At 48.7% G+C, this 43796-nt stretch carries 43 protein-coding genes, 2 tRNA genes and 1 other RNA gene; all 46 read right to left on the reverse strand.

The features are described 5' to 3' along the window. Window positions 1–113: 113 nt before the first annotated feature. Window positions 114–1025: an RluA family pseudouridine synthase gene (locus tag WC592_01895; protein ID MFA4981210.1), complete on the reverse strand. Its 912-nt coding sequence runs from the start codon at window positions 1023–1025 to the stop codon at window positions 114–116. Beyond that, on the reverse strand, window positions 995–1759 hold the full coding sequence (gene lgt, locus WC592_01900) for a prolipoprotein diacylglyceryl transferase (GenBank protein MFA4981211.1): 765 nt from the start codon (window positions 1757–1759) through the stop codon (window positions 995–997). The genes WC592_01895 and lgt overlap by 31 nt, the downstream gene beginning before the upstream one ends. Before the next feature lie 6 nt (window positions 1760–1765). Then, on the reverse strand, window positions 1766–2212 hold the full coding sequence (lspA, locus tag WC592_01905; GenBank protein ID MFA4981212.1) for a signal peptidase II: 447 nt from the start codon (window positions 2210–2212) through the stop codon (window positions 1766–1768). Further along, complete coding sequence (locus WC592_01910; GenBank protein ID MFA4981213.1) at window positions 2209–2682, reverse strand: TraR/DksA C4-type zinc finger protein; 474 nt, start codon at window positions 2680–2682, stop codon at window positions 2209–2211. Before WC592_01910 ends, lspA begins: the two co-directional genes overlap by 4 nt. A 15-nt stretch (window positions 2683–2697) precedes the next feature. Continuing rightward, a complete protein-coding gene (gene ileS / locus WC592_01915) occupies window positions 2698–5472 on the reverse strand; it encodes an isoleucine--tRNA ligase (GenBank protein MFA4981214.1) in 2775 nt (924 codons plus the stop codon). A 48-nt stretch (window positions 5473–5520) separates the two neighbouring features. Then, complete coding sequence (gene mtnP, locus WC592_01920; GenBank protein ID MFA4981215.1) at window positions 5521–6390, reverse strand: S-methyl-5'-thioadenosine phosphorylase; 870 nt, start codon at window positions 6388–6390, stop codon at window positions 5521–5523. Window positions 6391–6523: 133 nt separating this feature from the next. Next, on the reverse strand, window positions 6524–6823 hold the full coding sequence (locus WC592_01925) for a YggT family protein (GenBank protein ID MFA4981216.1): 300 nt from the start codon (window positions 6821–6823) through the stop codon (window positions 6524–6526). Between the two features lie 5 nt (window positions 6824–6828). Further along, window positions 6829–7641: a pyrroline-5-carboxylate reductase gene (gene proC, locus WC592_01930; GenBank protein ID MFA4981217.1), complete on the reverse strand. Its 813-nt coding sequence runs from the start codon at window positions 7639–7641 to the stop codon at window positions 6829–6831. Between the two features lie 93 nt (window positions 7642–7734). Then, window positions 7735–8412 carry a YggS family pyridoxal phosphate-dependent enzyme gene (locus WC592_01935; GenBank protein MFA4981218.1) on the reverse strand — a complete coding sequence of 226 codons (678 nt, stop codon included), beginning with the start codon at window positions 8410–8412 and terminating at the stop codon, window positions 7735–7737. Between the two features lie 110 nt (window positions 8413–8522). Next, window positions 8523–8909, reverse strand: coding sequence for a response regulator (locus WC592_01940; GenBank protein ID MFA4981219.1), 387 nt, complete (start codon window positions 8907–8909; stop codon window positions 8523–8525). A 13-nt stretch (window positions 8910–8922) separates the two neighbouring features. Then, on the reverse strand, window positions 8923–9993 hold the full coding sequence (gene ftsA, locus WC592_01945) for a cell division protein FtsA (protein ID MFA4981220.1): 1071 nt from the start codon (window positions 9991–9993) through the stop codon (window positions 8923–8925). Continuing rightward, the gene (locus tag WC592_01950; GenBank protein MFA4981221.1) at window positions 9990–10790 is read right to left on the reverse strand and encodes a cell division protein FtsQ/DivIB; all 801 of its coding nucleotides are present in this window, start codon (window positions 10788–10790) and stop codon (window positions 9990–9992) included. The genes ftsA and WC592_01950 overlap by 4 nt, the downstream gene beginning before the upstream one ends. Further along, window positions 10787–11710: a D-alanine--D-alanine ligase gene (locus WC592_01955; protein MFA4981222.1), complete on the reverse strand. Its 924-nt coding sequence runs from the start codon at window positions 11708–11710 to the stop codon at window positions 10787–10789. Before WC592_01955 ends, WC592_01950 begins: the two co-directional genes overlap by 4 nt. Continuing rightward, window positions 11707–13998 carry a UDP-N-acetylmuramate--L-alanine ligase gene (gene murC, locus WC592_01960; GenBank protein MFA4981223.1) on the reverse strand — a complete coding sequence of 764 codons (2292 nt, stop codon included), beginning with the start codon at window positions 13996–13998 and terminating at the stop codon, window positions 11707–11709. Before murC ends, WC592_01955 begins: the two co-directional genes overlap by 4 nt. A gap of 182 nt (window positions 13999–14180) precedes the next feature. Then, the gene (murG, locus tag WC592_01965) at window positions 14181–15281 is read right to left on the reverse strand and encodes an undecaprenyldiphospho-muramoylpentapeptide beta-N-acetylglucosaminyltransferase (GenBank protein ID MFA4981224.1); all 1101 of its coding nucleotides are present in this window, start codon (window positions 15279–15281) and stop codon (window positions 14181–14183) included. Window positions 15282–15289: 8 nt separating this feature from the next. Further along, on the reverse strand, window positions 15290–16381 hold the full coding sequence (ftsW, locus tag WC592_01970; GenBank protein ID MFA4981225.1) for a putative lipid II flippase FtsW: 1092 nt from the start codon (window positions 16379–16381) through the stop codon (window positions 15290–15292). Beyond that, window positions 16378–17760 (reverse strand): UDP-N-acetylmuramoyl-L-alanine--D-glutamate ligase, encoded by a 1383-nt coding sequence (gene murD, locus WC592_01975; protein ID MFA4981226.1) that lies wholly within the window; start codon window positions 17758–17760, stop codon window positions 16378–16380. Before murD ends, ftsW begins: the two co-directional genes overlap by 4 nt. Window positions 17761–17772: 12 nt before the next feature. Then, window positions 17773–18861, reverse strand: a complete 1089-nt coding sequence (mraY, locus tag WC592_01980; GenBank protein MFA4981227.1) for a phospho-N-acetylmuramoyl-pentapeptide-transferase — start codon at window positions 18859–18861, stop codon at window positions 17773–17775. A 2-nt stretch (window positions 18862–18863) separates the two neighbouring features. Further along, window positions 18864–20222: a UDP-N-acetylmuramoyl-tripeptide--D-alanyl-D-alanine ligase gene (gene murF, locus WC592_01985; protein MFA4981228.1), complete on the reverse strand. Its 1359-nt coding sequence runs from the start codon at window positions 20220–20222 to the stop codon at window positions 18864–18866. Beyond that, window positions 20219–21676, reverse strand: coding sequence for a UDP-N-acetylmuramoyl-L-alanyl-D-glutamate--2,6-diaminopimelate ligase (locus WC592_01990; GenBank protein MFA4981229.1), 1458 nt, complete (start codon window positions 21674–21676; stop codon window positions 20219–20221). Before WC592_01990 ends, murF begins: the two co-directional genes overlap by 4 nt. Before the next feature lie 6 nt (window positions 21677–21682). Further along, complete coding sequence (locus tag WC592_01995) at window positions 21683–23362, reverse strand: penicillin-binding transpeptidase domain-containing protein (protein ID MFA4981230.1); 1680 nt, start codon at window positions 23360–23362, stop codon at window positions 21683–21685. Window positions 23363–23379: 17 nt separating this feature from the next. After that, entirely contained in the window at window positions 23380–23754 is a 375-nt protein-coding gene (locus WC592_02000; GenBank protein MFA4981231.1) for a hypothetical protein, read from the reverse strand. Between the two features lie 16 nt (window positions 23755–23770). Then, a complete protein-coding gene (gene rsmH, locus WC592_02005; protein MFA4981232.1) occupies window positions 23771–24652 on the reverse strand; it encodes a 16S rRNA (cytosine(1402)-N(4))-methyltransferase RsmH in 882 nt (293 codons plus the stop codon). 44 nt (window positions 24653–24696) lie between these two features. Continuing rightward, window positions 24697–24960: a hypothetical protein gene (locus WC592_02010; GenBank protein ID MFA4981233.1), complete on the reverse strand. Its 264-nt coding sequence runs from the start codon at window positions 24958–24960 to the stop codon at window positions 24697–24699. Then, window positions 24960–25403 (reverse strand): division/cell wall cluster transcriptional repressor MraZ, encoded by a 444-nt coding sequence (gene mraZ / locus WC592_02015; GenBank protein ID MFA4981234.1) that lies wholly within the window; start codon window positions 25401–25403, stop codon window positions 24960–24962. The genes WC592_02010 and mraZ overlap by 1 nt, the downstream gene beginning before the upstream one ends. A 145-nt stretch (window positions 25404–25548) precedes the next feature. Then, window positions 25549–26029: RNase P RNA component class A (gene rnpB / locus WC592_02020), an RNA gene on the reverse strand. A 68-nt stretch (window positions 26030–26097) separates the two neighbouring features. After that, complete coding sequence (locus WC592_02025; protein MFA4981235.1) at window positions 26098–26517, reverse strand: ribonuclease HI family protein; 420 nt, start codon at window positions 26515–26517, stop codon at window positions 26098–26100. Then, window positions 26507–27220: a C4-type zinc ribbon domain-containing protein gene (locus WC592_02030; GenBank protein MFA4981236.1), complete on the reverse strand. Its 714-nt coding sequence runs from the start codon at window positions 27218–27220 to the stop codon at window positions 26507–26509. The genes WC592_02025 and WC592_02030 overlap by 11 nt, the downstream gene beginning before the upstream one ends. A 194-nt stretch (window positions 27221–27414) precedes the next feature. Beyond that, window positions 27415–27491 (reverse strand) — tRNA-Val (locus WC592_02035). A gap of 441 nt (window positions 27492–27932) precedes the next feature. Further along, a tRNA-Ile gene (locus tag WC592_02040) sits at window positions 27933–28009 on the reverse strand. Between the two features lie 63 nt (window positions 28010–28072). Beyond that, window positions 28073–29341 carry an ATP-binding protein gene (locus tag WC592_02045; GenBank protein MFA4981237.1) on the reverse strand — a complete coding sequence of 423 codons (1269 nt, stop codon included), beginning with the start codon at window positions 29339–29341 and terminating at the stop codon, window positions 28073–28075. A 7-nt stretch (window positions 29342–29348) separates the two neighbouring features. Further along, window positions 29349–31049 (reverse strand): RNA polymerase sigma factor RpoD, encoded by a 1701-nt coding sequence (gene rpoD / locus WC592_02050; protein MFA4981238.1) that lies wholly within the window; start codon window positions 31047–31049, stop codon window positions 29349–29351. Beyond that, window positions 31046–32794, reverse strand: a complete 1749-nt coding sequence (dnaG, locus tag WC592_02055) for a DNA primase (protein ID MFA4981239.1) — start codon at window positions 32792–32794, stop codon at window positions 31046–31048. The genes rpoD and dnaG overlap by 4 nt, the downstream gene beginning before the upstream one ends. A 7-nt stretch (window positions 32795–32801) precedes the next feature. Beyond that, entirely contained in the window at window positions 32802–33761 is a 960-nt protein-coding gene (locus WC592_02060) for an NGG1p interacting factor NIF3 (protein MFA4981240.1), read from the reverse strand. A 106-nt stretch (window positions 33762–33867) separates the two neighbouring features. Next, the gene (locus WC592_02065) at window positions 33868–34494 is read right to left on the reverse strand and encodes a CvpA family protein (protein MFA4981241.1); all 627 of its coding nucleotides are present in this window, start codon (window positions 34492–34494) and stop codon (window positions 33868–33870) included. 191 nt (window positions 34495–34685) lie between these two features. Beyond that, on the reverse strand, window positions 34686–34844 hold the full coding sequence (locus WC592_02070; protein ID MFA4981242.1) for a hypothetical protein: 159 nt from the start codon (window positions 34842–34844) through the stop codon (window positions 34686–34688). A gap of 24 nt (window positions 34845–34868) precedes the next feature. After that, complete coding sequence (locus WC592_02075; protein MFA4981243.1) at window positions 34869–35240, reverse strand: hypothetical protein; 372 nt, start codon at window positions 35238–35240, stop codon at window positions 34869–34871. A gap of 165 nt (window positions 35241–35405) precedes the next feature. Beyond that, window positions 35406–36035 carry a glycerol-3-phosphate 1-O-acyltransferase PlsY gene (gene plsY, locus WC592_02080; GenBank protein ID MFA4981244.1) on the reverse strand — a complete coding sequence of 210 codons (630 nt, stop codon included), beginning with the start codon at window positions 36033–36035 and terminating at the stop codon, window positions 35406–35408. Then, window positions 36036–36590, reverse strand: coding sequence for a CDP-diacylglycerol--glycerol-3-phosphate 3-phosphatidyltransferase (pgsA, locus tag WC592_02085; GenBank protein ID MFA4981245.1), 555 nt, complete (start codon window positions 36588–36590; stop codon window positions 36036–36038). Window positions 36591–36611: 21 nt separating this feature from the next. After that, window positions 36612–37223 (reverse strand): signal peptidase I, encoded by a 612-nt coding sequence (lepB, locus tag WC592_02090; GenBank protein MFA4981246.1) that lies wholly within the window; start codon window positions 37221–37223, stop codon window positions 36612–36614. Then, window positions 37224–39017 (reverse strand): translation elongation factor 4, encoded by a 1794-nt coding sequence (lepA, locus tag WC592_02095; GenBank protein MFA4981247.1) that lies wholly within the window; start codon window positions 39015–39017, stop codon window positions 37224–37226. It abuts the gene before it with no gap. A gap of 12 nt (window positions 39018–39029) precedes the next feature. Further along, window positions 39030–40454, reverse strand: coding sequence for a phosphoglucomutase/phosphomannomutase family protein (locus WC592_02100; protein ID MFA4981248.1), 1425 nt, complete (start codon window positions 40452–40454; stop codon window positions 39030–39032). A 137-nt stretch (window positions 40455–40591) separates the two neighbouring features. After that, window positions 40592–41230 (reverse strand): ribulose-phosphate 3-epimerase, encoded by a 639-nt coding sequence (rpe, locus tag WC592_02105; protein MFA4981249.1) that lies wholly within the window; start codon window positions 41228–41230, stop codon window positions 40592–40594. A gap of 127 nt (window positions 41231–41357) precedes the next feature. Further along, window positions 41358–42410, reverse strand: a complete 1053-nt coding sequence (locus tag WC592_02110; protein MFA4981250.1) for a site-2 protease family protein — start codon at window positions 42408–42410, stop codon at window positions 41358–41360. Further along, window positions 42407–43672: a pitrilysin family protein gene (locus tag WC592_02115; GenBank protein ID MFA4981251.1), complete on the reverse strand. Its 1266-nt coding sequence runs from the start codon at window positions 43670–43672 to the stop codon at window positions 42407–42409. The genes WC592_02110 and WC592_02115 overlap by 4 nt, the downstream gene beginning before the upstream one ends. Before the next feature lie 4 nt (window positions 43673–43676). Next, a partial coding sequence (gene ruvX / locus WC592_02120) for a Holliday junction resolvase RuvX (GenBank protein MFA4981252.1) occupies window positions 43677–43796 on the reverse strand: 120 nt, incomplete at its 5' end.

A 43796-nucleotide genomic window follows, 5' to 3' on the forward strand; every position in this document is an offset into this window, starting at 1 on the left:
GTAATTAAGCGATTCTATGATCAAACCGACTTTGGCGATTAAGTGATTAAGTCTTACTTAATCACTTAATAACTTAATCGCTTAATCACTTACATGTTGCCATACTGATAATATCACAAATGCCCCCTTGATATCAATTCCTTCATATCGTCGGGCAACTCGCTGGTGAATTCCATATGTTTCGATGTAGCGGGATGAGTGAAGCCGAGAGTCTTGGCGTGCAGCGCCGGGCGGAAAAGCTTTCCTTTGGTCCCGTACTTCTCGTCGCCCAATATAGGGTGGCCTATGTATGCCATATGCACTCTTATCTGGTGTGTTCGGCCTGTGCCTAGAGTGACTTCCATCACGGTGAAATCCTCGAATCTTTTCAGGACCTTGTACCTGGTTATCGCTTCCCTGCTGTCCACAAAATTGACCGCCATCTTCTTCCAGTCCCTCGGGCTCCTCCCTATCGGAAGCTCTATGATATCGTTATCCAGCTGGACGACGCCTTTGACAAGCGCTATATATACCCTGCTTGCCGCCTTGGCCTTGAACTGCTTCGACAGGCTCCTATGCGCGCGGTCGTTCTTTGCCACTACCAGTAGCCCCGAAACATCCTTGTCTATCCTGTGAACTATCCCCGGCCTGAAAGCTCCGCCCTCCCCTGAAAGATTTTTACAATAGCCGAGGAGGGCATTGACGAGCGTGCCGCTGTAATTGCCGGGCGCGGGATGGACTACAAGGCCTGAGGGCTTATTCACGACGAGGAGGTCTTCGTCTTCATAAACGATGTCAATGGGTATGTCTTCGGCCGATATCAGGGAGACTTTCTGCTCGGGTATTGTAATTTCTATAGATTGGCCGGCCTTCATCTTGAAGTGGCTTTTTGCGCTCTCTCCGTCGAGCAGGACATGCCCTCCCGCAATAAGCTTCTGCAGGAAGGCCCGTGAAAACGTTTTGGGAAGTTTCTCTACAAGAAACTTATCCATCCGTTTCCCTTTGTCTTCCAAATTTACTTTGAGGCTGATCTCTTCTTCTGCCACTCTATCCCCTTATATATGAACAAAAGGAGTGATAACGCGAATATAAGAACACTTATGCCCTGTGATATGGTGAGCCCAAATACTATCCTGGGATTATCGCCGCGGTAAAATTCCATGGCAAATCTCTTCGCGGAATAAAGAAGACAATAGGCAAGGAATATCTCTCCCGTAAGGTGTTTTGTATCCTGCCATAACCTTAGAACGACGAAGATGAGAAACAAGACGAGCGCTGAATAGAGTTGCGACGGTTGCCGTAAAGCAACCTCAGCGGGAAAACATATGGCGAAAGGATTGGCCGCGGATGTTATCGCCCCGTAACAACAGCCGTTCAGGAAACATCCTATCCTCCCGAATGATTGCGCAAGGGCAAGGTACGGAGCTAACAGGTCTGCGACCGCCCAGAAATCCAGCGACTTTCGCGCAATATACACAATCAAGGCAGCAAGCGAAGCGATAAACCCGCCGTACCAGACCAGGCCGCCCTTTGACAGGTTGAGCATCTCTAACGGATCGGCCATGTAGTATTTATAGTTCAGTAATATGTAAAATACGCGCGCTCCGATTATGCCGGACACCAGTATCAGGATGGCAAGGTCCATCACCTTGTCCCTATCGATCCCGAAGCTGGGGGCGCGTCTGTAGACAAGTAAAGCGGCCAGGCCGAAACCTAGAGCAACCATAACGCCGTAGGAGTAGATAGTGATTGAGCCGAATTGCAGGATAATGGGATGCATGAGAAGTTAGACGACCTTACCTTTAGTCTTATGAGTAAACAGCTTTATCATCAATATCGCCGCCCCTATAGTTATAGCGGAATCAGCGATGTTAAAGACCGGCCAGATCCTGAAATCGAGAAAATCTGTTACGTGGCCGTACCATGCCCTGTCGACCAGGTTCCCAGCGGCGCCGCCGAGGATGAGCCCCAGCGCAAGAGATAATAATGCGTCCATGGACCGGTTTTTTATTGTATACACTACGATGAATACGATAACGACGATAGAAAATACGGCAAATAACGCGGCCTGCCCCTTAAACAGGCCGAAAGCTGTGCCGTCATTCAAGACAAGGGTAAAATGGAAGATCCCGGGCAATACTTTGACTGACTGGCCCTCTGCCAGATATGTCAGCGCTATAAATTTAGCCAGCCTGTCTAACGCCAATATGGCTAAGGCCGTCAAAAATGTCATTTGCCCTCATTGGATTTTTTACACTCTATGCATAATTCGGTATAAGGCAGGGCCTTCAAGCGCTTTTTCGCTATGGGCTTGTTGCATTGAAGGCAGTTCCCGTAAGTCCCGTCTTTTACGCGTTTCAAAGCCTCATCGATAAAGTAGAGCATCTTCTGCTCCTCAGTGGCGCGGTTAAGGGAAAAATCGCGTTCGTAGTCATCGCTTGCCATGTCGGCCATATGGAACGAATAACCGGAGAGATCGCCGGAGGCGTCGCGCTGGGACTTATTCAGTGTATTCTCCGCTATGTGCGACAGCTCTCCTCCTACCTTGTTCCGCTCCGCTATGAGTAATGTTTCAAAAATTTTTAGCTCGGCTTTCGGCATCCTTTTGAGCTTCACAGCCTTTGGGCGAGCCGTTCTTTTTTTTCCCGCGGCCTTGATCTTTTTTATCCTTTTGATCTTTCGAGCTTTTTTAACTTTTGCCATTTCCTTCTCCTTAAGTTATGAAACAGCCTCAACGCACCTTTCGCATAGAGCCGGGTGATTGAGATCACGACCTACCAATTTACTGTAATTCCAGCACCGCTGGCATTTCTCACCTTCCGCTTTCATCACCTTAATACTTATGCCGACGTCCGGGTCGGTGTCGGACTTGCCATCCGGGGCATCGGCCAACTCTATCTCCGACACTATGAATAGATATCTAAGAACATCTTTATTTTCAATCAGGATATTCTTTTTCCTGGCATCAACCGGAAAGAGCACGACTTTCGCCTCAAGGCTCGAGCCGATCTCTCCGGACTGCCTCTTCTCTTCCAGTTTTTTTAAGACGGCTTCCCTGATATCTATCAGGCGCTGCCATTTCTCATTAAGCGGTTTATCAAACCACTTGTCGTAATTATCTTCAGGCCATGATTCCAGGTGGATCGAATCCGCCTTGCCGGCGGCCTTCACATATCCCCATGCCTCTTCAGTGGTAAAGGCCAGGATCGGCGCCATCATCTTAAGAAGCGCCGCGAGCAGCTGGAACATAGCGCTCTGTCCCGACCTTCTCTCGGGAGAATCGGCCTTGAAGGTGTACATCCTATCCTTCAGCATATCAAGGTATACTGAGGAGACCTCATAGACGCAAAAATTATATACATCCCTGTATACTTTATGGAACGAATATGATTCGTAATTTCTGGACGATTCTTTTACCAGGACCGAAAGCCTGGAGAGCACCCACCTGTCTACCTCTGACATCTTTTCATAACCGACGGAGTCTTTGGCGGGATCGAAATCATACAGGTTGCTAAGCAGATACTTATAAGTATTCCTGATCTTCCTATATGCGTCCGCGAGACGCTTCAATATCTCGTCAGACAGCCTGACATCCTCGCTGTAATCGCTGGACGCCACCCATAACCTGAGTATGTCGGCGCCATATCTCTTCATCACCTGTTCCGGAGTTATCACATTACCCAGCGACTTCGACATCTTCTTCCCTTCGCCGTCTACCACAAAACCATGGGTAAGAACGCTCCCGTAAGAGGGCGCGCCGTCGATCGCCATGGCCGTTATGAGAGCCGACTGAAACCAGCCCCTATGCTGGTCCGAGCCTTCCAGATAAAGTTCGCACGGATAGTCGAGCTCTTTTCTTTTCTTCAATACGGCCTGATGGCTGATCCCGGAATCGAACCACACGTCTATTATGTCGTTCTCCTTGACGAAGTCGGTTCCCTTACATTTCTTGCAGCGCGTACCTTCAGGTATCAACTCAGTCTCTTTCCTGATAAACCAGGCATCTGCGCCCTCTTTTTCGGCCAGAGCGGCAACGTGTTCTATGACAGCCGGGTCGAGCAGCACTTCTTTGCAATTCTTGCAGTGGAACGCGACTATCGGGACGCCCCAATACCTTTGCCTCGACAGGCACCAGTCGGGCCTGTTTTCTACCATGGACGATATCCTGGACTCTCCCGTATGGGGTATCCATTTTATTCCGGAAGAGATGGCCTGCATCATTTTTTTTCTCAGGTCCTCGTGGTCTATCTTCATGAAATATTGTTCTGTCGCCCTGAAGATGATCGGTTTCTTACACCTCCAGCAGTGCGGGTATGAATGCCTCACCTCTTCCTCGCGCACGAGCTTACCAAGAAGTTTAAGACGCTCCACTATAGCCGGATTAGCTTTATATACTTCCATGCCGCTGAATTCGCCCGCCGTATTATCGAACCTTCCCCTTGAGTCTACAGGCATGATCGTTGGAAGGCCGTATCTCTTACCTGTAATATAGTCTTCCTGCCCGTGCCCGGGGGCTGTATGGACGCACCCGCTGCCGTCTTCCATAGATACATACTCGGCCATGACCACCTTAGATTTCCTGTCTATAAAAGGATGTCTGGCCTCTAACCCTTCGAGCGTCTTCCCTTTAAAAGTTTTGACGATCTTATAATCTTCTATGCCGGCTTTCTCCATCACCTTCGGCACAAGCTCCTTGGCCAGGATAAAATTCTCTCCCTTGAAATTTTCGCTAGAAAATTTCATCCCGTCACCGCGACGAATAGGAGCGGCAGAGGGATTACAACTTACTAACGCATACTCAAATTCAGGATGCACGGCAATAGCGACATTCGCGACGAGCGTCCACGGCGTCGTCGTCCAGATGACGAAATGCGCCGGGAGGTCATTATATACGGATTCGAACTTCACATAGACAGAAGGCGAGGTCTTGTCCTCATGTTCCACTTCTGCCTCGGCCAGCGCCGTCTCACAGACCGCGCACCAATTTACAGGCTTCAGATCTTTATAAATATACCCCTTTTTGACAAGCTTGCCGAATGACCTTATGATCTCGGACTCATACGTCCTGGACAAAGTCAGGTAAGGATCATCCCAGTTCCCCATAATGCCCAGTCTCTTGAATTCTTCCTTCTGGATATTGACATACTTCATCGCATAGTCATAAGCCTTCGACCTGAATTTGACCTGGTCTATGTCGTATTTTGTCAATTTCAGCTCTTTGAACAACTGATGCTCGACCGGCAGGCCGTGGCAGTCCCAGCCCGGGACATACGGCGAATCGAAAGACCGCATCGTCTTATATCTTATGACGACGTCTTTCAATATCTTATTGAGGGCGTGGCCCATATGTATGCTGCCGTTGGCATACGGCGGACCGTCGTGGAGAATGAATTTCGGCTTGCCATCGTACTTCTTCCGTATCTTCGCGTAGAGGCCCGTCTCCTGCCAGCGCTTTAACCGAGCGGGCTCGCGATTAGGCAGGTCTGCCTTCATCGGAAAATCTGTGTGCGGAAGATTTAGAGTAGACTTGTATTCCATTTTTTAGTTTATGTACTTTCCTATGATAAGGTTAAGCTGTTTCTTCGTCTTCGCCGGGATCGCGCCGGGCCTCGTTATTATCGAATCCTTGAGAGCCGAGCCGCACTGGCAAGGCCTATTACCTTTAAGCGCCGGTATTACTTTCTTCAATATATTCTTCGATGTCTCCACATTCTTACACAGGTTCTGTATTATCATCTCCACCGAAACCGTTTCCCCTGATTCGTCGGAATGCCAGCAGTCGTAATCCGTGACGCAGGCAAGAGTCGCGTAACAGATCTCGGCTTCCCTGGAAAGCTTTGCTTCGGCAAGATTCGTCATACCTATGATATCCATCCCCCACGACCTGTAAAGTCTCGACTCGGCCTTGGTGGAAAATTGGGGCCCTTCCATGTTCACGTAGGCGCCTCCCATATGCATCGACGCTCCCAGAGAGCATCCGGCGTCATAAAGGGCCTTCGACAGATGCGGGCAGACCGGGTCGGCAAACTGTATGTGCGCGACGACACCGTCGCCGAAAAAAGTCATTCGCCTTCCGCAATTCGTCCTATCGACGAACTGGTCGGGCACGACTATATGGAGAGGCTTAAGCTCCATCTTCAGGCTCCCGCACGCCGATACCGATATGATGCGCTCAACGCCCAGCTTCTTCATCCCGTAGATATTTGCCCGGTAATTTATTTCGCCCGGTAATACGTTATGGCCTTCACCGTGGCGCGCCAGAAAAACTACCTCTGCCCCTTCGAACGAGCCTGTAACGAAATCGTCGGATGTTTCTCCGAACGGCGTTTCGACTTTGACCTTCTTGACTTCCTTTACGCCTTCTATATTATAAAAACCGCTTCCGCCGATAATTCCGATCTTTCCGCTCATGATCACCTCTTATAAATGGAGGTTCCGTAAGGTTAGCGAAAGTTAATTAATGTTACGTAAGGTTACATCTCTAACTATATTTAACCTTACGTAACCTTCTCTAACTTTACGTAACATTACGTAACCTCATTACTTACCCCAACCTCACCGCGATACCAAACAGCGTCCTTATCAAGAATAACTTCAGGAACCAGATAAATATCAGAGCGAATATAGGCGAGATATCAAGACCTATAGAATAGGCCGGTATGATCCTCCTGAACGGCGCCAGAAGCGGCTCGGTAGTCTTGGTCAGGAATTGGACTATTACGTTATACGGGTCAGGGTTGACCCAGCTTATCAATGCCCTTATGATTATCAGCCAGTTAGCTATAGTCAGTATGTAATCTAATATGGTAGTCACGGCAAATAAAAGGTTACCGACAGCGAACATATACATCACCTCCTGGATAGCTCTTTGGAGCGCTTGCATGCTTTCTTCAGAGCGTCTTTAACTGTGTTTTTTAACTTCTTTGCGTCGAATACCGATAATGCCGCTTCCGTAGTGCCGCCTTTCGACGTCACCTTTTTCCTCAGGACAGCGGGGTCCTCATCCAGTATTTCAAGAAGCTTCGAACTGCCGCGCGCGGTCTGCAGTACAAGTTCCCGGGCCATATCCCTATCCAGGCCTAAGTCGCGGGCTCCCTCGATCATGGCCTCAATAAGATAGAAGAAATACGCGGGCCCGCTGCCGCTAACAGCCGTTATCGCGTCAACCATCTTCTCATCGACCTCGATGACCTTCCCGACCGTAGAAAATATCTGCTTCGCCGTCTCGGCGTGCTCGTTCCCGGCGGCGCTGCCCCGGCTTATGCTCGATATCGCCTCGCCTACCGTCGCGGCCATATTCGGCATGACCCTTATCACAGGGACGTCTGCGCCCACGACCTTCTCTATGTGCCTGGTCGCTATACCGGCTACTATCGATATCAAAAGCTTTTTTTTCGATACGCCGCAACAGATCTCCTTGCTGAGGACCTCGTCAAGGTCCTTTGGCTTGACAGCCAGGATAATGACATCGGAAAATTTGACCACAACGTTATTGTCTATCTCCACGATCATCCTATACTTAGTCTGGATATAGTCCCTTCGCGCGGCGTCCATCTCGCTGACCATTATAGAAGTGCTCTTTTCCATGATCTCGGATAAACGTCTCAGGAGCGCCTCACCCATGTTCCCGCAGCCTATTATCCCGATTTTTTTAGTCATCATGTAAATACCTGTCTCTTTTAAGTCAGCGATTAAGTATTAATTTTTATCACTTAATCGCTTAATTGCTTAATCACTTAATCACAAAACTACGCCTCACTCCCCAAAAATCGCCCTTCCTATCCTAACCATTGTCGACCCCTCTTCTATGGCAACCTCGAAGTCATTGGTCATGCCCATGGATAATAGCTGTAAGCTGTAAGCTGTAAGCTGTAAGTTATTGATTTGGTCGAGCAACTGCTTGAGAGCGCGAAAATAAGGTCTTGCCTTCTCAGGATCGTCCGAATCCGGCGCTATTGTCATAAAACCTCTAACATTTATATTAGGATATAATAATAGAGTTTTAAAAAACTCTATTGTATCCTCAGGCCTTATCCCGAATTTCGTTCCTTCGCCCGACACATTAACCTGTATCAATATATCCTGGACCTTGTCCAGCTTAGACGCCTCTTTGTCTATTTCCTGGGCGAGACGTATACTATCCACGGAATGTATCAATGAGAATATCTTTAAAGCGTCTTTTACCTTATTCGTTTGGAGATGACCTATGAGGTGCCAGACCGCCTTGTTCCCTACGGACCTGTATTTGGTAAGAGCATCCCGGACCCTGTTCTCTCCGATCGCCGTTACTCCAAGGCTCAGGGCCTCAGCGATCGCTTCAAGCGCGGCCTCCTTAGTTACGCATACGAGAAAGACGCTCGAAACCGGCCTTTCCGACCTTTCGCAAGCCTTTGTAATCCTGTCGGTTACGCGTTTCAGGTTTTCGGCAACCATAATAACGGAACCCGTCCTCCGAAGCTCTTCTTGAGTCTGACTGCTTTAAGAGCGAAGGAGGATAAATTAACATAAAGGTCGTCAAAAGTCAAAGGATTTTGAGGCGGAGATTACAGCCTGTTGGCCTTAATGCTGAGGAGGGTCTTAATGTTATTCATTAGGACATTCACCGCGACCGGTTTCGTAAGATAGAAGTCCGCCTCCTCGTTATAGGCATCCCTTGTCTTATTGAAATCGTCAAAAGCGGTCACCATGATAAAAGGCGTCTTTGAGTCGCCTGAATGGCGCAGTTCACGCAGGACATAGAATCCATCCTGTTTAGGCATCCTTATGTCGCATATGATAAGGTCCGGGCTATGCTTTTTGACGCAGACGATCCCCTCTTCGCCGTCACATGCCAGGACAACGTCATAGCCGTGAAGCTCCAGGTGTTCCTTAATAAAGGAAAGGAACTCCTGTTCATCGTCAACAACAAGTATCTTTGACCTGCTTTCCATATTCATCCTTTCTTCAGAAATAGTTATTGAATATATCTACGACTCTTTCAGAAAGGTTCCTGACAAATCTCTTTGACGCGAAAGCCTTCCCGGCGTATCTCTCTAGGCCGCACTTTACAAGTCCGATGGCGCCCGACAACCTGACGCTTTCAGCGCTTGTGATATCTCCCCTTATCCCCTTGGCCACGCCCATCTTGACCGACAGCGACAATACCTCTTCAAGCGATTCCGCAAGGTTCTCTGTAAACGACATGCCGCCCGTAAGGACTACCGAAGAGACCTTGCCCCCTGAATTGACAAAATCTTTTATGCTTGTATTAAGCCTCGATTTCATCTCGACAAACTTGCTATTCTCTTTAAAATCGCCCTTGAAGTCCCTCGCGCCCAAAGGAATGATATCAAACCTACGCATAGAGCCTTCAAAAAAGATCCATATGTCGGTCAGGGAATCGCCGATGTCCACAAGCGCTACCCCATCCTCTTTCTCATCCTTATCAAGGAGGCATTGTCCTTCGGCAACGCCCGTAAATATTATATCTTTCACGCTATAGCCGGAGTTATTGACGCACTTAAATATATTCTGTATGTGATTTGCGTCCGCGGTCACAACGTAAACCTCGCAGCTTAAGCGCGATGCGTATAATCCGAGTGGATTTTTTATCGAAGGCTGGTCGTCCACTGAAAACTTATGCACTATCCTATGGATGATCTCCCTTTCCATAGGAAGGTGTATCGTCCCGGCCACGTCGACGCACTTTTCCATATCGAGCTTTGTGACCTCGCGACCCCTCAAGGACAACGCTATCATACCCTTGGACGAGCTGCCTTTGACCGTTTCATCATTGATGTTAACGTATATATCTCCCAGCCCCGCAGGCACCTTGTCGCGCAGCTTATTCAAGACAGCCGACGCGGAATTCACAGCCTCATTGATATTGACTATCGCTCCTCTCGAGATGCCGTTCGACGGACCGGATGCATGCGTCAGCACAACGAGATCGCCGGAGGCGTCTACGCCGGCGGCTACCGCCGATGTCTTTGAAGACCCTATATCCAAACCCGTTATAACGCGTATCTTTCTCATTTCGGCCCTACCACCGCGTCGTTAAAACGGACGTCGATATATTCGATCCTGTCCAAGACAAGCCGCGGATCCTTCAATGTCTTCTCCAGAAGCCATAGCCTCTCTTTAAAATTCTCAGACCCCACTATCACTTTAGTGCCGCTCTTAAGCAGGAACGAGAGGTTCTTGCCGTCCTTCGCATCTATCCCGGCCAACCCATATTCCGTCAGCGGCCTGACCTCCCTTATATTCCTTAAAAGCTCCAGCGCCAGCTTCAGATTTCCCGAAGTATTCTTTTTGCCCCGCCTTTCGTCATATCTGATGTCGACCCCATCGATCACCGGCAGGTCCTTCAGCGACCCTATATCCATGCTGGGCAGCACAAAGCCTTCCTCATCGACCGGATATAGCTTGCCATCGCGGACTACCGCGACCGGCTTCCTGAACTTCATCGTAACAGCGATCCTGTCAGGGAGGGCTATCCTGGCGACCACCTCTTTCGCGTCAGGATAAGCGTCCTGCAGCGAATCGGCTATACCCTTAAGGTTTATCCTGAATATATTACGGCCGTGATACAATTCCAATATCTGGCTCGATATCGCGTGCGCCGTCTTCAGGTCGAAGAAAGGGCTCTTAGCCTCCACCGACTTCAGCCTAAAATAGTCCGATCTGTAAAGAAAGGCTTTGCCCAGGAAGACCACCGTGACCAGAAAAACTATCAAGACAAGGATCAGGACCGACCTTTCAAAGACCGCGTCTTTGGCGCCCTTGAGAAAAGAGGGAAATTTCATCTTTCTTGTTTTTTTCTGCCGCTTCATCGACTTGCCTTCATCGCGTTCTCTATCAATTTAACGCATAACCGGCTAAAACTCAATCCTGCGGCACCGGCCGCTTTCGGCAGGAGGCTCCGTTCCGTCATCCCGGGTATCGTATTTACTTCCAATAAAAATATATTGCCGGACTTATCCAGCATCATATCGACGCGCGAGAATGAACGGCATCCGAGCGCCTTATGCGCGGACCTGCCGAGCTCCCTGGCTCTGGAGGATACCGCATCTTCCAGAGGGGCGGGTACGAGATATCTCGTATCAGGGTCGCTGTATTTCGCCGTGTAATCGTAAACGCCTTGCCTTGTGACTATCTCTATTACAGGAAGCGGCTCGTCGTCGAGGATCCCTACAGTCAGCTCTCTGCCGTCGATATACTCTTCAACCAATATCCTTCCACCGAATGCAAAAGCCTTCTCTACCGCCTCTTTCAGAGATCCTCTCTCCCTGACTATCGAGAGACCTATACTGGAGCCTTCCAGATGAGGCTTCACGACCATCGGAAAACCAAGCCGATAACAGTCTTCCGGGTTGTATCCGCTTTTCTCGAAGACTACACCCTTCGGGACAGGCAGCCCTTTCCTATTGAATATCTCTTTAGAGACTATTTTATCCAGGGCAAAACCTGAGGCTTCAGCTCCTGACCCTGTATAAGGTATGCCGGCAGCGCCCAATATTTTCTGGACCGTTCCGTCCTCGCCGAATCTGCCGTGGAGCGCGATAAACGCGATATCTATCTTATTGTTGTTGATTATATCATATATATCATCCTTAACGTCCAGAAAAATCGCATCGATCCCATCTTTAATAAGGGCATCATATACGGCATTACCCGATCTCAGGCTAATTTCCCTTTCGCTAGACGGCCCTCCCGCCAAAACTCCTACCTTTCCGAATCCTAATCCCGTCATATGACCTTTATCTCCAATTCCAACGATATGCCGTAACTTTCCTTTACCTTCTTCTTCATAAGCTCTATGAGCGAGAGCACGTCTGCGCACGTCGCGCCTCTCCTGTTGATAACGAAGTTGGCGTGTTTCTCGGATATTTCAGCTCCGCCGATACGCTTTCCTTTGAGGCCAAGCATGTCTATCATCTGGCCGCATGTAAACTGTGATTTCTCCGGATTTTTAAAGACGCATCCGGCGCTGGGGACGTCCAGCGATTGCTTCTCTTTCTTCATCTTCAGGAATTGTGTCAAACTCGACACAAGTAATTCGGCGTCGGTCTTTTCAAATTTCAGCGTAGCTTCCAGTATAATATACTGTTTGAGATTGGAGGACCTGTAGCCGAACTCCATGTCGCTTCTTCTCAACATCTTCGCCTTTCCCCTGTAGTCCATCACTTTCAAAGAGGAGACAAATTCTCCGATGTTCCTGAATACGGGGTTAGTCCACCCCCCGGCATTCATGTATATAGCGCCTCCTATAGTGCCTGGTATGCCGACGAGTGATTCAAGGCCGCCGAGCCCTTTTTCACAAGCGATCTTCACAAGCCTGGCAAGGCTGAAGCCAGCGCCCACGCATACAGTCCTGCCTTTTATCTTCATGCGCTGAAAAGACGGCGAGTTCAGGCGCACTACCATCCCCCTGAAACCCGGGTCGCGGGCCAGGACATTCGAGCCGTTTCCTATTACAAATATCGGGATCTTGCGCTTGTTTGCGAACGACAAGACCTTTCTCAACTCTCCTGAGTCGCGCGGCTCTACCCACAGATCTGCCGGCCCGCCTATCCTGAACGATGAGTGGAACGCAAGGCGCTCAGCCGACTTAACGGCGCCCTTGATCGATCCTTTTAATTCCTTAGCCGTAGACCCGTCTTCCGCAAAATTCTCTTCCAGCCTGGATGAAAGCGCGTCCGCCGCTTTTTTTATATCGCCCGCTCCCATCACTACTATCAGGTCGCCGCGTTTTTTTATCTTCATGACATGATCCGGGATATCGCCCTTTTTCACTACTACAACGTCATCCATCCCGTTCGCCTTTACCTTATCGTATATCATCCTGATCGAAACGCCTTTAAGCGGCTTTTCGCTTGCGGCGTATATGTCGGTCAGCACCAGCTTATCGGCTCCTTTAAAAGCAGACCCGAAATCATCCACGAGGAAGAGCGTCCGCGTATAACGATGCGGCTGGAATACCGCTATCAGCCTCTTATATTTCAAATTACTGCATGCGTCCAGCACCGCCCTTATCTCCGTAGGATGGTGCGCATAATCCTCTATAAGTATGACCCCGCCGATGTTCGCCCTGACCTGGAATCTTCTCTTTGCCCCTGTGAATTTTTTAATTGAACCGGCTATTGACTTAATATCCAACCCCAGCTCGATGCCGACCAGGACCGCAGCCATGGCGTTAAGGATATTATGCCTGCCGGGAATCTTGAGCCGGATCTCCCCGAGCGCCTTATTTTTAAAAATACACTTGAACGATGTATCAAAACCTTTCATCTTTATATCAGCAGGATGGATATCAGCCTGTTTGGAAAATCCGAAGCCGGCCTTATTTATCCGGACATCCTTTAATATATCTTTTATATTGGGATCGTCGAAGTTGTAAAATACGGTCCCTCCCTTTTTCGTATTGCCTATAAAAGCGCGATATGACGCCTTAACGTCATCCATAGTCTTAAAATGGTCGATATGCTCCATCTCCATATTTGTGATTACGGAATAAAACGGCTTCAGGTACAAAAATGAGCTGTCGCTCTCATCGGCCTCGGCGACGACATATGACCCGCTGCCGGCTTGGGCATTGCCCTTGAACTGGCCTACCTCGCCGCCTATCATAACCGTAGGCTTAAGCCTGCACTCCTTCAACATAACGGCTATGAGCGCTGTGGTTGTTGTCTTCCCGTGCGTCCCGGTGACAGCAATACCCTTCTTGCAGTTAAATATCTCTCCCAGGATCTCGGCCCTGTGCGCTATATTTACTTTGCGCTGCCGCGCCGCGTGCATTTCCGGATTGCCCTTAGAGATAGACGACGAATATACCAATACCCCCGCGTCCTTCGGGAGGTTCGAAGCGCTGTGTCCCTCGAATATCCTGCCGCCCAGCGCCTGAAGCTTTTTAGTGAGGTCGTTAGCTTCCACGTCCGAGCCGCTCACATCGTAACCCATTTCCAGAAGGACGCGCGCGATTGCGCTCATCCCTATCCCGCCGATACCCACGAAGTGTATGTGTTTATTGTCTAGAAGCATCTTCTTCTTTCATTATACACTTTTGTGTAATGTTATATGTTTAATGTGTAATGTCGGTGTAATGGTTTATTGTGTAATGAAAAAAATAGTAGTTAAAGCGAATTTTCCATTACACATAGCAACATTACACCCACTTTACACATTACACTTCATACATTAAACAAATTAGTTTCGTCTGAAAGTCATTTTATCAAACCTAATACTTCCCTTGCTAAGTTTTCCGACGCTTCAGGCACGCTTAGACGCTTAGCGGCATCCCCTAATCTTTTTAACTGCTCCTTATCTTTCAGTAATCTTGTTATGACATCCTTAAAAACGTCGCCGGAAAGAGCGTTTTCATCGATCTTTATCGCCGCTCCTTTTTCGGAAAAGGCCATTGCGTTCTCCGCCTGATGGCTCATGGCAAACGGATAAGGAACGAGTATCATGGGCCTGCCGAAAAACGCTATCTCAAAAAGGGCCGATGCGCCCGATCTCGACACTATCAGGTCTGAAGCGCTGTAAGCCTCTTCTATCCTGTCTATAAACGAATAGACCCTGTATTCCAGGCCTTTCAGCGACTTGTATGCCCGGTCAGCCCATTCATAATCCTGGACGCCTGTCAGGTGTATCACCTGGATCGACGACCTTGCGGCCGGGTCGACTTTCGACATGCCGGCAATAAATTGCTCGTTCAGGAAATGTGCGCCCTGGCTGCCGCCTATTACAAGTATCGTAGATTTATTCCTGCTTAAACCGAACCTGCTAAGGCCGAGATCTTTATCGTCTTCAAATATCTCGCGCCTTATCGGGTTCCCGGTAAAGACCGCCTTTATAGCATGCGGCCCCATAAAACGTCTGGTCTCGTCAAAACTTACAGCGACCTTGTCCGCCAGCTTGAATAAAACCTTATTGGCCCTCCCGGGAGCCACATTCTGCTCGTGAACTATCACGCTCCTGCCGCAAACGCGCCCCGACAATATGACGGGAAACGAAACATAACCTCCGAATCCCACCACTACATCCGGGCGATAAGATATCATTATAAAAAAGGACCTGACCAGGTCAAGCGCCAATTTTACGGCGAATACCGCGGAAGACCACGATATCCCGTAAAACAACTTATTTGCCGATATCAGGGTAAAGTCGAATCCCTCTTTTTCGAATATTCTCCTGTCGAGCGCCCTGTTGCCGCCGACGAATTTAATGGATATATCTTTGTCTTCCTCTTTTAACGTCCTCGCCAGAGCTATCGCCGGGAATATGTGCCCCCCGGAACCCCCGGCAGCTATCAAGACCCTCATCCCGCCCATCAGCACGTCTCGCAATTTTTGGCTATGTTAAGCAAAATACCCACAGCCGCCAGGTGGAATATCAAACCGCTGCCGCCGTAACTTATGAAAGGCAGCGGTAATCCTTTTGTGGGAAGGGCGCCGGCCGTCACGCCTATGTTTATTATCGCTTCCAGCGCGACCAGCGAAACGATACCGAGCGCGACTAATCTCTCAAAAGTCCCGATGGCCTTGAAAGCGATTTTCATGCCCTGCCATACAAAAAGGGAAAAAAGTGTGACTATGGCGGCGGTCCCGACGAATCCCAACTCTTCGCCGATTATCGAAAATATGAAATCCGTATGCGACGCAGGAAGATAAAACAGCTTCTGTTTGGACTGCCCTAGGCCCACTCCGAATATGCCGCCCGATCCGAGCGCTATAAATGACTGTATTATCTGAAACCCCGCGCCCCTCTTGTCGGCCCAGGGGTTCATGAAGGTCATGATACGCCTCCTGCGATAAGGGACCCTGAAAAGCAGCATATACAGAAAGGGCAGGCTCGCCAGGACAGTGGCCGCTATATGGGCCACGTTCACGCCGCCCGCAAACATCATTATTACCGCTATCAGAGAGACCGTTATCGCGGTCCCGAGATCCGGCTCCAGCAATATGAGTCCAACCATCGCGCCTAATATAAATATAGCGGGAAGATACCCTTTAAGAAAACTCTTCATCAATATGCCTTTACGGGCGATCAGGTCCGCCATATATATTATTATGGCTATCTTAGCGAATTCTGACGGCTGGAAATTGACTGCTCCCGCCCTGAACCACCGCCGCGCGCCGGCAGTCTCCCTGCCGATATGCGGCACAAGGACCAGCAATAGAAGCGCGAGAGAGGTCAGCATGATAGGTTTTGAATACTTCTTCAGCATATTTATGTCTATGGACATTGCCGCGAACATCATTATGAGGCCTATCGCAAGATATATGATATGCCTCTTTATGTAATAAAGGCTGTCGCCCATGCTCGAATGTGCGTATATAGCGCTCGCGGAATATATCATAACGATCCCGAACGATACCAGGATTGCGATTATCAAAAATATTGAGATCCTGACGTTTCTCATCTCACGCTCTTTGCCGCTATGCGCGGGTCCTTCAATCGCGCTACGGCTTTTTTAAAAACCTCTCCGCGCTCTTTATAAGAGCTGAACATATCAAAACTGGAACACATAGGAGAAAGCAGGACCATGGATCCTTCTTTAGCAAGATCGCTTGCCTTTTCGACCGCCGCAAACATGTCTCCTGCCTCATGCGTCCGCGCCGCGTCTTTCAATGCCGCTTTTATCCTCCCCGCAGCCTCCCCTATCAGCACAATGTCGGTCGCCTTCTTCTTTATTATGTCTTTAACGAACGAATAATCGCTAAACTTATCCTTGCCGCCGGCTATCAATATGACCGGCTTCTCGCAGGACTCCAGGGCTCTGTAAGTTGAATCGACCGTCGTTCCTTTAGAATCATCTACATATTCGACGCCGTTTATCGTATCGACGGTCTCGAACCTGTGCGAAAGTCCCATAAATCCGCTTATCGTCTTTTTGATAGAACTTTCGGGGACGCCGGCAAGCATGCAAGCAAGAGACGAAGCAAGGACGTTCTCGATGTTATGCAGCCCTTTAAGCCTGATGTCTTTCACCGAACATATCTCTTTTTCAACGCCAGGCTGGACGCGGCAAAATAGCTTTTCGCCCTTAAGATAAGCTGATCCGCCGTCCTTATTCAGCCTGCTGTAAAAAAGGACTTTCGACCCGGCCTTGTCCTTAAGGTTCTTCAGATTATCCGCGTCATTATTCAATATCAGGTAATCACCTCTGTCCTGATTAACAAAAACTTTAAGTTTTTCATTGAAATAGCCGCTGAATTTTTTGTATCTATCCATATGGTCATCGGTGATATTCAATATTATAGCTATATGAGGCTTGAAGCTCTCTATCCTCTCAAGCTGGAAGGAGCTGACCTCAAGGACGACCCACGTATCGGACCTTATCTTCTTTATCTCGCCGCACAGGGAATTTCCTATGTTCCCGCAGACGACGACATCTTTGAGGCCTTCTTTCAGCATCTCGCCTGTCAGGGTCGTTACAGTGCTCTTGCCGTTAGTTCCGGTGATAGCTATTATCCTGCCCTTACAGAACCCGGACCCGAGCTCCATCTCTCCTATAATAGGTATCCCGTATTTATCCGCCCACTTGACAGCCGGAGACGTATCTTCAACGCCGGGGCTCAACACTACAAGCGTGCTGCCTTTAATAAAACCTTCGGTATGGCCGCCCGTCTCGACTTTTACGCCCAGAGATTCGAGTTTTTTCGCGGCGGCCCTTGCGGCTTGCGTATCCCGGGAATCTGTAGCCCTGACGTCTGCTCCGTATTCTTTCAATAAAAGCGCTGCATTGAGGCCGCTATTGCCGAGGCCTACGACCGTTACTTTTTTACCTTTTATATCCATACATTAACCTCTTTACTGCAACTTCAGCGTCGATAAGCTGAAGAGCGCCATCACTATTGCAATTATCCAGAAGCGTATAGTTATCTTCGACTCTGCCCATCCCAAAAGCTGAAAGTGATGATGGATCGGCGACATGAGGAACAGCCTCTTCTTGGTGGTCTTGAACCATACCACCTGCAGCACTACCGATGCCGCCTCTATGACAAATATTCCGCCCACGAGGAACAGGAGCAGTTCCTTCTTTATGAATATCGATACGACCCCTATTGCTCCGCCCAGCGCGAGAGAACCGGTATCCCCCATGAATACGCTCGCGGGTATTGAATTGAACCATAAAAATCCCAACCCTGCCCCGACCATGGCCGCGCAAAAAACGGATAATTCGCCGGAACTCGGCAGATAGAATACGTGAAGATACTCACTGACGCTGAAATGGCCCGCGATGTAACTGAGCACCGAATACGTTAGGGCAGCTATTATCGTGCAGCCTATCGCCAGCCCGTCCAGGCCGTCTGTAAGGTTGACCGCATTGCTTGCGCTTGTCAATACCAGTATGACAAACAGTATATAAAATGCCCCCAGATTTAGAGCGACATTCTTAAGGAACGGGACATACAGCGTATTCGGTATCGGAGTAAATAACATTATGAATATCGACACCAGCAAGCCGAGTATTATCTGGCTCAGGAACTTCTTCCCGGCAGTAAGGCCAAGGTTCCTCTTCTTAACTATCTTTATGTAATCATCCCAAAACCCGACAGCTCCCAGCCATAAGAACGAGAAGAGCGTCGCCAGTATATACTTGTTAGCCAGATCGGCCCATAACAATGTCGATATGACAATGGACAATATGATCAGGACGCCGCCCATCGTCGGCGTGCCCTGTTTATGTTTATGGAGATCGTAAAGGGATTCTACGTGTTCTTTTCTTATGTTCTGGCCGAAGTTAAGCTCTTTAAGCCACTTTATTATTACAGGACCGAGTATGAGCGATATTACGAAAGCCGTAAGGGCCGCCATCACCGCCCTGAACGTAATATATCTGAATACATTGAACCCGAACCACAGATCCCGCAATGGATAAAATAAGTAGTATAACATCTTTACCTTGTCAGTTTATTCAGCACTTCTTCCATCTTCATCGACCTCGAACCTTTCAAAAGCACGGCATCCCCTTTTTTGACGATCTTCTGCAGTACGCGCGCTATCTCATCGTGGCTCGAGCAATGCCACAGCCTGTCGCGGCGCATACCAGACCTCCTGGCCTGATCCAGAGTATGCTTTGAAAGATCGCCGAACGTCAAAAGGCCGTCTACGCCCGCCTTCGCGATATAGTTGCCGATGCCTTTATGAAGATCAATGCTCTCATCGCCGAGCTCGAGCATGTCGCCGGATACGACCCACTTTGCCCTGGCGGGATAGTTCCTTATCGTTTCCAGGGCGAATTTCATCGATAGCGGATTCGAATTATAAGAGTCGTTTATCACATCGACGCCTCTTATCTTCTTCAGGTCGAGTCTCATGTTGGCCGGGCTATACCTTTCAAGCGCTTTTTTTGCCGTCCTGCTGCCTATGCCGAAGCAATACGCGACCGCTATAGCGGCAAGGGCATTATATACGTTGTGCATGCCCAGGACGTTCAATCCAAAAGCCACCTCTCTATTTATCGTAAAATCCGTCTTTGTCTTGCCGAAGGAAACGGCGCCTGCCGTAAAATCATTGGACTTACCCATCCCGTAATGCGCTATCCTGAACCGATTGTCTTTTATGTCTGCTAAATATTCATCGTCCCCGTTTACGACTAACACGCCTTTCTCTTCCAGAAAATCCAGGAGCTCCATCTTCGCTTTAAACACTCCATCCAGATCCCGGAAATATTGCAGGTGCGACGGCCCTATATTTGTCATCACAGCGAATGTCGGCCTAACCATGGCTGCCAGCGACGCTATCTCGCCTTTGTGATTCGTGCCGAGTTCCAGGACACAGATATCATGGTAAGGTTTCAATTTGAGCAGTGTTTGAGGAACGCCTATGTGGTTATTATGCGTCCCCTCATTTTTCAATACATTATACTTTTGGGATAATACGGCCCATATCATATCCTTGACCGTAGTTTTTCCGTTCGATCCTGTCACAGCTATGACGGGAATGGAAAACTTGCCGCGATGAGCGGCTGCTATATCCTGCAGGGCTTTAGTCGTATCTTCGGCAAATATTATTATCTTTCCGCAGGCGGCATTGACCAGATCGCGGTCTGAAACGAGCGCGCCGGCGGCACCTTTATTTAAGGCGTCTGACACAAAATCATTGCCGTTGAAATTCGGCCCCTTAAGCGCTATAAAGAATCCGCCTTTACCCACAGCCCTTGAATCCGTAGAGACGACTGAAAGATCTATATCGGCGTCGTGGCTTCCGGATAACAATTTGCCGTTTACCGCTTTTACTATATCCCTGACTTTCATTTCCGCCCCTTTAGTATCTCTCTGGCTATTTCGCGGTCATCGAACGGATAAACCTTATCCTTTACTATCTGGCAATTCTCGTGACCCTTACCCGCGATGATGACTATGTCTCCCGCCGACGCTTTTCTTATCGCTTTCTCTATAGCCTTGCGCCTGTCAACGATTACATCGTAATTTTCGAACTCTTTTTTGACGCCTTCCTCTATCTCGCCTATTATGGCGGAAGGCTCCTCAAACCTCGGATTGTCGGATGTTATCACGACATAGTCGGATAATCTGCACGCTACCCTTCCCATAAACGGCCTCTTTTGAGCGTCCCTGTTGCCGCCGCAGCCGAAGACGGTTATTATCTTTTCCGGCGCGGTTTTTTTCAGGAGGCTCAATACGTTAGAGAGCGCGTCCTCGGTATGCGCGTAATCGACCAACACTTTGAAAGGCTGCCCTTCATCCACAGGTTCCAGCCTTCCCGGGACAGAAATGGTCGACTCAACACCTTTTATTATTGCATCCGGGTCGATGCCCAACGCTAAAGACGCCGCCACAGCCGCGAGAATATTTGATATGTTATGCATGCCCATCAATTTGGAGCGTACCTTAAGATTGCCTTTTGGAGTCCTGGCCGTAAAAACAGATCCGTTCAGCGAAAGCCCTATGTCTTTGGCTATTACGTCCGCATCCTTCTTTATACCGTAGGTGACCACTCTGTTCTTTATGGCGGACCTTAAAGACGCTACCTTCCTGTCGTCGCTGTTCAATATCGCGGCTCCATCGTCTTTCAGTCGATCGAAGAGCCTCGACTTTGCCTTAAAATAATTGTCTACGGTCTTATGGTAATCGAGGTGCTCTCGGGTAATATTGGTAAATATCCCCGCGTCGAATGAGACGCAGTCCACCCTGTTCTGGTCCAGGGCATGGCTCGACACCTCCATAACGGCATGGCTCAGCCCGCATTTCATCATATCAGAGAGCATGGACTGCAGCTCGAGCGGGCCGGGTGTAGTATTCTTTGAAGGCAGGACCTTCTTATTCATCCTGTAGTTCACGGTCCCTATGACGCCGGCGCCTTTGCCGCCCACCTTAACTATATTTTCCATTATATATGTTATCGTCGTCTTCCCGTTCGTCCCCGTAACACCTATCGTCTTAAGTTTTTTTGACGGATGATTGTAAAAATTCCCGGCGATGATAGGAAGGCTTGAGCGCGTATCGTATATCAATATCTTCTTAACTTTTTTAGGCGCGTTAAAATCTTCTTCGGCCACTATTACCGCGGCGCCTTTATTTACAGCTTCATTTATATAACGGGAGCCGTTGACCGAATATCCCCTTACCGCAACAAAGAGGCCGCCCTTATCGACAGAACGGGAATCGCAGGCCACTTTACCTATATCCAGCCCCGATATATCGTCTTTCGTGCTAAAGACTATTCCCTTAAGGACATCTTTTAAATGCATACAGCCTCATCTGCCTTTGGCATTTAGATACTTCAGGGACTCGTCAGCTACATTTTTAAATACCGGCGCGGCTACATCGCCCCCGTAATAAACCACTCGCGGCTCGTCAACGCACACGGCTATCGCAAGTACCGGCTTCTCGACCGGCACAAAACCTATGAACGACGCCACAAACCTATCATGCGAATATACCCCGCTAGGCTCCACCTTCTGCGCAGTCCCGGTCTTGCCGCCGGCCGTATAATCCTCTATCCTGGCCTTCTTCCCTGTGCCGGTCTCTACCGCCCCCTTCAATACCCCCCTCACCTTCGCCGCAGTCTGCGGGGAGACCACTTTCCTGGTGATCTTTGAAGGCACCTCTTTTACCACAAGTCCGTTGTCGTCGACTATCTGGCTCACCACCCGCGGCCTTATCAGGAAACCGTTATTAGCTATAGCTGATATGGCGCATGCCAGCTGCATAGCCGTTGACGTGACTTCCTGCCCCATAGGTATGGCGAGCATGCTTCCTTTGGACCATCTCGATAGCGGCCTGTTCATCCCGATGACCTCACCCGGCAGATCGACCCCTGTCTTTTCATAAAACCCGAAAGCCCTGATGTAATGATACATCTTTTCCGGGCCGAATCGGCCAGCCACTTTGACAGTGCCTATGTTGCTCGACTTTTCAATTATCTCCCTGAATGTCATGATACCATGAGGAGTGTGGTCGTGCAATATTCTACTGCCGACCTTCCAGGCGCCGTTCTCGCAATCGAATTTATCGTCCAGGCGCGCGGCCTTCTCTTCCAGGGCTGCGCATGCGGTGACGATCTTAAACACGCTTCCAGGCTCAAAAAAATCGTTTATCGCCCTGTCCCTCATAGACTCTATGGGCCGTTTGCTGAAGTTGTTCAGGTCGAAGTTCGGAAAATTGGCTAAAGCCAGAATATCGCCCAAGCGCGGATCCATAACTATGATAGAGGCGCCCTTCGCGTTATACTTTTCGTACATCTTGTATAGCTCCCTCTCCGCTATATTCTGTATGACCTGATCTATTGTAAGTACAAGATTAAAACCGTTCTTCGAAGGAATATATTCACCCTGATACGATTCTAATAATTTCCGCCTGGCGTCTTGCGTGGATATAAGCCATCCGCTCTCTCCCCTTAAATACTTATCATAATATAATTCCAGCGCCTCCAATCCTGTGTTATCTATATCTACTGTTCCCAATACATGGCATGCGAGGCTCTTGTTAGGATAGAACCTTTTGGATTCCTCCAGCATCCCGATACCTGTGAGATTGAGTTTCTTTATCGCTGAGGCTTCCCGCGAGGTAATCTTTCTTTTCAGCCAGACAAAAGACTTATCTCTCGACATCTTTTGCATCAAGATATTCTGGTCGATCTTCAATATTGAAGAGAGTATCCTCGCGGTCTTTTTCTTGTTTTCGATCCGGCGGGCATTCGCAAACACGGAGTTACTGCTGAGATTTACAGCCATGACACGCATATTTCTGTCAAATATAGTCCCGCGTTTGGGCGGGATCTCGACAGAAACCGTGTGTTGCTCTCCTGCTATTCTTTGGTAGAAATCATGCCTTAATGCTTGCAGATAAAAGAGACGTAATAATAGGAGGGTTAAGGATAGTAGAAAAAAAAGGAAGACGGCTAACTGACGCGCCCTGAATATTCCGCTGTGCACGTATTAAAAAATCCTTTTTACTTCTCTTTCGCATGAGCCTCTGCTCTGCCTACGAAGAAGTCAAACGCACTTAATATATTAGCGCCTTTTTCGACGCCTAATCTCACACGCCTTTCGGCTTCAGCTTTTGGTGTCAACCTTGCCATCCTGACCACATTCTTCCTTTTAGGATAGACAATCTCTATGTTATGCGCGAGAAGTATCTTTTCGAGTCTAGATGGTGACTCGAGATTGTCGATATTATATCCCAGGCTTTCATTATGGTCAAGCATATCTTTGAGCTTCTTCTCTTTGCTTTCTATCGCATAACTTAACTTGACCGCTTCTACCTGCTGGTGCACATAAACCAGGGATAAAACGGTTATAAATGCCAGAAGTAACACCAATCTCAACAGCCTCATAGCGACACTAGATCCTTTCCGCAACTCTCATTTTCGCGCTTCTCGACCGGGGATTAGAAAACGCCTCTTTGTCTGTCGGCCGCAGGGGTTTCTTCGTCACGATCTTAAGCACCCCCAACTTCGTATACCCCTTAAATAGATTTTTTACTATCCTGTCTTCCAGGGAATGGAATGATATGACACATATCCTTGATCCGACATCAAGCCAGGATACCGCTTTCTTCAAACCTTCTTCGAGCGCTTCGAGCTCGTTATTGACCGCTATCCTTATAGCCTGAAAAGTCCTTGTCGCTGAATCTGTCTTACCCCCTCCGCTCCTTGGACCTATGGCCCTGTGGATCACCGACGCCAGGTCGCCGGTCGTTTCGATCGGCTTTCTGGCCCTCTCCCTTACAATAGATCGAGCGATCCTGCTGTGAAAACGCTCTTCGCCGAATCGCTCGATTATATCCGAGAGATCCTTCTCTTTGACCCTGTTCACGATGTCATAAGCCGTCATGGTAAGACGTTTATCCATCCTCATGTCCAGCCTGGCATCGTGCTTGATACTGAAGCCCCTTGACCCGTTCTCGATTTGGTGTGATGACACACCCAAGTCAAATATTATGGCGTTCAGGTTTTTTATATTTTCTTTTAAAAGGATCCTGTCGAGGTCCTTAAAGTTTTCGTTTATTAACTTGAAACTATCTTTGAAATCCGCGAGGGCGGCTTCTGCCGTCTCGACGGCCGAGGCGTCCGCGTCAAGGCCTATCAGCCTGCCGCCCGGCGCTATGGCCTTCAATATCTCTCTGGCATGTCCCCCACCGCCTACAGTCGCGTCTAACACAATAAATCCCGGCTTTAAATTCAAAGAACCTGTCGCTTCATTAAGCATTACCGGTAGATGCACGAGAAACCTGCCCTGGAAATTTTATCTGTATAAGGACTGAAAAATTAAATCTTTGTCAACATGCCGTATTTGATCGAAAACAACTTCCTGCACAACTGGCTGTCTATGCCGAGATATGTCGGACTGCAATTAAGAGCCCTTGCCTTCTTGAGCCTTTCAGTAGATGATGTCATCAGGACAGTGTAGACGTCTTCCTTTTTTTCGAAACGGATATTCCTGGAATTCATCGGACCACCTCCGGTTTTCCCGCCCGGAGTCAACACGGGGCGGGATTCCGCCGTCCGGGTCGTCTGCCCGGATGGCTTCATTATTCCTCCTGCGTCATCAGCCTTTCAGCTATCTCTTCAAACGACTCTTTCGAGGTACTGTAATATTCAGCCCACTCCTCTTTGGACCATATCTCGATCCTGTTCGAGACCCCTATTATCATCACATCCCTTTTAATACCCGCGAAATCTTTCAGGTATTTCGGGATGAGTATCCTGCCTTGTTTATCGCATTCTATCTGGCTGGCTCCCGAGAAATAGAGCCTGTTAAATTTTCTCGCTTCCGATTTCGTGAAAGAGACAGCCTTGAACTTCGATTCCTGCGTCTTCCACTCGTTCTCAGTAAAAAGAAAAAGGCACTTATCCAGACCCCTGGTTATGTAGAATCTTTCAATATCGTACTCCTTGAAAGATTCCCTGAACTTCGAGGGGATAATAAGCCTTCCCTTGTTGTCTATAGTGTGTTCATGCTCACCATAAAACATTCCGATGCTCCTCCATTTTACTCCACTTTATACCACTATATGGTATAAAGTATACACTAGCCCCCCATTCTTGTCAAGCATAGTAATATATAATCGCGGGAATGGGCGCACAATAATAAGGGGCAGTAGAGTTATCTACTGCCCCTTATTAAGCAGGTCTGTAAGCCGAGTTCTGTCTATCCGTCACTTTCTCATATCGGTTCTCAGATATAAGAAAGCGGCTGAGAGGCGCTCATCTATCTAGCCCTTAGGTTACCCTAAGGATCGAGCGACCTTACCCGTTCCGATACTGACGTATTACAGTAGGAGCGAGCAACTCCTGGATCGGAACCTATTTGGTCTTGCTCCGCGTAGAGATTGCCTCGTTTCACCTCCGCCGATACTTCATGGCGGAACTCGTCTCTGTGGCTCTACCATGAACCAGAACCTTAAGACAGTCATGTCCTAAGTCGGTTCGGTTCATGGTAGCCCTGAACCGAACGTCCCGTAGCTTAACTACCTTACGTTCTGGTTCGGGGCTAATCCTCACCTTTCGGTGGGCGGCTGTTAGCCGCTACGCTGCTCTTTGGAGCCCGGACTTTCCTCCAAATCTGCTTTGCAGATTTGGCGAGCACCCGACCTGCGAAATATGCTGCCTAAGATTGGATTTCGTCCCGAGCCGCAATAAAATTAGCGGCGCGGCGAGGGACCTCTTTTAAAATAAACTTGCCAGGTTCATCGCTTTATTAGCGAGCTTATCCGCTTCTTTATTCTTTGAACGTTCTATATGTTTGATCTCGAACGATTTGAATTTTTTTAGTATATCGACGGCCTTTTCGAAAAGAGGTTTTATGTCCGCGTTCTTCACTCTGTACTCGCCGCTCATCTGTTTTGCGACAAGCTCGCTGTCCATATAAACGACGATTTCGTCGGCGTCGAGCATTATGGCCTCTTCCAGGCCGCAGATAAGCGCGCTATATTCGGCGGTGTTATTCGTCGCCTCCCCTATATACTTACACATCTCCTTGATCTTCTTTTTCTTCTTATCGTCCATTATCACGACGCCGACGCCCGCCGGACCCGGGTTCCCCCTGCTTCCTCCGTCTGTATATATAAAGACCTTTTTATTCTTCAATATACAACATCCTCGCGCAATTATCACACATGATGATGCCCTGTTTCATCCTGATCTCATTTATGACCTGCGGCGGCAATACCCTGAAACACCCCTGGCATGCGTCATTATGCACCGGGACGACCGCAAGACCTCCCCTGTTCCTGACGATCTTCTCATACTTAGACAGGATGTTCTTATCTACTTTGGCCGCAAGCTCCGTCCTCTTCTTTTTAACATCCTCAAGCTCAAGATTTACCCGGGCCTCCTCTTCCTTCAACTTTTTCTTCTTCTCGCTGGACTCGGCCTCTTTCTGTTTAAGAAGCTCTTTCTCCTGGCCTATCTTCTTGTTTTCGACATCTATCTGATCGAAGATCCTGATTATGTCTTCTTCTACCATGGAATTATCCGCCCTATTCCTGCCGATCTCGTCCTGTAGGGCCGAATATTCTTTGTTCGTCTTCACCTGGTTCAACTGGCTCTGGTATTTCTTTATCGTCCCTTCCCTTGCCTCAAGATCCACTTCCTTCTCTTTCCTTTTGACCTGCAGCGATTTCAATCCGTCCTCAAGCGTTTTCAGGCTTGCGGTGCTTTCCTTGAACTCCTCATCCATTCTATTAATATTTTCAGGAATCTGCTCAAGGCTGTCCTCCAGCCTGAACATGTGGCTGTCGAGGCCCTGCAGCTCCACCAATAATTTAATTTGTTCTTGTAGATTTTCCATGGTTTATATTTGTCTTCATCTAAATAAAACCGATCCTTCACTTACGCTCAATATGGTGGGCACTAGGGGACTTGGTCCTACGCCTCGCATAGCTCGGCTTCGGACCGGCCAAATTTCTGTCGGGCATAGCCCTTTTCCTCCCTATTCGGTCGGCGAAATTTGGCTTCAAGTCCTTATGACACCCTGACTCAAACTGGTGGGCACTAGGGGACTTGAACCTCTGACCTCTGCGATGTGAGCGCAGCGCTCTAACCAGCTGAGCTAAGTGCCCCGCTTAAATTTTAATCAGGCGAAAAGCCATACCTTTCTTTTCGGCCCGAAGCCCAAACGTTTTAGTGGTGGGTCCGCAAGGATTTTTAATGAGCAGATAATTTATGGAGTCCTCAAGGACGACATAAATTATAGGCCAAAGGCCGTCTGCGAATTAATCCCGAGCCGCTATCGTTTCCCGTCCTGCGGCGAGGGAGTACAACAAAAATCCCCGGCACGCCTTATATCGGTAGCCCCTCGTAGCTTGAGTGAGATAAGAGCTACTCGGGACAGTTTCGCTATTGTAAAACAATGGCGAAACTGGTGGGCCCGCAAGGATTTGGCTACTTCGGCTCGCGGAGCTCGCCTGCGTAGCCAGCTCGGCCGCTGTCGCGCATTGCGCTTTTCCTCGCTAAACGCTCGGCGCGGCCTCGCTTCAAATCCTCCGAGTCCTGACTTAAACTGGTGGGCCCACAAGGATTTGAACCTTGGACCAAGAGATTATGAGTCTCCTGCTCTGCCAGGCTGAGCTATAGGCCCGATTTACGAAGTAAATTTGAAAAATTATTATACCTGATTTTCCTGGAAGTGTAAAGGCTATTTTTAGGTTGCGGCGGGAAACTCCAGCGTAAATGTCGTTCCTTTTTCTGTCTCTGTCTCTTTTAGATATATGCGGCCGCCGTTTTTCTCCACTATCTTACGGACCACGAAGAGCCCGAACCCCGTCCCTTTACCGGGTTCCTTTGTGGTAAAAAAAGGCTTAAATAGCTCCTTGGCGTTATCTTCGGATATACCCGAGCCGGTATCCCTGATATCTATAGCCGCTGTTCCCTTATTCTGTATTGCCGCCGTAATGTATATCTTGCCTTTTTTGTCGCCTATTGCCTGAACACCATTCCTTAAGAGATTGAAGAGCACTTCCTGGAACTGTTTTTTATCCGCCATTATATCGGCGGCCCCCTTCATATCCTTTTCGATCTCAATGCTTTTCAGGCGCAGTTCATATCTAAGCAGCTCCAGGACCTCGTCTACCTCTTTCTCGATATTGACCTTTTCCGGCTTCCCCTTTGAAGGCTTGGCAAAACTCGATAACCTCTGCGCGATGCCAATGGCCCTGTCAGTCTGCTCAATCACAACGCGTAATATATCCGTCGATATGCCCAGGAGGTCTTCCGGGCTCCTGTCTTTATACAAGTTATCCCTGATATTAAGAAGGAAGGCTTCGGACTTTGCCCGGGCTATGCCTAAGGGGTTGGCTATCTCATGGTTTATCCCGGAGGCGAGCGTGCCGATAACGGCCATCTTTTCGTTCTGCGCAGCTTCGGCCTGCGTCTTGCTCAGGTCTTCGAAAAGTTTTGCGCTGGATATGGCTATAGCTATGTAATTCGAAATAGTGACGAGGAGCTTTTCGTCTTCTTCCGAAAAGAGGCAGCCGGGCCGCTTACCGTTACTCACTATCAGCGTACCGATGACTTTGGAATCTTTTTCAAGAGGCGCGGCCAGGAATGATTTCACAGGGATCTTCTTGCCGGAAAAAGGAAGTGTCTTCTTCTTAAATAGCGGATCCGTCTCTACATCATTGACCCTAACGCCTTTTCTTTCCTTCAGCAAGTGCCCGTTGATTATTTCCCAGCTGCCTAAAAGCCCTATATTGCCTGCCTCATCCCCGCTGAACCCTTCCGCTTTTGACAATATAAGGCGCCCTACGCTCTCGTCCGCGAGAAAAAGGGCCGCATGGTCTGTATGCAGGGCTTTTATAGATTCCTTCAATACTAGACCCGTTACCTTATCGAGATCCAGCGACGAACTGACTACGCGACTCAGGTCCAGAAGCACCTTCAACGCATCGTATGTCTGATGGCATACTTTCATGGGTTCTTTACTCACCGACGCCTATCGCAAGGAAATTTTTCAATTTCCTCGACCTGGTCGGATGTCTCAATTTCCTCAGGGCCTTCGCTTCTATCTGGCGCACGCGTTCCCTGGTGACTTTAAAAACCGCTCCTACCTCTTCAAGAGTCCTGGGATAACCGTCCCCTATACCGCAACGCAGTCGTAGCACTTTCTTCTCGCGTTCCGTCAATGTGCTCAATACGTCATCCATCTGTTCTTTTAGCATTGAATACGCGGTCGCGTTCGCCGGAGAGACCGCGCGCTTGTCCTCGATGAAGTCGCCGAAATGCGTATCACCTTCATCTCCTATCGGCGTCTGTAAACTGATAGGTTCCTGGGCGATCTTCAGTATGCCGCGGACCTTGTCCACAGGCATCCTCATCTTATGCGCTATCTCCTCAGGGGTCGGCTCTTTACCGTTCTGCTGGACCAGGACCCTCGACACCTTTATGAGTTTATTTATCGTCTCGGTCATGTGGACCGGTATCCTTATCGTCCTTGACTGGTCGGCTATGGAACGCGTAATGGCCTGCCTTATCCACCATGTCGCGTAAGTGGAAAATTTGTAGCCGCGCTTATATTCGAACTTGTCGACCGCCTTCATAAGCCCTATGTTGCCCTCCTGGATGAGGTCGAGGAACGATAGCCCCCTGTTCGTATACTTCTTGGCTATGCTGACAACAAGCCTCAGGTTAGCCGCGACAAGCTCTTTTTTAGCCTTATTGAACTTTGTCTCGGTCGATTTTATTAGCTTGTAGTGCTCTCTTATCGCATCTATGGGCTCGCCAAACTCCCTTATTATCTTCCGCTTTTGTTTCGATAATTTTTTGACCTCGAGGCGGTTGCCTTTCTTCTTCAGTTTGGAAAGCCTGCCCTCTATTTTCGAATATTCCTCCAGGTATTCCTCTATCTTCTTCACCATCTCGTCGATAACTGTCATGGCGAGATTCATCCCTCTTATCTGCTCCGCGATACTGGATTTACTCCTGGCCTTCCTTAATCCGGCGACAAGGCGCATCAGCCTCTTTCTCAGCTTCGAGCCTTTCAGACGCATATCCGTATTGATATATTCTTCTTCGTTAAGCTCTCCCGAAAGGATCTTATCGACAACCTCCAGGGCCTTGTGCTTAGATATCATCACGGCAAGCACCGCTTCCCTGAACTTCCCTTCGGCAACCTTTATGCGCTCGGCTATCTCGATCTCCTCTTTCCTGGTAAGGAGCGGTATCTGCCCCATCTGCCTAAGGTACATCTTGACGGGATCATCTATCGCCGCGACCCTGGTGACCTCTTTCACTTCTTCGACTTCCTCTTTTTTATCTTCCGCGGCTTCTTCTTCCGCGCCCTCCTTGAGAAGTTCTTCCTCGCTGTCTACAAGTTTTATATTCTCCTCTCCGAGTATGCCCAGTATCTCATCGATCTCCTCGGAAGAGACTATATCGACAGGCAGTATATTATTGACCTCTTCAAACGTGAGGTGCCCTTTTTCTTTACCCAGGGCGATCAATTCGGTTAGTTCTTTCATCCTGCGTTTCCTGGCCGGCGCCCTGTTTCCGTTTTCCGGTGTATCGCCTTTTACCGCCGCTTTCGGCTGGACCTGCGTAAACACAACTCTAAGCCCTCCGCGGCGCTTCGCGTTCTTATATCTTTTCGGGAACATCTTCTTCTTTCTATTCTTTTTGATCATGCCTTCCCTGACTTTACCAGGCTATTATACTCAATAACAAGCCTTTTTACCTCGTCCTCGTCTTTTTTCCCATGCGCTATCCTGATAGCGTCCTGAAGGCCGGCTAGCCTCTCTTTAACACTATCCTTTTTCATCCTCGCAACACAATCTTCCAGGGCTTTCTCCTTTTCGTGCATCACATCCAATATATTCACTGCCTCCGATACCAGGGCGCTGGCATCGACGCCGTTACCCAGATGATTTATCAGTTTTGCGGCGGTCGCCTGAACGCCCTCTTTCTGCATGGCGTAAATTGCGCTGACCGCGTCCCTGACCGATGAATCCTTAAATTCCTCCGGAGAAACTGAGCGCATTATAGTTTCCGTATAATTTTGCCCTTCTAAAAGCAGGGCGAGCAGCATCATCTCAGCGGCCCTGAAATCCTTCTTTACTTCGGCCGGGACCGCGGCATATCGGCGCTGGCCGTAATCCGGCTTCACTTTTTTAAGTTCGGCCTTCAAGGACTCTTCGTCCACTGATAGCCTTTCGGCAAGTTTTTTTACCAACTCTGACTTCATGACCGCATTGTTTATGCGGGAGATCGTAGGCAGCATCTCGCTTGCAATCGCCGCCTTGCCGTGCGGCTTCTTCATGTCGAAACGCGCGTTCAGCTTGTCCAGTTTGTAATCGAAGAGGTTCTTGCTCGATTTCACTATTTTAAGAAATTCATCGGCCCCGAATTTCCTGATCGCGCTGTCCGGATCAAACCCCTGCGGCAGTTCCGCGATATAGACATTCATGTCTTCGCTTATGAACATATCGAGGTTCCTGAGGCTCGCGGCCTCTCCGGCCTCGTCAGGGTCGTATACCATTATAACGGTATTGGCAAAACGCTTTAAGAGTCTGGCCTGATCGGACGTCAATGCCGTGCCCAGGGTCGCGATTATATTTTTTATCCCGGCCTGATATGGGACGAGGAAGTCGAGATAGCCTTCTACGACAAGCGCATAGCCTTCTTTCTTAATTGCCTCCTTGCTGGAATTCAGCCCGTAGAGGTTCCTGCCTTTGGAATATATCGCCGTCTCCGGTGAATTAATATACTTGGGAAGACTGGCGTCCATCACCCTTGCCCCAAAACCGAGAACTCTGTCCTTCAGGTCTATTATCGGGAAGATCACCCTGCCCCTGAACCTGTCGTAATGCCCTCCCTTGTCGTTCGCTATGACCAGTCCCGCTTTCTCCAGTACGGGGCCTCCAACGCCTTTGGCCTTAAAGTAATTCAAGAGCGACTCCCACGAATCGTTAGCGAACCCTATCTTGAATTTCTTTATGAGCTCGTCGCCGACGCCCCTCGATGCGAGATATTCTTTCGCGGAGCGGTTGTTCATAAGCGAGCTCTGGAAGAATTCCGCTGCCGCCTCGTTGACCTTGTAAAGCTGGCTGGAGATCGGATCGTCGCCCTTCCTTCCGGGAACGCGCGGGAGAGCTACACCCGCTCTCTGGGCAAGCATCTCGACAACTTCCGGAAACTGCATATTCTCATACTTCATCACAAAAGAAAAGACGTTCCCGCCGGCGCCGCATCCGAAGCAGTGATATATCTGCTTGTCGGGACTCACTATAAAAGAAGGGGTCTTCTCGTTATGAAACGGGCAGGTCGTCTTATAATTCCTTCCGACCTTTTTCATCGGTATATAACGCGAGATCGTCTCTACGATGTCCGTCTTCTCCTGTATCTGGTCTATGATATTATCCGGTATTGCCATGCTTACCTTAGCCCTGCCTTCTTACCCTTATAAATCCTGAACATGGGATCACTTCAAGAACGCCTGATCTCTGAATGGAATCCAAAAGCAGGTTCAGCCCCAAAGTGTCGCTGGCCATATGTCCCGCGATGACCACGTTTATATGCTCGCCTTTGGCGGCCTTAAAATGCTCTTCGCTTAAATGCATCCCCACTATAGTACCTACGCCCGCCTGCGACAGCCTGGGGAATATCTTCTTCGGCCCTTCAGTGCCGCCCGTCATATCGACGAATACCTTGCCCGCGTCCTTATCCGGTTCTCCGATCAATATCCTGGGTCCGGCGTTCTTCTCCAGGCCATCGGCATATTCCGGTATGGCCTTTAACATGGATACGACCTGCGCAAGCTTCCCGGGTTTCTTCCTGTCGAACATCTTCTGAAGAAAAGCGGCCACATGGTTATCCGCAGGCGTATGGATGCACATGAATGGCATGTCCAGAAGCCTGGCTATGTCCACGCTCCTGAAATGGTTAGCGCTCGCGACGGACCTGGCGACCTCCTGCATCCTTTCCTTCAGGAAATCGTCGCCGACTTCTTTCGGCACTCCAAGCTTCTGCAGCATCGCGACCTGAAGTTCCATGACATCGTAGAATCGCGCATACGCGATGCCTTCGGGGTGATGGGCTATGACCAAATCTATCGCCTCTCCGCGGGCATTCAACCTGTCGGCGGCCAGCAGTTCCGGCCCCTCCATGTCTACTCCGACCATAACCTTCTTTATCTCTATGCCGGGATCCCCGTAAAGTATCCTTGTGTCGGCGTATGGATTATTCAGCCTTTCACTATCGAACGACTTCTTATCCACACCCTTCAATCCCCGTAACTCCTTTTTAGCCTTCCCGAGATATTCCCTTATCTGGGCCCTGGTGCGGATGTCGTTCTCGATACCTTTCTTTACAGCCAGGTTATAGATATCTATCAGCTTCATCTGCGCTATCCCCTTTTTTAGAAAAAACCTCCGACGGGCGCTGTTGAAATCAACGTCCGGACAGACCATTTATCCAACTCAAAAATATTAATACTCCGGCGGGTTGTTACTCAGGAAAATATTCTTCTTCCTTCTCTTTCTTGGTTTTAACGGCTTTTGTAACAGCCTTATCCGAGACCAGATCCTTCACCAGGCTCTCGCTCTTCACGGAAGCCCCTCGGATTCTCAGCGTAGGTATAAATCCGGATGCCCTGGCATATATGTCGGGCCCTATCCTTAAAAAATACATCCCTGCGAACGACCTGTCCCTTATAGAACGTTGAATATAAGACAACGGCATAAGCGACAATATTATCAATATGATACTGATGACTATCGACGCCCTGGCTATGCCTGAGAGCAATCCTCCGAATTTCTCGATCAGCGGATGCCATGTGACGGTTATTATCTTATCTATAACGACCTTCAAAAATTTAAATATGAAACTTATGCCCACCGCAAGGAGCGTAAATATGACCATTTCCAGCACGGAGACGTCTACATTGTTCATATTATGTGATATAGCAGATGCGATCCCGTTATAATAATGCAGGGCAAATATCACTGTGCAGATGGAGCCTAAAAGCGGAAATATCTCATGGCTCAACCCATCCTGGAAAGCGACATAACTTATTCTAAGCATTATAATTACAATTAATACATCTACCCAATTAAGTCTCGTCAGTAGCTCCATGGACAGGCCTCGTCTTCATTATTGCGACAAAGAGTTTTAAGTATACCATACTATATTGATATTGTCAAGGCAGGCGGTTAGGAAAGCATAAAAGGTGCATTTTGTGCAGCTTGGTTAATATGCGGGAATAAAAAATGAGGCTCTTTTTTTGTTAAACCTCCTTTTAACAAAAGAGCCTCTTTTTCTACATTCTAGGCGTGATTCATCCTGGATTTCATATATTTTGACTCGAAAAAAGCTATATCGCGATTGATCTCGTTGTACAACCGCTTTGCTTTTCTATAGCTGAAATACCTCGAGATCTTCCTGCCAATAACATTATACAGCCTTCTCGTTACAACATATGGCATATTGTAATCCCCCTCTCTCTAAACTTAACTCGCTAATGTCGCCTTTGCGAAGACGACCTTAAAAGAATGCAAAAACGCTATAGTGTATACGGTCCTGTTAACAACCGCATAAAATGACCCCATGATCTTGCATATGACCTTATCTTCGTTGTGGCCGTCATTATGCTCTTTCATTATGTGAAAATTCCTCTTGTTGGTATTGTCTATGCTGTTCTGGGAATCCATCCATTTCTGGAGATCGGCATCGTCAGACAGGCGCTTAACTTCTTTTATAAAATAGAAACACCTTCTCTCGGTCTTCGCGACGACACCATCCTTCTCGAAGATCTCTTTAAGAATAACATCCTTTTTGCGGGAAGCTGCAGAGGTTAAATTTTTGAATAGGACTTCTCTCATGTTAGCACCTATAGAAATACTTTTTAAAACGTTTTAGTTACATATCTAAAAAATAGCCTCCCCCAATCTCATGTGTAAGTATACCCTATCATTTTTGACCTGTCAAGAGGAAGAAGCTATCTTTTTGAAATACTAACAAAAATTTTACATACTCTTAATATATATCTACTTAGGCTTAAATAATATGGTCTTATTCTCCTCCCCTCTTAGCAGCCTTCGTAGATTGTCTTTATGTTTATACACGCTCAAAAGACATGTGGCTACGCTGAATACTATTATATAAAAGGATACCTTAAATATGCACGCTATTATAGGAAAGGAGATGAGCGCAATTATGGACGCCAGAGAAACGTAATTAGAGACAGAAAAGACTACGATCCAGATGATCAGCGAGGGAAGCAGTATTAACGGAGCCAGCCCTATCGCGACTCCCAGGGTAGTGGCAACCCCCTTCCCTCCGCGGAATTTCAGAGTAACAGGCCAGATGTGACCGCATATCGCGATAAACCCGAGGAGAGACCTGTAGAAATCGTAGTCGAGATCGACTCCGAACGAGTAGGAATAACCTGCAACCAGCGTCACTGCCGCCAGGCCTTTAGATATATCTATTATCAGTGTTATAACGGCTGGGATCTTGCCGGCGGAACGCAGGACATTAGTTGCGCCGGCGTTCCCGGAGCCGACCTGCCGTATATCGACCCCTGCGAATATCTTTGTTATTATATAGCTCGTCGGAAATGCTCCGAGAATGTACGACAGCGCTACCGATGCAGCTATAGCTATAATAGAGCTCATTTACGGCGCCTTCTTCAAAACCGAGTGATTTTCATTCAAGACCCTGCTGCCCTTGATAACATAATCTATACCCGATACCACTGTAAGGGCTACCGCCGTATTCCAGATAATATTCGAGTACTTGAACTGCGCCAGTACGCTGACTATCGTTATCATCTGGAAGAATGTCGTTATCTTGCCTACCGCGCTCGGCGATACTTTCAGGTCGCCCGTCAAGAGATGTATCATGACCGAGCCCAATACGATTATCGCGTCGCGCGATATGACGATGATAGGCACGTAGGGCGGGAGCTTATGGCCCGACGGGATGTTATTCGCTATCGCAAGGCATATAAAAGCGCTCATCAAAAGCAGTTTATCCGCTATAGGATCGAGGATGGTCCCGAGTTTCGTCTTCTGTTTGAATGTCCTGGCTATAAAACCGTCGACGCCGTCGCTAATGACGGCCAATATGAATAGGATAAGCGCGATATTCGTCTTCGAATAGACGACCGCCGCTATAAAGAAAGGTATAAGTATTATCCTTAGGATCGTTATCTTGTTCGCTAAACTCACCTCGCCCCCTTTTTTTATCAGCTACTCAGCCTTTATCGCCTTCATCCGGTGCAACGGCCAGTATATCAATATTGCCCTACCGATAAGGTTCTTCTTGGGAACGAACCCCCAGTACCTGGAATCCCTCGAACTGCCGCTATTATCGCCGAGGGCGTAATAAGAATCCTTCGGGACGGTTATGCTCTGGCCCTCCTTACCGTAATCTCCGGCGTTGTAATAATAGACCGCCTCTATGGATGGATGGTCATCAACCGCCTTGCCGTTCACCAGGATTTTGCCGTCCTTTATCTCTACGGTCTCCCCTCCCACCGCTATCAGCCTTTTAACGAAATCCTTTTTAGGGTCCTCGGGCGAGACGAAGACTATTATGTCCCCTCTCTTGGGTTGTTTCACGGCAGGAACGGGAAGCCTCAGGTTCACAAAAGGTATCCGAGCGCTGTACAGGAACTTATTGACAAATATCCGGTCCCCTATTTTAAAAGTCGGTATCATGGATCCCGATGGTATCTTGAACGCCTGGACGAAGAACGTCTGTATGAACATCCCGAGCACTACGGCTATCAGTATAGAATCGACCCACTCCTTTATCTCTTTTTTTACGCTGTCTTTCATCATTACCTTTCTATCTGTCAATTATGCCTTCAAAGCGGCGAAGAACGCTTCCTGCGGTATCTCAACCTTGCCGAACTGCTTCATCTTCTTCTTTCCGGCTTTTTGTTTCTCCCACAGTTTCCGCTTTCTCGTTATGTCGCCGCCGTAACATTTGGCGGTGACGTTCTTCCCGACGGACTTTATCGTCTCGCGGGCGATTATCTGGCCCCCTATTGCGGCCTGCAGGATTATCTGGAATAGATGCCGCGGTATAGTTTCCTTAAGCTTTTCGATTATGGCCTTGCCCTTCGCATACGCCTTATCTTTAAAAACGATGGACGAGAACGCGTCGTAGACTTCGCCGTTTACGAGTATGTCCAGCTTGACTATACTGGTAGGCCTGTAATCCATAAGTTCATAATCGAGAGAGCCGTAGCCTTTTGTCACAGACTTCACTTTATCGTAAAAATCTACTATGACTTCGGATAACGGAAGATTGTAGATTATCTGGACCCTATCCTCGTCCAGATATTCGGTAGAGACGTAAGAGCCGCGCCTGGATTCAGACAGTTCCAATATAGTACCGATAGAATCTTTAGGGCTTATTATATAGGCCTTGACGAAAGGCTCCTCCACATCGTCTATTTCCGACGGATTAGGCAGTTTCATCGGGTTATCTATATCGAGGACCGTTCCATCCTTCTTCTTTATCTTATATACTACACTGGGCGTTGTAACGACCAGGTTCAGGTCATATTCTCTCTCGAGCCTCTCCTGTACTATCTCCATGTGCAAAAGCCCCAGGAAGCCGCATCTGAATCCCATGCCGAGGGAGACCGACTTTTCCGGCTCGAATACAAAAGAAGCGTCGGATAACCTCAATTTATCGATGGCATCTTTCAATGCCGGGAAATCCGCGCTGTTTGCCGGATATATGCCGCTGAATACCATCGGGTGGACCTTCTTGTACCCTGGCAGAGGTTCAGCTGTCGGGTTCTCAAAATCCGTAACGGTATCGCCTACAGATATGTCTTTTGAATCCCTTATGTTGCAGTTTATATATCCGACCTCGCCGCACTGCAGTTCATCGACCTGCTGCGGACGCGGGTTGAATATACCGACTTCCTGGACCTCATAGACGTTATTATTAGCCATCGTAAGCACTTTCATGCCTTTTCTTATGACGCCGTTCATGACCCTGATAAGTATTACAACGCCTTTGTAGATATCGAATTTGGAATCGAATATCAAAGCCTGGAGCGGATTAGCCGCATCGCCCCGGGGGACCGGTACCTTATTAACGACCGCTTCAAGTATATCTGCCGTGCCTATCCCCTGTTTGGCGCTGGCCAGGATGATCTCGGATTCTTCAAGGCCGAGTATCTCGCATATCTCATGTTTTACTTTATCAATCTCTGCGCTTGGAAGGTCTATCTTGTTTATTACGGGTATTATCTTCAGGTTGTGTTCCATAGCCAGGTACAGGTTGGCGACGGTCTGGGCCTCGACGCCCTGGGCCGCGTCGACAACCAGGAGCGCGCCTTCGCATGCCCCGATAGATTTGGAGACTTCGTAGGTGAAATCGACGTGCCCCGGCGTATCGATAAGGTTCAATTCATACGTCTTGCCGTCTTTGGCTTTGTAGTTGATCCTGACGGCGCTGGCCTTTATCGTTATGCCGCGCTCCCTCTCAAGGTCCATATCGTCGAGGAGCTGGTCATGGAACTCCCTGTCGCTTATCGCGCCCGTGAACTGCAGTATTCTGTCGGCGAGCGTAGATTTGCCATGGTCTATGTGGGCTATTATAGAGAAATTACGAATTAATGATTTATCCATCGTTTCCTGTTCTTAAATGCTATAAGCCAATTTCTTGCCGAATTCCAGGATCGCAAGAGCCTGCTTCTCCGTCGGAGCTTCGGCGTAGACCCGTAATATCGGTTCGGTCCCGGAAAGCCTCATCATGAGCCATGATGAATCTTTGCATATGAACTTATCGCCGTCCAGCCTGTTGATCTTCACGACCGGGCTGCCCAGTACTTCTTTAGGCGGATCGGTCTTCAGATGTTCCATCAGTTTCTGCTTCTTGTCGTCCGGATATTTCACGTCGAGCCTGCGGTATTCGTAGGTGCCGTATTCCTTATCTATGGCCTTCAGGATATCCAGTATGCCTTTCTTCCTCATCGACATCATCTCCAGTATCAGGAGCCCGGACAATACGCCGTCCCTCTCCGGTATAGAGTTCTTGAATGCCACGCCGCCTGTCTCTTCGCCGCCTATCAGGACGTCCTTCTTAAGCATTATCTCACAAATGTATTTAAAGCCTACCGCCGTCTCATGCGTCTTCAGGCCATACTTTTTGCATATCTTATCGATGAGGCCCGTGCCGCAGAGAGTCTGTATCACGTCGCCCCTCATCTTCTTGTCCTCCAGGAGGTGCAGCAGTAGAAGCGTCATGATCTTGTGCCCAGTAAGGAGCTTGCCGTTAGGCAAAGCCACGCCCAGCCTGTCCGCGTCGCCGTCCGTGGCCAGCCCTATATCATACTTTCCCGCTTTTGTCTTTTCGGCCAGCTCTTTAAGGTTCGGCAATATCGGCTCCGGATTTATCCCGCCGAAACCGGGGTTCTTTTCGTCATGTATAGTGTCCACCTTACATTTGCCGCCTTTAAGGATATCCGCTATGTAATCATTACCGGTCCCGTACATCGAATCTACCAGGACCTTTAAACGGCTCTTCTTCAGTAATTTGATATCGGCGTAGTTCCTCACAAATTGAAGGTGTTTCGGGATAATATCTTCGAACCCGATCATGCCCGACGCCTCCAGCTCCGCCAGGGGAGCGTACTTCACTTCACCCTTCCCAAGATACGATTCAAATTTTTTCGTTATGTCCGGGCCCGCGGAACCTCCATAATACGCCTTGAATTTAATGCCGTTATACCTGGCCGGATTGTGGCTTGCGGTTATCATCACGCCGCCCACCAATCCTCTGTCTTTTATGGTAAAACTCACCGACGGAGTAGGCGTCGGCCGGTCGGACAATATCGTCTTGATCCCGTTTGAGGCCAGCACGCACGCTACGAGTTCGGCGTATTTGTCGGACAGGAACCGCGTGTCGTAACCCACTACCGCGCGGCGGTCCTTTACCTTAAGCGGCTTCGTGTCGTTGTTTATATAATCGGCCATGGCTTGAGCGACCAACTTTACGTTATCGAACGTGAAATCCTCGCTTATCACGGCCCTCCATCCGTCTGTCCCGAACTTTATACTGCCCATATTACTCCTCTCTTTCGATAGTCTTGTGTAATGTTAATTGTGTAATGTGTAATGAAAAACATCAAAAAGACAATTTCCATTACACATGCATACATTACACCAGCATTACACATTACACTTTACACATTAAACAAATATCATATTCCTCTCAGTCCTCTAATGGCGCCGGAATAATCCTTGCTCCCGAATACCGCGGTGCCCGCGACGATGACATTGGCGCCTTTTGTTATAACCTCGGCGGCGGTCGACTCATTGATCCCGCCGTCCACCTCTATATCTTTCTTGAATAATTTACGGAGCTCCTCTATCTTAGGCAGGCAATCCAGGATGAACTCCTGCCCCGCAAAACCCGGCTCAACGGTCATGATGAGGACCATGTCCACCATAGGTAGTATGCTTTTAATGGACTCAAGGTCCGTCTTAGGCCTGATCGAAACGCCGGCCTTCTTTTTGTAATATTTGATAAGTTTGATTATCTCCTTCGGTTTCTCCTCTACCTCCGCATGGAACGTTATGATATCGCTCCCGGCCTTGGCAAAGCTCTCTATATACTTTTCGGGATTATCGATCATCAGATGGACGTCGAGAGGCAGCTTCGTCATAGGCCTTATCGACTTCACGACTACCGGACCTATCGTTATGTTCGGCACAAAATGGCCGTCCATGACATCGACATGTATCCAGTCGGCTCCGGCCTTCTCAACATCCCTTATCTCCTGCCCCAGTTTGGAAAAATCCGCCGACAGTATGCTGGGAGCTATCATTATTTTCTGCATGTCCATCTCCTCTTGAGGCTACGTAAGGTTATGGAAGGTTAATTAAGGTTACGTAATGTTAATTTGGCTTTTGTAACTTTACGTAACATTCACTAACCTTACGTAACATTATGTAACCTTTTATTAATTACCCCTTCTGAGATACCATTGAATATACCCTGCCGATATCTTCCAGGGTGATCACGCCGATCACTTTATTATCGCGCATCACCGGCAGCACCCTGACATTATTTACCTGCATTATATTCTGGACCTTCATAAGCGCGTCCGAATCCTTTACTTTTGGAAAATCTTTGCGCATTACATCCTTTACCATCGTATTCATCCCGAACCGGTGTACGCCGGCCATTATATCCTGCCTTGTGGCGAACCCGACCGCATCGCCGTCGTCGACCACGGGAAAATCCTCCTGATGGGAGTGGAAGACCAGCTCCAGGACTTTCGCCAGCGTGGTGTTGCTCTTAACGGTATAAAAATTAGTAGGCAGTATATCGCGAACCCTGAATTTTTTCAAGGCCTCTTTTACATCCACCTGCATCTCTTCGCTGGAAGCGGCCATATATATGAATACGGCTATCACTATTAAAACGATGTTTAACCTTACAAAACCGAAATACGCGAAGCCTAACGCAAATACGTGGCCGAGGTTCACGGCGATCTTCGTGGCCTTCCGGTATCCCATCCTGGTAGCGAGAAGCGCCCTCAAGACCCTGCCGCCGTCCATAGGGAAGGCAGGCAAAAGATTAAAACCGGCAAGAGCCAGGTTTATCCAATATAGATACGCGATCGCAAGCTTCCATGTCCCGGCCGAAAGAGAATGGAACAGGATCTCATCCCCCAACAGGTATTTCATCGGGAAGAAGAATATTACCAGGATGGCGATATTGGAAGCCGGGCCGGCCAGCGATATCAGAAGCTCCTGGATCGGCTTCTCGGGGATCTTTGCCATGGACGCCACCCCGCCTATTGGGAGCAGCGTGATCTCACTGACATTTATCCCGAAATATTTCGCTACAAGGCTGTGGCACAGCTCGTGGACCGTAACGAAGAAAAAGACCCCGAACACCAGGAATACCCATTTCAAGCCGCTCGGCAGGACCAACAGGAACAGAAGAAAGAACGTCACGTGGATGTTTATCGATATGCCGAATATTTTAAATAACTTTATTGAGCCTCTCATGCCAGGTGAAATACCTCCCCGATCTCGCTGCCTTTCTTTGTCGGCCCTATAATGGCGAGGTTCAGGTTCTTGTCTTTGAAGACATTCCCCGATACCCTAATTATGTCTTCCGCGGTTATCGCCTCGATGCGTTTCAGGATATCCGCTACGCTGAAGTCCTTCTCGCCGGATATGATCTTTTCGCCCAGCCACAGCATATGGCTCATCGTGTCCTCGAGCGCGAACAATAACTGGCCCTTATAGAACTCTTTCGCCCTTCGCAGCTCCTCCCCGGAAACCGGCTCCTTCCCCATCCTCGCCGTCTCGCGCAGGATCACTTCAAGCGCCTCGATGAGCTTCTTATCGTCCACGCCTGCGCTTATTATGAACGCGCCGCAATCATCATATCTCCTGATGGTCGAGGATATTTCGTAACAGAGCGCCATCTCATCTCTCACTATATGGAATAGCCGCGACGACATGTTGGCCCCCATAATAATATTCAACAGGCTCAACGTATGCCTGTCGGGGTGAAACCTGTCTACAGCGTGGAGACCGATCGCTACATGCGTCTGCTCCGTATCCTTTGTGCGCAGGTCGATGCGAGGCGCCTCCTGCCGCGTAATGACCTTTGTGAACGCGGGGGACTTCTTTCCCTTAGCGTCGGCAAAATATTTATTTCCTAATTTCGCCAGGATATCTTCTTTTATATTACCCGTCCCTATGAGCAGCATATTGGCAGAGTTATAATAGGTATCCTTGTAAGAGACTAGATCGTCCCTCGTTATGGCTTTCACCGATTCCACGGTCCCGGCGAGCGGCATCCCGAGCGGCTGGTCCGGCCACATCTCTTCAGCCAGTATCTCATGGACATAGTGCGAAGGCATATCCTTATACATATTGATCTCTTCGATTATTACGCTCTTCTCTTTCTCTATCTCTTCCGGCGCCATCTTGGGATTCTGCGCCATATCGCTCAATATATCTATGCCGAGCTCGGCGTCCTTGGAAAGGACCTTGACGAGGTAGCAGGTGTGTTCCTCCGACGTGAATCCGTTGAAACTTCCGCCGCGCCCCTCGATCTCCTGCTTTATCGTCTTCATGTCGCGCTTTGTCGTGCCCTTGAACAGGAGGTGCTCCAGAAGATGGCTTATGCCGCTCGTCTTCACATTCTCATACCTGCCGCCGGCGCGTATCCAGACGCCTATGGAGACCGATTCCATATGCTGCAGGGGTTTAGTGGCGACCCTTAAACCGTTATCCAGAATATCTATCTTATACATCCGCTTATCCTTTCTTACGCGAATCCAGGTATCCCTGCAATATCACCTGAGCCGCCATCTTATCCATGACCCTTTTTCTTTTTGCGCGGCTTAAGTCCGCCTCTAGAAGCGTCCTCTCCGCCTG

Source organism: Candidatus Omnitrophota bacterium (assembly GCA_041648975.1).
GTDB lineage: Bacteria > Omnitrophota > Gorgyraeia > 2-01-FULL-45-10 > 2-01-FULL-45-10 > JAQUSE01.

Coding starts and splice junctions, on each gene's coding strand:
- WC592_02065 (MFA4981241.1), bottom strand. CDS start 34,494: ATGGAGCTACTGACGAGACTTAATTGGGTAGATGTATTAATTGTAATT.
- lgt (MFA4981211.1), bottom strand. CDS start 1,759: ATGCATCCCATTATCCTGCAATTCGGCTCAATCACTATCTACTCCTAC.
- WC592_02060 (MFA4981240.1), bottom strand. CDS start 33,761: ATGAAGCTGATAGATATCTATAACCTGGCTGTAAAGAAAGGTATCGAG.
- WC592_02045 (MFA4981237.1), bottom strand. CDS start 29,341: ATGAAAGTATGCCATCAGACATACGATGCGTTGAAGGTGCTTCTGGAC.
- mraY (MFA4981227.1), bottom strand. CDS start 18,861: ATGTTATACTACTTATTTTATCCATTGCGGGATCTGTGGTTCGGGTTC.
- WC592_02030 (MFA4981236.1), bottom strand. CDS start 27,220: ATGGAAAATCTACAAGAACAAATTAAATTATTGGTGGAGCTGCAGGGC.
- WC592_01950 (MFA4981221.1), bottom strand. CDS start 10,790: ATGAAGCGGCAGAAAAAAACAAGAAAGATGAAATTTCCCTCTTTTCTC.
- ftsW (MFA4981225.1), bottom strand. CDS start 16,381: ATGAGAAACGTCAGGATCTCAATATTTTTGATAATCGCAATCCTGGTA.
- proC (MFA4981217.1), bottom strand. CDS start 7,641: ATGATGACTAAAAAAATCGGGATAATAGGCTGCGGGAACATGGGTGAG.
- WC592_01925 (MFA4981216.1), bottom strand. CDS start 6,823: ATGTTCGCTGTCGGTAACCTTTTATTTGCCGTGACTACCATATTAGAT.
- murF (MFA4981228.1), bottom strand. CDS start 20,222: ATGAAAGTCAGGGATATAGTAAAAGCGGTAAACGGCAAATTGTTATCC.
- lepA (MFA4981247.1), bottom strand. CDS start 39,017: ATGGATAAATCATTAATTCGTAATTTCTCTATAATAGCCCACATAGAC.
- WC592_01935 (MFA4981218.1), bottom strand. CDS start 8,412: ATGGTTGCCGAAAACCTGAAACGCGTAACCGACAGGATTACAAAGGCT.
- WC592_02075 (MFA4981243.1), bottom strand. CDS start 35,240: ATGAGAGAAGTCCTATTCAAAAATTTAACCTCTGCAGCTTCCCGCAAA.
- WC592_01940 (MFA4981219.1), bottom strand. CDS start 8,909: ATGGAAAGCAGGTCAAAGATACTTGTTGTTGACGATGAACAGGAGTTC.
- WC592_02110 (MFA4981250.1), bottom strand. CDS start 42,410: ATGAGAGGCTCAATAAAGTTATTTAAAATATTCGGCATATCGATAAAC.
- rpoD (MFA4981238.1), bottom strand. CDS start 31,049: ATGATCAAAAAGAATAGAAAGAAGAAGATGTTCCCGAAAAGATATAAG.
- WC592_02070 (MFA4981242.1), bottom strand. CDS start 34,844: ATGCCATATGTTGTAACGAGAAGGCTGTATAATGTTATTGGCAGGAAG.
- WC592_02100 (MFA4981248.1), bottom strand. CDS start 40,454: ATGGGCAGTATAAAGTTCGGGACAGACGGATGGAGGGCCGTGATAAGC.
- dnaG (MFA4981239.1), bottom strand. CDS start 32,794: ATGGCAATACCGGATAATATCATAGACCAGATACAGGAGAAGACGGAC.
- WC592_01955 (MFA4981222.1), bottom strand. CDS start 11,710: ATGACGGGATTAGGATTCGGAAAGGTAGGAGTTTTGGCGGGAGGGCCG.
- WC592_01990 (MFA4981229.1), bottom strand. CDS start 21,676: ATGCATTTAAAAGATGTCCTTAAGGGAATAGTCTTTAGCACGAAAGAC.
- ileS (MFA4981214.1), bottom strand. CDS start 5,472: ATGAAGGCAGACCTGCCTAATCGCGAGCCCGCTCGGTTAAAGCGCTGG.
- plsY (MFA4981244.1), bottom strand. CDS start 36,035: ATGAGCTCTATTATAGCTATAGCTGCATCGGTAGCGCTGTCGTACATT.
- lspA (MFA4981212.1), bottom strand. CDS start 2,212: ATGACATTTTTGACGGCCTTAGCCATATTGGCGTTAGACAGGCTGGCT.
- murD (MFA4981226.1), bottom strand. CDS start 17,760: ATGGATATAAAAGGTAAAAAAGTAACGGTCGTAGGCCTCGGCAATAGC.
- WC592_02115 (MFA4981251.1), bottom strand. CDS start 43,672: ATGTATAAGATAGATATTCTGGATAACGGTTTAAGGGTCGCCACTAAA.
- ftsA (MFA4981220.1), bottom strand. CDS start 9,993: ATGAGAAAGATACGCGTTATAACGGGTTTGGATATAGGGTCTTCAAAG.
- WC592_01910 (MFA4981213.1), bottom strand. CDS start 2,682: ATGGCAAAAGTTAAAAAAGCTCGAAAGATCAAAAGGATAAAAAAGATC.
- mtnP (MFA4981215.1), bottom strand. CDS start 6,390: ATGAGCGGAAAGATCGGAATTATCGGCGGAAGCGGTTTTTATAATATA.
- WC592_02010 (MFA4981233.1), bottom strand. CDS start 24,960: ATGAAGCCATCCGGGCAGACGACCCGGACGGCGGAATCCCGCCCCGTG.
- murG (MFA4981224.1), bottom strand. CDS start 15,281: ATGAGGGTCTTGATAGCTGCCGGGGGTTCCGGGGGGCACATATTCCCG.
- mraZ (MFA4981234.1), bottom strand. CDS start 25,403: ATGTTTTATGGTGAGCATGAACACACTATAGACAACAAGGGAAGGCTT.
- murC (MFA4981223.1), bottom strand. CDS start 13,998: ATGCTTCTAGACAATAAACACATACACTTCGTGGGTATCGGCGGGATA.
- rpe (MFA4981249.1), bottom strand. CDS start 41,230: ATGCAGAAAATAATGATAGCTCCCAGCATACTGTCGGCGGATTTTTCC.